The organism is Blastocatellia bacterium (assembly GCA_035275065.1).
GTDB lineage: Bacteria > Acidobacteriota > Blastocatellia > UBA7656 > UBA7656 > DATENM01.
Genome location: DATENM010000017.1, coordinates 1 through 57,035 on the forward strand (window position 1 = coordinate 1; position 57,035 = coordinate 57,035).

Consider the following 57,035-nt stretch of genomic DNA (forward strand, 5'->3'; position numbering starts at 1 on the left):
TATCTTCCTCGGCAGGCTGTCGTCGGTCCCGATCCAGACTTTCGTCTTACCTGCGGGCGTCTGGGGCGTGGGCGATTTGGGCGTGTATTCGTAAACCATCATCGGAACGCCGTCCAGCGTGTCCGGCCCAACTAACGCCACGTTGTAGTTCTTCTCCAATTCGTCGATCAGCTTCGGGTCCCTGAATTTGGCGGCCATCTCGTTGGCGTTGATAGGGGCTTTCTGCCACTGCCCGCCGGCCTGTCGGGTATACGTGTCCGCGCCGACCGCGATCATCTCGCTTACGGGGTTGGTCATGCGCAGGCGGTCGGGCGCGACGTATTCGACGACGGTCTCGCCCGGCATGTTCGGATTGGAAGAACTGATGCGCGCCCTGAATGATTTCGTCGAGAGCTGCGCCCGCATCGATTTTGCGAGCGACTCAAGGGGCGAGCCGCCGGGCGTGCCGGGCGGGTTAAGCGCGCCGGTCGAGCCGGTATTCTCATTATTCGTGCAACCGGCAAGCGCCGAGATCAATATTGCCAGGGCAAAATATGCGACGGTCCTTGCGATCAGAAATCGTTTCATCAATCCCTCTTTTCAGTTCTTATTTTGTTCGAGGTATAAATTTATCAGAGAATCGTTCAAATTGACACGGCCAGTGAAGACAAAGCGCCTCGGTTTACCTCTTATTTCTGTTGACACTTAAGTCAAAATGACTTAAATTCTCGCCACACGGTTGCAAAGCAAATTCAGCCCCCGAAGTTAGACAGATTGCCCCGCTCCCCCTTGCAGGCACTTCTATGTCTGACCCGAACGGGTTTTCTGACCTCATACTTGTACTGGGAGATGAGGCGAAATCGGCGAGCGCCCTGGAGCGGCTGCTAAAGGTCGCGGGGTATAACGCTATCGCCATCAACTCTTTCGACCTCGCACGCGCACACCTCGCGGCAAGGGCGGCCTCGCTGATCGTCGTCGACCTCTCCGCCTCACGCCTGACCGGGCCGCTTATTGAAACCGGGGACGACGATTCGGGCACGAGCCTGGGCCGCTTAAAGTGGGCCGCCGAGGCCATGAGTTTTTGCAACGATGTCCGCGCGGTGAAAGCGACCGCAGAACTCCCCATCCTCATACTCTCTAAAAGCCAGCGCGCCCAGGACAAGGTCGCGTGCCTCAACAACGGCGCGAGCGCCTACATAGTTAAGCCCTACCAGAGGGGCGAGCTCCTCTCTTCGGTAAGGCTGCACCTGCGCGCGTGGCGGAACGAGCGCGAGCGCACGGAGCGGTTCGAGCAACTCAACGTCTTGCACGCCGTCTCGTCGGTCCTCAGCAGCTCGCTTGAGCCCGACGTCTTAGTCCAGGCGACGCTCTCGGTGCTAGTCAAAAACCTCAGCGTAGACGCGGGCGTCGGCTATCTGCGCTCGGCCGGTAACCAGGCCGTGGCCGTAGTCGCCTCGGAGGGGTTCAGCGCGACCGAGGAGTGCGTGAGCAGCCTGCTCGATCTCTATTCGCGCACCGCGCCGCTGATGGACGACAAACACCTGCTGCTTGAGCCGCTGCCGCCGTCCGCGCGCAGAGGGCTGGCGGGAGAGATCCTGAATGACGTCCGCAGCATGGTCTGCGCGCCCGTCGGGCTGAAGGGCAAGACGATTGGCGCGATCTGCCTGTTCACTCGCAATCAAAACTCGCTGCCGCGCCAGCAGGCCGAACTGCTGGCAACGATCTGCAACCAGTTGAGCGTCGCGCTCGAAAACGCGAGGCTCTACGTCGAGACGAAAAAGAGCGCGGCCCAGTTGTCGTTCGTCTACAACCTGGGTAACAACCTGATGACCTCGCTTGAGATGGACGAGCTCCTCGGCTACGCGGTCTTCACCGTGGGTAAGAGCCTTGAGTGCGACGTGTGCGCCGTCGTGGTGCGTGCGAACTCGGAAGACGAGGAGCCAGTCTCGGCCATCTACTCGCGGCTTCACGGCGAGGACCACGGGTCCGACGACTGGTACAACGCCGAGAGGGTGAGGGCGTACCTCGACCGGGCCGACTTCGCCATCCAGTCGGCGATCGAGACGCGCGTGGCGGAGCGATTCCTGACGAACCCGCGCATCTCGATAGAGACGGTCGTGCCGCTGATGTTCGACGACCGGCTGATGGGGCTGCTCATCTGCGCAAGCCGCAAACCTCGCTCGATCAACTCCGACGACCAGAAGCTGCTGGGCGCGGTCGCTCAACAACTGAGCCTCGCCATACGCAATACGGAGCTTTATCAGCGCACGAAAGACACTTCGATCAACCTGGCCGTCGAAGTGTCGCGCCGCACCCGCGAGATCGAGGAGCAGAAGCGGTTCACGGAAAAGATAATTGACTCGCTGCCCGTCTCGCTCTACGTCGTAGACCGCGACATGCGCATAGTCGCCTGGAACCGCAACCGCGAGGTCGGCGGGCAGGGCATGAGCCGCGACGCGGTGCTGGGCCGGAACGTCTTTCACGTGCTGGCCCGCCAGCCGCGCCGCATACTCGAAGACGAGTTCACAGAGGTCTTTCGGTCAGGCGACATGGTGCGGGTCGAGCAAGAGTCCTGGATCGATAATCAGAAGAAGACCTGGAAGATCAGCAAGATTCCGATGCGCGTCGATAACTGCGAGGTGACTCACGTCATCACGGTCGGGGAGGACGTGACGGACCAGAAGAAGATGAACGAGGCGGTCATCCACGCCGAAAAACTCGCCTCGATCGGGCGACTGGCGGCCGGGGTCGTCCACGAGTTGAATAACCCGCTCGCGACCATAGCGGCCTGCGCCGAGGCGCTGAACGTCCGCGTCGAAGAGATCGAGAGCCAGGGGTTGAGCCAGGACTTCGGCGAGTACCTTCAGATCATAAGGGACGAGGCCTTCCGCTGTAAGACGATCACAAACAGCCTGCTGGAATTCTCGCACCAGCGCCAGGCCGAAAAGCATTCGAGCGACATAAACCAGATCATAGAGCGGACCTTGCACCTGGTTAAGCACCACCCGAAGATCGGCAACATGCATGTCGTCAAGGAGCTGGACGCCAGGCTCCCGCTCGTCTACGTAAACGAGGGGCAGATGAAGCAGGTGTTCATCGCACTGATCTCAAACGCCTACGACGCCATGGAGCACGGCGGGCGCATCACGATCCGCACGCGCTGGCAGGACTGCGAGAACGAGCGGGCCGTAGCCGTCGAATTCGAGGACTCGGGCTGCGGCATCCCGGCCTCGCACCTGCAAAAGATTTTCGACCCGTTCTTTACCACCAAGCCGCTCGGCCGGGGCACGGGGCTGGGGCTTTCGGTCTGCTACGGCATAGTCTCGGAGCACGGCGGGAAGATGGAGGTCGATTCGACCGAAGGCGTCGGCTCCACGTTCAGAGTTTTGCTGCCCGTCTCGCCCGAGGTTCAATCAGAACAAGCTCCTAAAGTAGTTACAGACCCCATACTAGAAATGGAGAGTACATTGTGAGTTCAAACGCTAGCATCAAACTTTTGATCGCAGAGGACGAAAAGAACCTGGGGATCGTCCTCCAGAAGGAGCTTCAACGGCTCGGCCATCAAGTGACGCTCGTCCACGACGGCGAGGCGGCCTTGAGGGCGGCGCGCGAGTCCGAGTTCGACGTCGCGCTGCTCGACATAATGATGCCCGTCATAGGGGGCATCGAGGTGCTGCGCGAGCTGCGCCAGCAGGAGCAGCCGCCCGAAGTGCTGATGATGACCGGCCACGCGACCGTCGAAACGGCGCTGCAAGCCATGAAGCTCGGCGCTTACGACTACCTCACCAAGCCCTGCCATATCCGCGAGCTTGAGGCCATCATCAACAAGGCCTACGAGAAGCGCCAGTTGCGCCAGGAGAACCTGATCCTGCAATCGCGGCTCACCTACAAAGAGAAAGCGCCCGACATTGTCGTCAAGAGCCAGCGGATGATCGAGATCATGTCGGTGGTACGCAAGGTCGCCGCGTCCAACGCTTTCGTCCTGGTCACCGGCGAATCGGGCACCGGCAAAGAGATCGTCGCCAACACCGTGCATAACTTCTCGCCGCGCCGCAATGGCCCGTTCATCGATATTAGCTGCGCCGCGATTCAAGAGACATTGCTGGAATCCGAGCTTTTCGGCTACGAGTCGGGGGCCTTCACCGGCGCGCGGCAACGCAAGCTCGGCTTGTTAGAGCTGGCGCACGGCGGCACCCTCTTCCTTGATGAGATCGGCGAGATGAACCTCACCCTGCAAGCGAAGTTACTGCGGGTGCTTGAGACTCAGACCTTCTTCCGCGTCGGCGGCACCAAGAAGGTGAGCGTTGACGTGCGCTTCATCGCCGCGACGAATCGCAATCTCGATGAGTATGTCGCTGAAGGCAAGTTCCGCGGCGACCTGCTCTTCCGCATCAACAATTTCATGATCCACCTGCCGCCGCTGCGCGAGCGTCCGGAGGACATCTCTTCACTGGCCGAGCATTTCCTGGCGCGCACCACGGGCGGGCGCGGCGTCAGCATCATGGACGACGCGATGGAGCTGCTGAACAATTATCACTGGCCGGGCAACGTCCGCGAGCTGCGCAATGTCATCGAGCGCGCCGTGATCCTTTCGGGCAGCGACATCATCACGCCGGACGACTTGCCCTTGGAATTGCGCGCCCATCGCCCGATGTTACTAGAGAGCGAAGACCTCGGACTCGGCGCCGGCGGCAGCCTCGACGAGCTGCGCCGCAAGCAGATTCTCACGGTGCTGGAACAGACAGGCTGGCACCAGGGGCGCGCCTCCGAGATACTCGGCATCTCGCCCAGCACGCTTTACCGGCAGTTGAAGTCTTACGGGCTGACGCGCTCGCGCCGCCTCACCACTTGAGACGGAGGGACGCGGGAAGCGTGACGCGGGGACACGGAGACGCGGCGACGCGGTGAGGGAAAAAAGACAGAGGCTAATAGCTGGTCTTCCCTTCTCCGCGTCGCCGCGTCTCCGTGTCCCCGCGTCGGTTTTCTCCCTCGCCGCCTCCCCTCGTCGGCTTTCCCTTCCCACCCTGTTGCGCACCGCCTCTCCGATTCGCTAATCTTTTACCCAGACAGATCATGATGTGGAAGGATGAATCATGGATGAAGTGAATCGCAGCGCCGCTTTTAGCAGACCGACTGCTCCCTTGAACGCCCCGCCCGTTCGTCAGCCGAGAAGCAAGAAGCTAACTATTGTTGGGCTGACTCTGGGCATCGGATTACTCGTCGTCGTTGTGGGCATCCTGCAAGCCAGAGGGCACCGCGGCGCAGGGAAGCCGCCGGAGCTGCCGCCTTCGCTGGCCGCCGTTTCAAACAACGCGCCTTCGCCCACGGAGCTGTCGCGTTCGTTCCGCGAAGTCATCCGCACCGTCAAAGATGCCGTCGTCTTCATCAACGTGGTCGAGACCGTCAGTCAAGCGGATGCCCCGGAGAATTTCTTCGGGCTGCCGATGCCTAAGGGTCAACAGCAGCGCGAAGGCGCTGGCTCAGGCTTCATCGCCACCGAGGACGGTTACATCCTGACGAATAATCATGTCATTCGCAACGCTTCAAAGATCGAAGTGACGCTGGCCGATGGGCGGCGGTTCAAAGCCGATGTCGTCGGCAAAGACGCGGCGACAGACATTGCCGTCATCCACATCAACACCAGCGGCTTGCCGGTCGCGCGTCTGGGCAACAGCGACGAGGTTCAGCAAGGCGACTGGGTGTTGGCCCTCGGCAGCCCCTTCGGCTTGCAACAGACGATCACCGCCGGCATTGTCAGCGCCACCGGGCGCGAGCTCGGCGCTTCGCAATATAACAAGTACATTCAAACCGACGCGCCGATCAATCCCGGTAATTCGGGCGGCCCGCTGGTCAACATGCAGGGCGAAGTCATCGGCGTCAACACGTTGATCTTTACCGGTGGACAGTCATTCTTCGGCCAGGGCGGCAACATCGGCATCGGCTTCGCTATCGGCGCAAACGCCGTTCGCGATGTCTTCGGCAAGCTGGTCACTTCGGGCAAGGTGAGCCGGGGTTATCTCGGCGTGCAAGTCGTGCCGCTTGACGAAGCGCGCGCCCATGCCGCGGGGCTTGAGCCGGGCAGCGCCGTTTTCGTCAGCGGCGTGCCTGACCCGAACAGTCCCGCGGGCAAGGCCGGCATTCGCGCCGGTGACGTCATCACTGCCTTTAATGGCCAGAAGGTGAAAGCGCCGCGCGAGTTGACCGACCTGGTGGCGGCGACGCCCGTCGGCACGAAGGCGCGCGTCGAGTATCTACGCGATGGTCAAGCGCAGAGCGCGGCCGTCGAGCTGGTCGAGCGGCCTGATGATCTGACGGCTCGGCAGTCGAACCCCGATAACGACAATAATGACGACGATCAACCGCAAGGCGAGCAGCCGAAGGGCCGCCTCGGCGTATTCGCGCAAACCGTGACGCCGGATATCGCTAGCCGTTTAAATCTCAAAACGCAGTCGGGCGCGATTGTGATGCAGGTCGCGCCGGGCAGCGCCGCCGAACGCGCAGGCATCCTTCACGGCGATGTCATTCACAAGGTGGATCGCACGGAGATCACCAGCGTTGAAGAGCTTTCCAAGGCGGTGTCGGAACTCAAGCCAGGGCAGTATCAGATCGAGGTTGAGCGCAAAGGCAAGATGGTCTACCCCTTGGTCACTATCGAATGAGGGATAGCCACAAAAGCGCCAGGACACTAAGAATCTCCATTCGCTTTCTGTTTCTTAGTGTCCTGGCGCTTTTGTGGCATCGCTTACCAAATCCGCAAACGACTCCAGATCAAATCGCCAGCCCGCCGTCTGCCTGGATCACCTGGCCAGTGATGTAGCGCGCATCTTCCGAAAGCAGGAACGCCGCCACCCGCGCCACTTCGCCAGCCGAGCCATACCGGCCAAGCGGTATCTGTTCGAGCATCTTCTGTTTGTACTCTTCGGCCAAGCCCACTGTCATATCGGTTTCGATCAGGCCGAGCGCCAGCGCATTCACCGTGACGCTGCGCCGTGCAACCTCTTTGGCCAGCGCTTTGGTAAAGCCGATCAAGCCCGCCTTAGATGCCGAATAGTTCGTCTGCCCGGCCATGCCGACGACGCCGCTGATTGAAGAGATGTTCAAGATCGCGCCACGCCGTTGGCGCACCATAATGGCGACCGCCGGCTTCGTCACGTTGAACACACCCTTAAGGTTGGTATCGATCACCGCATCCCAGTCTTCGGCGCTCATCATCATAATCAGCTTGTCGCGAGTGATGCCGGCGTTATTGATCAGATAATCTACCGAGCCGAACTCGGCTTTGACCGCTTTAACCATCTCTTCCGCGGCCTTCGCATCGGTGACATCAGCCTGAAACGCGCGCGCCCGCCCGCCTGCCGCTTCGACCGCGGCCACCACTTGATCGGCCATCTCCTGATTGCGCGAGTAGCTGAAGGCGACCGCCGCGCCGCGCCGCGCCAGCTCCTCAACGATGGCGCGCCCAATGCCGCGCGAGCCGCCCGTGACAATTGCCGCCCTGCCCTCAAACTCTGACATGGTCTCTCCTCTACAGCTTGATCTCTTGCCGCCGCGCGACGAGCGATTCGAGGCGGGCTTCGTTAACCGCAAAGCCGATGCCCGGCCCCTCTGGCGGCGTGATCGTGCCGCGGGCCGAGACGGTCACGGGCGGCTCGATGATGTCTTCTTCCCAGTAACGCGCCGACGCCGAAACGTCGCCCGGCAGCGTGAAGCCTGCGAGCGTAGACATCGCGATGTTGTGGGCGCGCCCGACTCCCGATTCCAGCATGCCGCCGCACCAGGTAGGAATGGCGCGATTGTGACAGTAATCCTGTATGCGCCGCGCTTCACTGTGGCCGCCGACGCGACCGAGCTTGATATTGATGATCCGACACGAGCCCAGCTCAATCGCATGGCGCGCATCCATCAACATGGTGATCGATTCATCCAGGCAGATCGGCGTCTTAAGCTCGCGCTGAAGCCGGGCGTGGTCTACCAGATCGCCCGGCGTCAAGGGCTGCTCGATCATCATCAGGTTGTATTCGTCCAGGCGCTTGAGCAGGTCAATGTCGGCCAGCGTGTAAGCCGAGTTGGCGTCAACCGAAAGCCTGATCTGCGGGTAGCGTTCGCGGATGGCGGCGACCAGCTCGACGTCGCGGCCCGGCTTGATCTTGATCTTGATGCGCTGATAACCGGCGGCCAGCTCGCGCTCGACTTTTTCGAGCAGCGCCGCGTTCGACTCCTGCAAGCCGATAGATACGCCGCTGGCAATTTCGCTCTGCGTGCCGCCGAGAAAGCGCCAGAGCGGTTGCCCCGCGAGGCGCGCTTCGAGGTCCCAGACGGCGGTTTCGACGCCGCCTTTCGCCATGCGATTGCCGCGAATGCGGGCGAGCGCTTCATTGACTTCGGCGGCGCTTTCGACGCGCGCCGATGCCAGTATCGGCGCGATATATTGCGAGATAATCAGCCACGCCGTATCTATCGTCTCGTGGTTGAAGAAAGGGTCTTCGGGCGCCGTGCATTCGCCGTAACCGAAGGCCCCCGATTGATCAAAGACCCGCACGATCATAATGCGCCGCCGCGTCGTGCGCCCGAAGCTCGTTTCAAACGGGTACTTCAATGGCAGCTCGATCTCGCGCAGCTCGATTCGTTCGAGGTTCAATTTCATCGTCTTTCTCATCCAAAAGTAAACTGGCTTTCGTCCTTGCCAAAGAGGTAACGGCTCGTGGCGCTCGATGGGTCGCGCTCAAAGCCGCGGGCAATCAGCCCGCGGCTCAGCTCGCGCAAAAAGTCTGCGCGCACCCGCAAACGCCATCGCTTATGATCTTCAACCGACCGGTCGCGCACCGACTGAATATCTTCCGGAATGATGACCGATTCGGCGTCTGCTACCTGTGGCCTGGTTCCGGCGAGCGCCGCTTCGACGTGCGGCGAGCCCACCCACCATTCCGCGAAAACGCGATCCGATGGCACGTCGGCGCCAAAGACCGCCGATAGTCCTTCGCCATAATAATTCTCTTCGTAGCGGCGAATGATCGCGCCGAGCTTGTTGATATTGAGGTGGGCGTTGCGTGATTGCAGAGGGTCGAAGGTCCAGATGATCAGCGGGATGCCGGATTCGATGGCGAACTCGCGCTGCTTGAGCTTCATGCGGTAGCCGATGTCTTTATGGCGCAGCCCTTCGACGACCGCCGCGAGGTGCGAGTGATAAATCGTATGGCGGCCCATCAATGCGAGCATCGTGTGGACGAAGCCGACGAGCCTGCCCGTATGATCAAACGCCCCGACCGTCGGCGCTTTGCACGCCTTCGAGATCATGTAGAGACGGATCGGCATGATGCCGATATCGTCGTCGCGCCACACGGCACGTTCAAGCTCAATGCACTGGCGAAAATCTTCGACCGATACGCACTCGCGAATCGTTACATCCGCATCAGACATAGCCGTTGAGTATACGGGGCAACGGCGCGCTCATTCAAGCGTTGCGCTGAGGGTCGGAACCAGGCGCTAGCGTCGGCTCAGCCAGCGGATCAACCCTGCGCCGACGCCCGCGGCGATTAGCATCCCCGCGACATTTGCCGCGCCGCCCGCCTGCCGCCGTTGCGGCACGATGCCTCGTGCGCGTCTCGTCAGCCGCGTGCCCAAGCCCGTGAGAGCCAGTCCGATCAAGTATCGCTTCATCGCTTCCCTCCTCGAATGAATTCAGCGGCTCGGTTCGCCGGATTGAATCCGTACGGCCGAACCAATCCTCTTAACTCAATGGCAAACCGGGTGCCATCAAGCGGCCTTCTTACAGGTCAGGCTCATCGGGCGGCTGGCATTCATCCTCCAACCTTTTTTAAAATGAAGACATGGCAGCAAAGATCAGAGTCGGGCCGGCAGGCTGGTCTTACGATGACTGGCGCGGCATTGTCTATCCTGAAGGCGCGGGAGCGAAGTTCGATCAACTGGCGTACATCGCCAGCTTCTTCGACACCATCGAGATCAACAGCAGCTTCTACCGCCCGCCGACTGCGGTGATGGGAAGATCATGGGTGCGGCGCACCGCACACAACGCGGATTTCAAATTCACCGCCAAGCTTTACAAAGTGTTCACGCACGAGCGCGGCAAAGCGACCGAACGTGACGAGCGCGCTTTCCGCGCCGGCATCGAGCCGATGGCCGGCAGCGGCAAGCTCGGCGGCTTGCTGATGCAATTCCCCTGGTCATTCAAGAATAACGATGCCGATAGCCAGTACCTCTTCGGCTTGATTGACCGGTTCAAAGATTATCCGCTGATCCTTGAAGTGCGGCACGGCTCGTGGAACACGCCCGAAATATACGAGGCCCTCGAAGAGCGGCAGGTTGGCTTTTGCAACATCGATCAACCGCTGTTCGGGCGCTCAATTAAGCCATCGGCGCAGACCACCTCGCGCATTGGCTATGTCCGCCTCCACGGCCGCAACTACGAAAACTGGTTTGCCGAGAACAAGAGCCCCGCGGATCGCTACGACTACCTTTACTCCGCCGAAGAGATGGCGCCGTGGATTGACAACATCAAGAACGTGGCGCGCCACGCGCGGGAGACCTACGTCATCACCAACAATCATTTTCGCGGCAAAGGCATAGTCAACGCGCTGGAGATCAAATCGGCGCTCGAAGGCGCGAAAGTCCCCGGCCCGGCCTCGCTTGCCACAGAGTACCCGCGCCTCAAAGACGCAGTGATCCCTAGCTAATATTGCGGGTTCGCGGTTGCCGGCGGGGCGAGTATCATTTCTTTTTTTCAGGCGGCGGCGTCAGATCGATCACATAAATCTCCGGCTCTCGGTCGCGGTTCGAGCCGAACATGATCTCGTGGTCGGAGATGAATACCGGCGAGTGGGCATTGCCGGGCTTGAAGGTCACCTGTTGAACGAGCCCCGCGGTCGAGTCGTAGACGAATAGCTGGTTGCCATCGTCGGTCGGGCCGATGAAGGCGATCATCTTGCCATCGGGTGACAGTGCGGGGCTGCGCTTGGGCTGGTCGGGATCAGGCAGGTCAGTGACCTTGCCGCTCTTCAAATCAAGCAGGAAGATTTCGTCCTGCTGCTCGGCCTCTTCCTGCCCCCACAAGACCAGCGTGCCGCCTGAAGGGCTGAAGAGGTAACGGTGGATGCGCGCGAAGCGCGTTTCGGTCAGGTCGCGCAGCGGCTTGCCTTTGAGATCGTATTGCCAGAGCGAATGCCTGCCGCTCGCCTCGCTGACTTTGACGAGCATCACCGACTTGCCATCTTCGCCGATGCCCGGATGCGTGCTCGGCGTTTCCTCTTCGGTGAACCATTCGCCTTTGCCGCCCGCCGCCGCAATCCGCGCGACATGGAGGATGCCAAAGGCGGCATCGGGCAAAGGGCTTTCGTCGGTCGTGTAATAAATCTGCTTGCCATCGGGTGTAAAGACCGGCTCTTTATCGCTGAAATTATTCTTCGTCATCTGGCGCAATTTGCCGGTCTTCATGTCGAGCAGATAGATTTCGGCAAAGCTGCCCGATTCGCCGAAGCCGGCGAGCGCCACGGTCTGACCGTCGGGCGACCAGGCCGGATCAGCCGCGCCCCATTGAAAATTCGTCAACGCCGGGCGAATCGAGCGATCCGTAACATTCATTACGTAGAGGTTGGGCGGTTGATTCGGCTTTTGCGCCAGCAGCAGCAGCGACTTGCGGTCGGGAGAGATCGGGCCGAGCGCATACAATCCCATGCCTTGCGTGACGCGGGCGATCTTTAACGTCTCGGCAGGCTTCTTCTTGTCCTCCTTCTTCTCGCCCTTCTTTTGCGCGACCGCCGGCAGTCCCGAAAGCAGCAAGCCGAGGGCGAAGGCGAGGAGTGAACGCATGCCAAGCCGCCTAAAAAGCGTCATCCTCGGCGGCGGTTGAGCGCCCGCATTCATCGGGGCACAAATTAAATAGCGATCATGGCAAGATTTCGCTTCCATCCCATCTCCCGTTTTGTCATTGTATTTGGCCAGCCGGAACCAGCATCCTACCACGCGCTCAAGGATGCCGACAAAGCCGCAAGCAACCTGTCGCGGCGATTGATAAACTAAAGCGGAGGTTTCGGCTGACGGTTTTTGGCGGGAATGTTATTATTCACTCGGAGAGGCGAAAAAGCGCATGAGTCGGCTGATGTTCGTGTACCTTTCGGGCAGTGAGAAAGGCAAAACCAGAATCTTTACTCAGGATCGCGTCACCGTCGGCACCTCGGATGCTTCGGACTTGAAGCTGGTGCCGGAAGAAGGCGGAGCCCTGCCTTCGGGCGTGCTCGCCGACATCTATAACGACAACAACATCTTTCATCTGGTTCCGCAGCCCGAGCTGAACGGCACAGAGATCACTGTGAACGGCGAGCCGCTCACGGATGATGCCGGAGCCGCGGGTCATGTCCTGCACGACGGCGACACCCTACACTTCGGGCATGGAATGTCGAGCGCCAGCGTCCTTTTTCAGGTGATGCCGGAGAACTTTTCGGCGACCACGCTCTCCCGCCGGCGGCCTGTCGAAGTCGAGCCGGTCGCCGCTCAGCCCGTTCATCCGCTAACCGCCACGCTTTTCGTCAAAGAGCTGACCGCCAGCCTGTGGGCCGAGATTCCGCGCCGCGCCAAATGGCTGGCCGTCAGCCTGGTCACTTTTTTGATCATCGTCGCGCTCGGCACACTGGGGTTTGTGCTGGTGACGATGGTTCGGCTCAACCACCGCACCGAACAACTGCGCGATCAGGTCGGCAGCGAAAAAGAGGCGCGCAACCGCGCCCAGGACGTCATCAATAAACAGCAGGAAGAGATCAACCGGCTGCGCCAGGCCAACGAAGACATTCAGCAGTCAACGCAGCGCATCGCCGAGCAGTTCAGCCCCGGCGTCTGCTTGATCGTCGGCAGCTTCAGCTTCGTCGAGCGCGGCACAGGGCGACCGCTCCGCTATGAGAGCGCCGAGAGCTTCTCGGACCAGCCGATAGATAAGACCGGCCACCTGCTGCTCTCCGTAGACGGCGCCGGCGGCATTTATCATGTCGATTACACAGGCACCGGCTTCGTCGTCGAAGACGGGCTGGTGGCTACTAATAAACACGTCGTCCAGCCCTGGGCCAACGACCCGGTCATGCAAATTCTCCAGGCTCAGGGCCAGGGGTATACGGCGCGCCTCGACTCGCTGGCCGCTTTCTTCCCGGCCATCAAAGAGCCGTTCGATTTGAAAGTCGCCAGCACCTCCGTGCGCTACGACGTCGCGCTCTGCAAGTTTGAGCAAGGCAACGCCGCTCTGCGCGTGCTGCCGATGACCGACGAGGACAGCCACACGATTGTCGGCGAGCCGGTCGTGCTGCTCGGCTTCCCGACGGGCGTTGACGGGTTGCTGCAACGGATTGACGAAAACGAGAAGACAGAGATTTTAAGACTGCATAGACGTTCGGTGACCGACGTTGCGCAGGGGCTAGCCGAGCGCGGCTTCATCCGCCCGCTGACGACGACCGGAACGATCAGCGACGCGCTGCCGGGCAAGATCGTTCACAGCGCACAGACCACCGAAGGCGGCTCTGGCAGCCCGATCTTTGACCGCCAGGGCCGCGTCATCGCCATCAACTCGGCGATCCTGACGACGATTGACGGCGGCCAGAGCTTCGGCGGCTCGAACTTCGGCGTCCCTGTAAAGATCGCCCTTGAGATGCTGCAAACCTACGACCGCACCAATCCCAAAGCGGCCGCCGAGCATTAATCACGCGCCAGCTATCGCCCGGGCCGATGCCTGCGTCATGCGCAGAGGTTCCGCGAGTCAAGCTCGACGCCGCTGAAATGCAACAGCTCGTCCTCTTTGCTGGGCGGCGGCACGACTTCAAATACCAGGTTATCGAACTTGTCGTGGCCGCGGTAGAAACATGCCTTGTAGCCGCGCAGGTTGGTGAACTCAATCATCTGCACGCCCCACTTGCCGTAGGCGGCGTTCTCAGGGACCTCCACAGTCACTTCAAACGTCTTGCGCTCGTAGGCCTCGTCGGACGGCACGATCAATTCGCCCGAAGCGAGCTTGGCCTTGCTGGAATTCCCCATGCTGAACTGGAAGCACTGAATGGAAATCTTGTGAATGCCATTCGGATCATAAGCGTTGACGCGCAATACCAGCTTATCACCGGCGATGACGCGTCCTCCCGTCGGGTTATTTTCCATCAGACTGACAGACATATTTACACCTCTCCTATGAATCCAGAATTAACGTGAGGAAGTTAATTGTTAATTGATTGGGCAGGTACGGGCTGATTGTTTTTCAGCTCTGTTACGGCGACGATAATAACCGCCCGCAACTGATGAGTCAAGAGTTGATAGAGCATTTGTCGGTTGGCAGTAGGTAGTAGGCAGGAAGCAGGAAGCAGGAAGCAGACGGTTCACAGTCCCGTAGGGACGCGATGTTTATAGCAACCAGTGTGGAAAAGAATCCAAGCTTCGTAGGAGCGCGATGTTGACATCGCGCTCCTACGAAGCTTCGTCTTTATTCAACGTCTCGACTATAAACATCACGCTCCTAATGGAGCTTAGAGCTCGCCTGCCTACTGTCTTTAATTTTTTTGTCCGTAGGGGCGCTGTTTCCCTTCCCTGGCTTCCTTGAGGGCGCCGTTGGCGATGTCGCCCATCTCTATCGCCTTGTCGTATTCGGCGAGCGCGTCATTGCGGAATTCCTGAAAGTCGTAGATGCGGCCAAGCAGGACATGGCTCCATTGAATGAGCCACTTTTCGGATTCGGGCGAGGCCGCGTCAATGGCCCGATGGTAAAGCTTGATCGCCTGCTCGAAGCGGTCATGCTGTGCCTGGATTTTATCGTTTTCGTCGGCCTTGGGATCAAGCTCGACCGCCGAAGGCGTCGAGCTAACGACCTGCGCCAGCCCGTAAAGGGCGCGGGCGTTATTCGGGTCCGAGGCCAACACCGATTCAAGAATGCCGCGCGCTTCGGCGAACTTCTTCTGACGAATCAGGTCATCCGAGGCGAGCATCTTTTTCGCCACCGGCACGCCCGCTGGCTCGGCTGCCGGCTCACTCTTGCGGGCATTGCGAGCCGCTGCCACGCGCGCAACCACGGACTCGAATTCTTTGGCGCGTGTCGCCTCGCGCTCGAACTTCACGGTGGCGATCATCTGATCGATAAAGGTTTCAAGACTCAGCCCTACGGATTCGAGGTCGCGCAGCGCGCTGTAAAAGTGGAACGTCAGCACGGCGCCGCGCAGGTAGGCCTGGGCCAGATCAAACGTCGCGTCATCCTCCGTATACGGCGGGCCACCGGCCATCGCCCGCAGCCGCTTCAGCCGCGCCTCTGCCGCCTGGGCCAGCGATTCTCGCAGCACCAGGTAGACGCTCGAACTATACTGCCGCGCCGCTGTCGGCACCGCCGCCACCAGCTTGCCGATCTGCTCTTTATAATCAAGCGCGAACTTCAAGTGGCGCTCAACCAGCGGGTCGGTGACAAAACGGATCATCGCCTGGCGCACGCCGTCGATGTTGTAAAGCCGGGACGGGCCGACGATGACGATATAATCGTCGCCGACGCGCCGCGCCAGCAGGTCGTCTTTCTGGTTCAGGATGTCGCCGCGCACCACAGAGGTATTCATCGCCAGCAGCGGGTCGGTGACGACGAAGACCTGACGCGAACGATTACGCGCCACGACCGTCGGGGTCTGCTTCTTGCGCCGCGTGTCGGTGTCGGTCGGCGTAATGACGAGCGGGCGCATATTGATGATCGTTTCGGGGCTGGCATGAAAGTATTCGAGCGTTTGATAGATCAGCTCGCCAACAGGTTGGCGGTAAGCAGTCGCATAGGCATCGGCGACCTGCATATACTTCGCGAGAAAATTTTTAATACCGCTCGTCAGGTAAAACTCGCGCACCAGCTTCTGAATCGTCGGCTCGGTTTCTCGCTCTCCGACGCTCAAGAGCGATTGCAGCTCTTCAGGCAGAATGACGCCTTGCGGCGTGTGGACGTTGAATGCCGGCGGCGCCGTCATCAGCAGACTCAAGGCGGCGTAGCGCGTCGCATCGGTCATCTCGTCAACCCCTGGGCGGCGGTGGGCTTTGTAAAAAGCCGAGAGCCGCGCCCGCAACTGCGGATCGATATTCACAAGGTCTTTGCGAAGCTCGGCGCGCAAAGGCGATAGCGGCAGCCCGCCGGTCTCGGCATCGAATCCGGCGACGTTGATGGCCGCCATCACAATGAGCGTGCGCGGGTCGGATTCGACACGGACGTTGACATCGGCAGGCAGAATGAAACCCGCCGACTGAGACCGGTTCGATGACACCCCGCCCGGCTTGTCCTGCGCCAACGCAGACAAAGCCAGGGCTAAACAGAGAAGAAAGGCCAAGAAATTGTGCTTCATAGGTAATAGGATAGCTGTGACCGGAAAAACCGGTCAATCATTTAAAAATGGCCTGTGAGCGCGGGCATCTTGCCCGCAACCTTTTGCATGCGCAAGACCGGCGGGCAAGATGCCCGCGCTCACAGGCTACAGTTTCTCGGCGACCGACTTGGCCTGCATAAAAAGCAACAGGTAGTCGCGCCCGCCGGCCTTCGAGTCTGTGCCCGACATATTGAAGCCGCCGAACGGATGCACGTCGACGAGCGCGCCGGTACACTTGCGGTTCAGATAGAGGTTGCCGACATGGAAATCGCGCCGCGCCTGCTCTAAACGCTTGCGCTCGCGGCTATAGACCGCGCCGGTCAATCCAAACTGCGTGTTGTTGGCGATGTCGAGCGCCGCGTCGAAATCCCTGGCGCGAAACGCCGCCAGCACCGGCCCGAAGATTTCTTCCTGCGAGATGCGCGCCATCGGCTCGACGTCGCCTATGACTGTCGGGCGGATGAACCAGCCGCGCTGCTCCGCACTGAGCGGCTCGCCGCCCGCAAGCAAACGGCCTTCGCCCTTGCCGATCTCGATGTAGTCCGAAATGGATTGATAGGCGCTGCGGCTCGCCACCGGCCCCATCCAATTCTCTTGCTCGCGTGTCGGGCCGACGCGCAGCCTTCCTGCACGAACGGCGACGCGCTCAAGCAACTTGTCATAAACCTCGTCAACCACGACAACCCGCGAGCAGGCCGAGCACTTCTGTCCCGAAAAACCGAACGCCGAGGCGGTCACGCCTTCGGCCACTTCGTCAAGGTCTGCCGTTTCGTCAACGACGATTGTGTCTTTGCCGCCCATCTCGGCGACGACGCGCTTAATCCAGAGCTGGCCCTCGGCGGTCTTCGACGCCAGCTCGTTGATGTGCAAGCCGACTTCCTTCGAGCCTGTGAAGGCGATGAAGCGCGAGCGCGGGTTGCCGACCAGGAAATCGCCAATGCGCCCGCCGCTGCCCGGCAGAAAGTTGACGACGCCCGGCGGCAGCGAGGCTTCTTCAAGTAGCTCGACGAAGCGCGCCGCAATCACAGGGCTATCGCTCGACGGCTTGAGGACGACGGTGTTGCCGGTGACGACCGCCGCCAGCGTCATGCCGGCCATGATAGCCAGCGGGAAATTCCACGGCGGAATGACGATGCCGACGCCGAGCGGCACATAATACAGCTCGTTCTGCTCGCCCGCGAGCGGCGTCAGCCCATGTGTGCCGCCGTAACGGATCATCTCGCGGGCGTAGAATTCCGCGAAGTCAATCGCCTCGGCAACGTCGGCGTCGGCTTCGACCCATGATTTGCCGACTTCCAGCACCATCAGCGCCGCGAACTCGGCTTTGCGCCGGCGCAGCATCGCCGCGGCCTTCAGCAGATAGCGGGCGCGCACTTCGGGCGCGACCTGCTTCCATTCTTTGAACGCGGCGGTGGCGGCCTCAATCGCCTTGTCGGCCAATTCGACCGTCGCCTTATGAACGAGGCCGACGACTTCGTCATAGTTTGAAGGGTTCGGCGAAGCCAGCATATCGCCGGTCGTGTAGCGTTTGCCGCCGATGATCAGCGGGTAATCACGGCCAAAGGCCGCTTCGACATTGGCAATCGCCTCGCGCATCACGGCGGCGTTGCGCTCGTTTGAAAAATCGGTGAGCGGCTCGTTTTGAAAAGGGGGAAGCATAGAGAATTCCTTTCGGTTGTCGGGCGTATCAAGTCAGCCTTACACGTTATCAACGCGCCGCAACAGGCGTCAACTTCGCCGCAAAGGAATCGCCCGCCTGCTATCCAGGCATGGTTTATCAGTAGTATTCGCCGAGGCTGTTTTGTTATCATCAACTATGCGCCGACGGAATCAGATGAGCCGGTGGTAAAGGAGTAGACGAGATTGTTTAGCCGCAAAGCCTCAATTCTGCAAGACGCATTTGCCCTGTTACTGTTGCTGGCGGCGCTCGCCAATCCGGCGGCGGCGCACCATAGCCACAAGCGGCAGGCGCTCGAACGCAGCACCAACGATCCGTCCACAGGCGTCGCCAGATTAACCCAGAGAGACCGCCAGGAGATATTCAGCGAAACCTGGGCAACGATCAACGAGAAGTATTACGACCCCTCTTTTAATGGCGTTAACTGGCGCGCCGTGCGCGAGCAGTATCGCCCGGTCGTCGAAACCGCGAGCAGTGACGAAGACTTCTACACCGCGATGAAAAAGATGGTCGGCGAGCTGCGCGACGCCCACACGCGATTCGCGACGCCGCGCGAGCGCATGGAGCGCGAGCAGCTTAAAGCCATCACCGCGGGGGTCTCCATCGCCGAAGTCGAAGGCAAGCCGGTCGTCGTCAGCGTTGAGCCGAATTCCGACGCCGCGCGCATGGGCGTCGAGGTTGGCATGCTGGTCGTCGCCATCGGCGGTAAGCCCGTGGCGCAAAAAATCGCCGAGGCGCAAGCCCGCGTCGCCGGCACGTCGACAGAGCGCGCCGTCAAGCTGCGCATCTACCGCCAGCTGGTCGAGGGCGAGCCGGGCACTCCGCTACATTTGACGCTGGCGCGCGCTGATGGATCGCCGCTCGAAGTCCGCCTGACGCGGCGCATCGTTTCCGATGTCGCGCAGGTGATCGCCCGGCGGTTGGGGTCGGGCGTCGGCTACATTAAGCTAACCTTATGGAAATCGCCGGCGCATAAAGATTTCAAGCGGGCGCTGGATAATTTTAAAGACGCTCCCGGCATCATCGTTGACCTGCGCGGCAACCCCGGCGGTGAAGCTCAGGAGGTCGTTAAGATCGCCAGTTCTTTCTTCAGTACACGAGTGTCGTTTGGCCAGTTCGTGTCGCGCAGCGGCAAAACCCTCAGCCTCTATACGGATCGCGACGATCAGGTTTATAAGGGCTCGGTGGTGATCCTGGTAAATGAAGGGTCGGGCAGCGGCTCGGAGTTGTTCTCGGTGGCGATGCAGGAGAACGGTCGGGCGGCGGTAGTCGGGCGGCAGAGCTGCGGCTGCGTGCTGGGCATTTCGCACTTCAAAAAGCTGAAAGGCGGCAGCGAGCTTGCGGTCAGCGAATTGAAATACATTTCGCCGCAGGGCCATCGCATCGAGGGCGTCGGGGTTACGCCCAACCATGCGGTGCCGCTGACGCTGGCCGACCTGCAACACCACCGCGACGCGGCGCTCGAAGCCGCCGAGGCGACGCTGCAAAAGTCGAGCGTGAATACGCGCTAAACCTCTACTTACCGCGCCGCGCCGCGGGCCGCCCCGGCTTTCGGAAAGCTCACCAGATTGGCGATCATGCGATACGCGCCGGGGACTCCCACCGGCAACTGGCGAAACCACGCGTAGCCCGTGTAAATGTAATATCCTTTACCGACCGGCACGATCAACTCGCCGCCGCGCTTCTCTTCCTCATTCGCATCGTGCGAAGCCAGCAGCGGCTTGTACTGCGCGTCCCATTCGCTGAAGAAGTAAGTGCCGCGCTCCTGCACCCAGCCGGCGAAATCGGCCTCGGTGATCTTGTTCGGGTAATTGAAGAGCGGATGCGAAGGATCGAGCAGCGTCACATGCGCCGTCTCGTCGGTCACGCGGTCGGGCATTCCCTGCTTCATCTTCACGGGGTATGGCGTGAAGTTGCCGGCGGCAATCTCGTTCTTGTTGTACTGCACGATCAGCGTCCCGCCCTGCTTCGCGTAATCGAGCAGCCGCGCGTTGTTGGCGATCACGTCCGGTCTGACCTCGTAGACCCGTATGCCTAAGACGATCACATCGTATTTGCTCAAATCGCCCGAGGCCAGCTCACGAGAATCGAGCGTATGCACGTCCACATCCATGCGTTTCAAGGCATTGGCAAAGTCGTCGCCGGCGCCTTCGATATAGCCGACGCGCAATCCCTGCGCGACCTTCACATTGAATGACAGGGCCTCGGTCTCGGCGCGCCGGGCGATCAGACGCGATTCGATGTGCGGGTAAGCGATGCGCTGATAACTGTCGCGGTACTCGCGCCCGTCCGCCGTCTGTGCCACCGCGACGATGTGGCGCGAATCACTCGCGCCAGCCGGGGCCGTCACCGTAAAGCTGAAGCTCTGCTGCTCGCCTTCGCGCTTGAGGTCGAAAGCGGCTTCGGCAGGCGCCAGCGTCCAGCCTTTGACTTTGCGCAGGCTGACCACGCCGCGCGCGCCCTCCTTCTGATTGTTCGTGACCGTCAGGTTGATCTCACGCGCCAGCGGCTTGCTTGATTGCGGGTAGACCAGCAGCGAAGGCGACACGGCGAGCGAGAGCGCCGGCGCGACCTTTAACTCGCGGCGAATCTCGCCAAGCGCCTTGTCGGCAAAGCGGAACTGCGCCGCTTGATTGATGACGACCGGCTCGCCGGCGATCTCTAACTCGACGGTTGCGCTGATCACGGGCGGCGCAACCGGCTCGATACCCGTGCCGCCGCTGCCCGGCACGAACATATCTCCTTTGCGCGGATTCTTGAGCCAGTAGGGTTCCGTCGCTTCTGCATCAGCGGCGACGGTGACTTTGAAATCGCGTTGCGCCGTGGGTCGGCCTTCCTCTCTTGTGGCCTTCTCTTTTTGTGGTTCGGCCGTCCAGCCCTGCGGCGAGTTGAGGTTGAAAGAGCGCACATCAGCGCCGGGCGGTGCGAAAACTTGAACACTGATCGCGAAGCTTTGGCCTGGGGTGACCAGTTCATCATCAGTCAGGCAATCGACCACCACACCGAGCGAACGCGCCAGCGCGTCGCTAAAATCCGCCTCCTTCTTGCCGAGCAAGAAGCCGACCTCGTATCGCTGGTCATCGGTCAGGTTAAACCCTGCAAGCCCGGCTTGCAGTTGTCTCAATTGATGCAGGCCACGAGCAATGGTGAACGCAACCGGGCCTGGCTTGAGCGGGTTGTATTGCGCAAGGGCTTCGTCAGCCACTTGCTGTATCGCTGCGAGCGCCGGCCGCAAGCGCGCCTCCGACTGACCCGCGAAAGCGGCAATACCGGTCAGCCCAACGTCGATGTCTTCAAAGATATTCTTCTCATCTTTCACCTGCCCGATGGCGCTTTCGACCAGGCGCAGGCGCGAGAACTGCGGACCGCGCCGTTCGAGTGTGCCCTGATCTTGCGAGCGGTGCTGGCTGCGTCCTTGCGCGGCGATCTCGTAATAACTGCGACCGAGCAGCGGGTCGAACTGACCTTTGTTGATCGTCAGCGTCGGCGCGGGTGCCTCCTGGCCTCTGTTCAACTCTTCGCGAGGCGGCACGCGGATATAGAGCTTCTTTGCCTGCCACGGGCGCAAGCCTTCCTTGAGCTGTTCAGGAAAACGTGAAGGGTCGGCGGCGGCGCGATAGGCTTCGGGCGTCAGGATGCCTGAGGCTTGATGATGGCCGTGCCCGTCAAGCGGCGTGCCCGACCACGCCGAAACAATCACCAGAGGCCGGAAGGTGCGAATGACCCGCACCATATCCGACAGCACGGCTTCACGGTCCCACTTGGCGAATGCTTCCTGCGGAGATTTGCTGAAGCCGAAGTCAAAGGCACGAGAGAAATACTGCTGCGCGCCGTCTATGCGCCGCGCCGCCAGGAGTTCTTCGGTGCGGATGACGCCGAGCGTCTCGTACAGCTCAGGGCCGATGAGGTTCTGGCCGCCGTCGCCACGCGTCAAGGAAAGATAGGCGGTGCGCGCCTGACGGCCGCGCGCCAGATAAGCGAGCAGGCCACTGTCTTCGTCGTCAGGGTGCGCCCCCGTATGCAGGGCGCTGGCAATGGTTCCGAGCCGTTTGAGCGCCTGCCCCAGTCCCGCCGCGCCGCGATCCTCGGCGGCGCGCGCATCGGCACTCGCCCGCTCAGGCAGCATCAGACGGGTTGGCGACGCGAAGGCAATCGTAAGCAGAATAACAAAGGTAACGCCCCGGCGTGTTGTGAAGTTTTTCATATCGCCCATAGATTGGTTGACCGAAGGTTATCAATCGCCACTCGACGGCGCCGCTTGCGGCCCGGCAAAAGGCCACAGTCGTTGACGGCGGGCGCGCACCAGATAGATCACCGAACCGACGACCACCAGCGCCAGCGCCAGGTAAATCTGTTCAGTCGATTTCTTACGCATCACCAGCACGTAGACGAAGCCAAAGAGCGCGACCACCGCCGGCACAGGGTAAAGCCACATGCGAAACGGGCGCGGCATCTCTGGCCGCCGCCAGCGCAGCACCATGACGCCGGCAATCTGCGCCAGGAATTGCACCATGATGCGAATCACCACCATGGCTTTCAACACGTCTTCAAACCGGAACAAACAGCAAACCGCCGCCACCCCTCCCATCACCAGTAGCGACACCTGCGGGAAGCGGTGCGTCGGATGGACGCGCGCGAACGCCTTGAAGTAATTGCCATCCGTCGCCGCCGCGTATGGCACACGCGAATAACCCAACAGCAAGGAGAAGACTGAGGCGAACGCCGTCCACATAATCAACAGGCTCGCCAGGCTGCCGGCCCAGTTGCCATAGAGCCGCTGCATGAGGTTCGAGATGATGTGCCGCTGTAGCTCATCATTTTCGGGCTTGCCGGTCTCGGCCAGATCGCGCCAAGGGATGACGCCGAGGATGCTGATATTCATCACGATGTAGATGGCAGCGACCGCGAGAATCGAATAGATGATGGCGCGCGGGATGACATAGCCGGGGTCTTTGACTTCGCCGCCAAAGAAGCAGACGTTGTAATAGCCCCAGTAATCATATACCGCGATCAGCATGGCGGCGCCGAGTCCCTGAAAGAAGGCCAGCGACGGCGTAAACGCCCCGGCCGGAAAATCGAAGGCGCGGGCGCTCTCAAAGTTCGTCACTCCGGCAAAGATCACCCACGCCACCGTCAACAGCACGCCGATCCAGAGATACTTCGCCAGCCGCCCGATGATCGTGATGCGGCGATACAACAACAGCACCGCCAGCGCAATCGTGCCCATCGCCACAAAGGTCGTGCCGGTGACGTTGATGCCCACCTTGTCTGTGCCGAGGACGAAAAAGACTCTGGTCAATCCCGGCCAGATGTAGCTGGCGTAGCGCGCCAGTCCAATACAGCCCGTCGCAATCGACAGGGGCGCGCTAAAGGTCAATTGCCAGATGAAGAGAAACGAGACCATGCGGCCCAGCTTGTTCGGGTTGTAAATTTCTTTGAGGTAGCGGTACGAGCCGCCCGAGCCCGGCATCGCCGCGCCCAGCTCGGCCCACACCAGCCCATCGCACATCACCAGCAGCGCGCCGCAGATCCAGCCGATCATCGCTTGCGGGCCGCTCATGGCGGCGATAATCGTCGGGATGGTGATGAACGGGCCGACGCCGATCATATCGATCATGTTCAGCGTCGTGGCGCTGGTCAGGCCGACGCCGCGAATCAGTTGCGCGTCCGCCGCGCCCGCCGTCGTTTGCGATGAAGCTTCGCTTGAGCCGTGCGGCTCGTCGTGCTGCCGTTCAATCGTTGCCATAATCGATCAACTGGGCACTGCTCAGAGTTTCGCCGCTGTATTTGAAGATTTGCTTTTCGTAGTGTAGCCAAAAGTCGAGCGCCGAAAAAGCAGATCGCTCTCAAATTACAAACATTTTGCAATTCGAGAGCGACCGTTGTAGCAGCCTGCTGGTGACGCTATGGGCTGACTGGGAGCCGGCCCGGTTGCTCCTCCCGGAATTGCGGATTGCCGGGCGCGAAATTCTGCGGGTTCGGCGGAATGTAGATGAAGACCCATTCCTCGTAGTTCTCAAGGCCATAAAGCGGGCGAATGGCTTTGCCCTTGAGCTTGGGCGCAACGCCGACAATCGGCAGGTCCGATTGCCCGAACTGTGAATTGCCGTCCGATTTAAACAGGTGGCCGAGCGGGTCGTTCATCTGCGGCTCATCGTCATCATCATCATCGTCATCATCTTCGTCGTTGGGCCTGGCCGGTGGCCGCCCCACAGCGCCGCCGGGCCGGTTGGTATTCGCTCCCGCAGGCGGGGTCTCCGAGGCGTTGGGATTGCGGGCGGCATGCTTGACCGCCGTTGCGGCGGCAATCAGCGAATAGTCAGGCGTAATCGTCCAGTTGGCGGTCATTGCATAAGCTTGCAGGACGCCGAGGATGCGCGGGTCGCGGGCGCGCACAGGCTCCCACTCAACACCGGTCATCGGGTCAATCAACTCTGACGCCCGCGCAAACTTCACTTGCGTCACCCCGAGGGTGACGCCATCGCGCAGCTTCTTCAGATCCTTCAGGAAGCCATAAGGCGGCGGCACGCGAAGCTGTAAAGGCCGAAGAATGCGCCCGCCATAGTAGCGGGCGATGGCCTTGGCCATCTGGTTGCCGCGATAGATCATCTCCTCTTCTTTCGAGCGTTGCACCTCCATCTTGACGTTCGGCACGACCGCCGACACCAGATAGATGCTCAGGATGGCCAGCGTCAGGATCAAGCCGAGCAGCGCATAGCCGCGCTGGCCGTCACGGGCCGGACGAAGGGCGCAAGCAGAAGATTCCGGCGATGTGGTTTGAGCCGTCTTTCTCATCGCGTTTTCTCAGTCAGCGGCACGCGGCGCTTGATGTCGTACTGAGTCAGCGTCACGTCAACGCCCTGGTCGGTGATGGCGTCAATGCGCCACTGATTCATAATCGAGTCGCCGCGCCCCAGCCGCTTGATCTCTTTCGTGCCCATTAGCTCAAAAAGCCCTTGCTCGCCGAGCCGCCCGATGTAACGGAACTGCGGCTCAGGGGCCGGCTGCACCGAGAAGGTTGCCGGCGTCGAGAACATCTTGGGGTCGCTCGCCGATTTGACCGTGATGGAGATCGAACGCGCCGAGGCGTATTCGCTCGGGTCAACGTCAGTGGCGATTTGATGCTCGTTGAGCCGCCGCGACGGGCGCACGGCGCCATCGAACATGAGCTGGGCGTCCGTCGGGATGATGTTGGCGGCGACGGTTAATGTGATGCGGCGCGGCGTGCCCGCGACTGCCGAAGCCGGTGTGACGCCACCAAGCGTAATCGGCGGCGGCGGCGGTGGTGGCGGCTGCGGCGGCGGCGGCGGAACGTAGTAGGCAAAGACGGTGACGCCGCCGCGTTCTTTATCCGGCTCGACCGGGCCGCTCGCGGTCGTGTGGCGCAGATCGAGCGGCGTCAAGTCCTGCATCAACTGGTAGACGACCTCTTCAGGCTGGCCGGTGGCCTTCGGGGGTGCCGGTTGCGCCGTGCCCGGCTGCGAAGTCGTCGCGGTCGGCGTCGCCACAGCCGGCGCATTCGAATTGCTCGGCTTGCGGGTCGGCCGCGACGGCGGGCTCAAGAACAGATTGTAGATCAGCACGAAGACGAACAGGCCGCCGAGCGCAACCAGCAGGAGTCGTTTTCGTTTTTCTGATTTGTTGCCTTTTGCCATTGATTCACTCTGCCAACACACGGCGACACGGGGCGCGCTGCTTTAAGGTTGAAAATAGGCCGAGGCGTCAACCGCCAATGCCAGGCCGGAGCCGGCGGGGCGGCCACGATGGCGGCCCCCGCCTTCGCCGCCTTTGTCTTCCTGCAACACGAAGTTCGCCGACTTAATAACAAAGAACTGCTTGTTATGCTCCAGGTCGTTGAGGAAGGCCCGCAGGTTCGCGTATTGGCCAAATACCGTAAAATGCATGTCGAGGCGCGGGAAGGCGTTGATCAATTCTTCGGCCCGCTTCTTGCGCTTGCTGTCGTTCTCTTCAGCCTTGGCAGCGCCTTTTTCAAGCGGCATATCGATGCCGCTGGTCAGCGTGACGCTGTGCTTCTTGGCGAGCGCGTTGACCTCGTTAATCAGCGCGATGCGGCCCGTCGCCAGCGGCCTCAGGATGTCACTCTTGAAAGTTTGCAGGCTGGCGAGCGCGTCTTTGATGTTCGGCCCACGAAGGCCGCCGGTTGTCGTCTGGGTCTGCGCCAGCTCGTCGTTGAGCCGCTGAAGCTCTTGCTCCTGAGCGCGCAGCCGTGACTGTTCGGGACTGAGCGCGGTGAAGTAATAGAAGACCGCCAGCAAAAAGACGAGCAGCGCCACGATGGCCGCGCCGATCTCCGCGCCGCTCAAGCCCAGAGGCAAGCGCCCGCGTTTGCGCCGAACGGTGACGCGCGATACCCGTTCTTCAACACGCGTGCTCATTGTGCCTCACCTCCACCGGGGGTGTAGACCAGAACGAGCGTGAACGGCACTTCGCTGGTATCCTGCGAGGCTTCCTGCGTCGACTGGCGGATGGCGAACAGGCCGCCCGACTTTTCGATCTTCTCCATCATCTCGGTTAACTGCGCCGGTGTCTTGCCAATCGCCTTAACTTCGATGGCGGCGGTAATCGGCTGCCCGAGCGGCGCGACCTTCTCGACCTTCAGGCCGACCAGCCTGGCGTCCTTCGGGACATAATGTTCGAGGTCGGCCATCACGCGATTGATTGAAAAAGCGCGGCGCGCCAGCAACTGCCGCGCCGAGGCCAGCTCCAGCCGATCAATATCGCTGACCGGCGGCTGCTCCTGCGCCTTGTTGTTCTTCTGATTTTCCTGGCGGGCGCTTTCGAGCCGGTCGCGCGCATCGCGCACGCGCACGGCAAGGCTGTCGGCACGGGCCGCGACCAGGCTCCGCTGCGAGCTCGTCCACAGATAGAGCCACAGGCTGATAAGCAGGATGGCGGCAACGGCAATATACAACAGCCGATGGTTGGCGAATGGCCGCGCTGAGAGGTTTAAGCTTGTTCGCATCACCCTTAAGAATAACCGATCATTTTGTCATTTGTCATTGGTCATTTGCCCCTCGCTTACAAACCCGCGCGAGGCGCTGAAAAAACCGGTAACCTTGGGCTAAGGGCTGATGACCAAAGAGGCAACCTCACAGCAGGGCAAACGCATCAGCCTATTGGAAGTTCCAGTTGTTGGCACCAACCTGAGCCCGAGAGCGGAGGAGGCTATGAAGACCTGCCCGGAATGCGGCATCGCGCTAAGAGATGAATATCAGTTTTGCCCCGAGGATGGCGCAACGCTCAGCCAAACGCCGGCTTCGGCGCGAATAGAGGAGAGCCCCTCGGCAAAGTCTCAGGCGGTTGACGCCGTCGTTCTCTATTGCCCTGCCTGCGCCGCCGAGTACCCTTTGACCTTCACCGAATGCCCCGTGCATCACACGGCGCTGACCACGCATGGCATGCCGACGCTTGTCGAGGGAACCAAAGGAGCTGAGAAGGACAACACATCGGCGGCAGGAGACGCGCGGACAGCAAAGTCACCCGCAGGTCGCCGGCTTCATCTCGTCTCAGACGAAACCCACTCGCGGCGCTCCGCGCTTGAAGCCTACGAAGAGACGCTCGAAAATCTCGCCCAGCCGCCTGTCAAAGAGGCGAGCGCGCCTGAGGAATTGCCGTCGGCCGTTGCGCCTGACGACGACGCGCGAAGACATCGCCTCTTGGCGATTGGGATTGTGGCCGCGCTTGTCGTGCTGGCACTGCTCGGCCTCTATGCCGTGATCTCGAACGCTTCGCGCAGGCCCACGCCCTCTACTACGAAGCCCGCGAGCGCAAAAACCATCTCGCAGCAGCCGAGCATTACGATTCAGACTCCGCAGACGGCGTCTGACTATCAAAACCAGGCGAGCGTGAATCCGCCTCCGGCTGATGTTTCAAGCGACTCCGGCCCGGCTCGTGCCCAGAACGTCGAGGAGCCACAGCCGAAAACGCCGCGCCACATTGACGAAGCGCCCCCCGCGGCGAGGCGAGCCACCGACGCGCACACGCAAGCAGAAACCCTTGAGCCAGGCGATGCGCCGGCGCGACATCCTCAACAGGCCGTCAGCGCCCAGACGCCGACGACGCGCCAGCCCGCGGCGACTGAGCTGATCTTGCCGCGCGGCACCTTCGGATTGGTCACGGCGCGTCTGGCAGGGGTGCGCGCGGCGCGCACCGCCGGCGGCTATCGCTATGATCTGACATTCCACATGGCCGACCATGCTGGCCACGCCACGCAATGGGAACGGCTCGCCATCGTCACTCGCTCGACCAGCGGCGCGACGCGGCAGCAGCAGATTCCCTTCTTTCACCGCCTCGGCGCCGATGGCACTTTGAGCTTTACGGTTAGCGTCGAGATGCCCGGGCGTGGGCCCGCCGACTGGCAAGGTCGAATCATCTGCACTAGCATCGGCTCTGACAGCAGCGGCAAGCCCTGTCACGCCAGCTTTGGCGCCAACGTCTCGCCCGATTGAAGAGGGCGGCGGCTAGCGCATCAACAACCCAACCATTATAGTCTTCGTGTGGCCGACTCCTTTGCGTCGAGGGCGCGATGTCAGAGCATAAGCACACGAATCGCTTAATCAACGAGACCAGTCCCTATCTCATCCAGCACGCGCACAATCCCGTGGATTGGTATCCCTGGGGGCCTGAAGCGCTGGCGAAATCACGCGCCGAAGATAAGCCGATACTATTAAGCGTCGGCTACGCGGCCTGTCACTGGTGCCACGTCATGGAGCACGAGTCGTTTGAAAACGAAGCCATCGCGCAGTTGATGAACGACCATTTTGTTTGCATCAAGGTTGACCGCGAGGAACGTCCCGACATCGATGCGATCTACATGAACGCCGTGCAGATGATGACCGGGCACGGCGGCTGGCCGATGACCGTCTTTCTGACGCCCGACCTCAAGCCATTTTATGGCGGCACCTATTATCCGCCGGTGCCGCGCCAAGGCATGCCGTCGTTCCCTCAAGTGCTGCACGCCATCAGCGATTCGTATCGCAACCGCCGCGACGATGTCCTGTCGAGCGCGACGGCGATCACCTCGGAGATTAACAAGATCAATCGCTTCGCCGCCTCGGAAGAGATGCTGACTAATAATCTATTGACGGAGGCTTTCCTTGGACTGTCGCGCAACTTCGATGCGACGTGGGGCGGCTTTGGTGGCGCGCCAAAGTTCCCGCCTTCGATGAGCCTGATGTTTCTCTTGCGCTATGCCCGGCGCACGGGCTCGCCCGAGGCGCTGGCGATGGTCGAAACGACGCTTCAGCGCATGGCCGCCGGCGGCATGTACGACCACCTCGGCGGCGGCTTTGCGCGTTACTCTGTGGATGCGCGCTGGCTGGTGCCGCACTTCGAGAAGATGCTTTACGATAACGCCTTGCTGGCGCGCATCTACCTTTATGCTTACCAGCAGACCGGGAATGCCGACTATCGCCGCATCGCCGAAGAGACCTTTGAATACATCATCCGCGACATGACCGACCGCAGCGGCGGCTTCTACTCGTCGGAGGACGCCGACAGCGAAGGCGAAGAAGGTAAGTTTTATGTCTGGACGCCCGCGGAGGTGATCCGTCTGCTCGGCGAAGAAGAGGGGCGGCTGTTCTGCGAGTTCTATGATGTGACCGAAGGCGGCAACTTCGAGCATGGCCAATCGATTCTCAACACGCCACAAAACCTCGAAGCCTTCGCGGCGGCAAAGGGGCTCGATGTCGATAAGACGTGGCGGCAGTTAAAGGCCGGCGCAACGCGTCTGTTTCATGCCCGCGAGGCGCGCGTGCGACCGGGCCGCGACGACAAATGTTTAGCCGCATGGAATGGCCTGATGCTCACGGCTTTTGCGGAAGCCGCCAACATTTTGAGCCGCGACGATTATCGGCAAGTGGCGATGCGCAACGCCGACTTCATTCTGACTCAGCTTATGCGCGATGGCCGTTTGTTGCGCACCTACAAGGAAGGGCAGGCAAAGCTTAACGGCTACCTCGAAGACTACGCCTACGTTATCGAAGGGTTGCTGGCGTTGTATGAAGCGACCTTTGAAACCCGTTACTTTGTCGCGGCGCGCGAGCTGGCCGACACCATGATCGCGCAGTTCTGGGACGCGCCGTCGGGCGGCTTCTACTTCACCTCCGAGGATCACGAAGAATTGATTACGCGCACCAAAGACTATTTTGATAACGCCATTCCTTCGGGCAATTCGGTGGCGGCGCTGACCTTCTTGAAGCTGCACCTGTTGACCGGCGAGGGCGATTATCAGAAGTTCGCGGCGATGATCCTACGCACCATGCAGAAGGTGATGACGAAGTATCCTTCGGCCTTCGGCTACATGCTCACGGCGCTCGATTTCTACCTGTCAGAAGCAAAAGAGGTCGCCATCATTGGCGACGTGGATTCGCACGAAGTCCGGCGGTTTATCGAAGAAATCTATTCGCGCTATCTGCCCAACAAGGTCGTTGCGGGCTGCCAGCCGGGCGACGCGCAGGCCGCCGAAGCCATCAAATTGCTCGCGGATCGCCCGCAGGTTGACGGGCGGGCTACGGTCTATGTTTGTCGGAATTTCACCTGCCTGGCTCCGGCGACGACGCCACAGGAGCTGGTTGAACGGCTTGAGGAATCACACAGATAAGCGCCGACTCTTCATTTCAGGCGTATCTCGAACAGGCGTGGCCATTTTTTGCCGCTCACAAAAATGCGTTTCGATTGTGGGTCGTAGGCAATGCCGTTGAGGACATCCTCGGAGCCTGTGCGCAACTGCGGCGGCAAGAGATTCTTCATGTCGAGATAGGATTTTACGCGCCCCGTCTCCGGGTCAATTCTCAGTATCCAATCCTGCTGCCAGACGTTGGCCCATATCTCGCCCTCGATGTATTCAAGCTCGTTCAGTTGATCTTGCGCGCGGCCATTCCATGTCACGTTGAGGCGGCGCACCGGCTGAAAGGTTTCGGGGTCGAGATAGGTCAACGTATTGCTGCCATCGCTCATCACCAATTGCTTGCCATCATAGGTGATGCCCCAGCCTTCTGTGTCATAGCGGAACTCGCGCAACAGCTTGAACGAGGCGCGGTCGTAAACAAAGCCGCGATGCGTTTGCCAGGTGAGCTGGACCAGGCGGTCACCGACAAGCGCCAGCCCTTCGGCAAATAGGTCGGGCGCGAGGCTGATCGATTGAACGACTTTGCCGGAGGGGAATTCGACACGGCGCAAGGTTGAGTGGCCTTCGAGCCCCGTGCTCTCATAAAAGCCGTTGTCGTACCAGAGCAAGCCCTGTAGAAACGCCTGCGGGTCGTGCGGGTAATTGTTAACGATCTCGAAATCGTCGCGCTTCGCCGGCGCATTCCCCTGCGATTGATTGCTGTTGGTGCTGTGCGTCGGCGCCGAGGCGTTGGGGCGCAACAACAGGAGATAGACAAGGGCGAGGCCGACAATCACCGCCGCGATAACGGCGACCTTCAGCGCCTGCCCGCTTTGCTTCGTCTTCGGTGTGTTTTTCGTCGTCGCTTTCTTTGCCATGTCAAACCTGAGATGTGGATTCTACCTGTGCAATCATACTCGTTTCCGCCGCAGACTCAATGCAAGCAGAGCCGCAGCGGGCGTTCAACCAGTGATTGTCGGCGCCGGATTTTGGAAAGGCGATGGCGATGCGTTATACTCACCGGCGATCGAGGTCAGCAATCGAACTCTTCCCATCAATCAAATAAACAGGAGCTCACTCGAATGAGAACGACTACGCGACACCTCGCGCTGCTTGCGCCGCTGGCGCTGCTGTTTCTTTTTACCACCGCCTCTGCTGAAACCCCGGCCGATTCGGCGCGCGAAATAAGAATCACCGCGCGCAAGTTTGAGTTTCTGCCGCGGACGATCACCGTTCGCAAGGGCGAGCCCGTTCGCCTCGTCGTCACCTCCGAAGATGTCGATCACGGCTTCGCGCTGAAGGAATTCAACGTCAAAGAGACGATCAAGGCGAAGCAGACTAAAGTGATCGAGCTTACACCGGACCGCGAAGGCAAGTTTAGCTTCTCATGCTCGGTCTATTGCGGCGACGGTCACGATGAGATGACCGGCGAGATGATTGTCACCGGCGTTGAGCCGGCCAGCGACGTGCGCGTCAGCTTCGATGATAACGCAGAGGGCGTCGCTTACGTTGAAGTCAATGGCGAGCGCCTGCGCATAGACACGCGCAGCAAGACCTTTGCCCGCGTGGAGTCCAGGGAGCCTGCGCCCAGCCAGCAACCGGGCGCGCCGCCGGTCGTGGCCGCCAAACCACGCGAGAGCAGCAAGGAGAATGAGCCTTATGATTACCACGTCGTCAACGTGCCGACGCCCAAGCAGGTGCGGCGTCACAGCTTGAATCTATACTTCACCCATCGCTTCGCGGAGCCTGTGCGCCCGCTTGAGGATACCGGCAGGGATCTGTTTGGACTCGACAGCTTTTCGGTCTCGTCATTCGGCATCACTTACGGCATCACTGACCGCTTGTACGCCAACGTCTACCGCTCGCCAATCTGCCAGCCGGGCCTGTGTAAAACGATTGAGCTTGGACTTGGATACCACTGGCTCAGCGAAGCAGGCCGCTCGCCCGTGGCGCTCTCGACCTATGCCAGCGTTGAAGGTGAGGAGAATTTTAGCAACCGCTACACCTACAACATTCAAGCGATGCTGGCGCGCAGCGTGACCCGCTATGCCAACGTCTTTTTCTCGCCCGCCGTCCACATCAATGCCAACGGCAGCGGGCGGTTCAACCCGCGCCCCGGTTTCTTCCCGGCCGAGCCGGTGGAAAGCTTCCGCCTCGGCCGGCACGGCGGCTCGTTCGGCTTCGGCGTCAATGGGCGCATCCGTCCAACCGTTTCACTGCTGTTCGAGTATACGCCGCGCGTCGGATTCAAGCTTGGGCAGGTCGAGCCGGTCTTCGATGAGCAATCAGGCATTTTGAAGGGGTTCAACAATCGCTCGGAAGCCGAAATCGGCTTTGGTGTCGAAAAGCGCATTGGCCGCCACGTCTTCTCGCTGACCTTCACCAACACTCAAGCGACGACGACGAGCCGTTATAATTCAAGCAACCTGGCGCTGCCGCCGAGCAAGTTTGCCATCGGCTTTAACCTCTTCAGGCGTTTACTGTGAGCCGAGAAGAGCGAGCCGCTGGTTTTCAGTGCTTCGGGTGGCGTGCTAAGATTTCAGCTTCGCGCGCCGCCCGAATTCGTCACTGACGGTCAGTCATTGCGCCGCGCGATTCGATTTCAAATGCCGGAGAGTGTCTCATGAGCCTAATAACCAGGGCAGTCGCGATTGCCATTTTACTGTCGAGCCTGATTTTTGCCGCGTGCCACAAAGGCGGCTCCGATCCAAGCAAGGCCAATCCCGAAGAGGCCAAGAAGAACGCCGAGCTGGAAAAGACCGCCCCTCACCTTGCGCAGACTACTGTCGGCGATATCGAACGGATCAATCTGGCAATCAGTGGCGCGTTGGAGGGCTTTCGCCAGCACAAATGGGGCGACGTCGTTGCGCAACTGAACAACGCGAAGGCTGAAATAGCAAAAGGGCTGGCGGATACGCCTGAGAGGAAAAAGACGGCCGTCGTGCGTGAATCGCTAGAGGAGATGAAGGCAGCGGTTGACCGCACACTGCAAGCCGCTGAGAATCGCAGCGCGGATGTCGAGTCGCAGCTCAAGGATTTGCAGACGCGGGCCCTGGCGCTGAAGATGCTGCCTATGCCGAGGCAGGCGTCATAACATTAACGACGGCTTGCTTGCTCATCTTCGCAGCGTCAATCCTTGTCGGCTCAAGTCGCCTTTAGCAGCCGCATCATCAGTGTCGCGATGCCGAGGAACGACAGTGAGCCGCAGACGTCTGTAAAAGTCGTGACGAATACAGACGAGGCAACCGCCGGGTCGATCTTCAACCGCTTGAGGGCTACAGGGATCACTGTCCCTGCAAATCCCGCTACCGTCAGATTCAGCACCATCGCAATCGCCAGCACCAGACCGAGCCAGATATTCTTAGAAAAGAAGCCGACGGCAAGTGCGCCGACAAAGCCGTTCAACAAGCCGTTAGACAAGCCGACGAGCGTCTGCTTCATGGTTACTTGTCCGATGTTCGCGACCTCACCCAGCGCCAACCCGCGAATGATTACCGTCAGTGTCTGCGTCGCGCCATTGCCGCCCATCCCCATCGGCATGGTGACGATGGCGCCAAGCAGCGGGAGCATTCCGAGCGTTCCTTCGAAACGGGAAATGACGAACGCGGGCGCAAAGGTCGTCAGCAAATTAATCAGCAACCACGGCGCGCGCAGCCGCAGCGAGCGGGCGGCGCTTGTCGAAACGCTCTCTTCGGCAGTGACACCGGCGAGCGCCAGCAGGTCTTCGGCCACCTCTCCCTGAATCACGTCAATCGCGTCGTCGACCGTGACAATGCCGACCAGCCGGTCTTCTTCATCGGTGATGGGCACCGCCAGCAAATTGTACTCGGCGACCAGCCGCGCGACTTCTTCCTGCTCGGCATCGGTTTTGGCGCTAATGACTTTCGGCTCCATGACGCGCTTGAGCTGCGTTGAAGGCGTCGTCGTCAATAGCTTCTTCAAGCTGATTACACCGACCAGATGATCGCGCCGGTCAACCACATAGACATAAAAGACCATCTCGAACTCTTCGGAGCGTTTCTGCAAGGCGGCGACCGCTTCGGCAATCGTCACGTCCTCTTCGAGCGCGAAAAAGTCGCGCGTCATAATGCGCCCGGCGGTGCGCTCCTCATGTTCGAGCAGCTCGCGCACGTCGGCGGCCTGTTCGGCCTCCATCAGCGTCAGCACCTCCGAAGCCAGGGGCTCAGGCAGCCGCGAGGCCAGCGAAGTGGCGTCGTCGGCGGGCATCTTGCTCAGTTGCCGGGCGATCTCTTTCGGCTCTAACTGCTCGATCAGCTCAAGGCTGTCGCGGGGCACCATTTCGCTGAGAATGCCGGCGACGTGCTGAACATCGCAGGTTTCGAGCAGAATCCTGAAGGCTTTGACGCGCTCGGGGCCTTTTAACGCCGCAAGCAGGCGCGCGACTTCGACCGGATAGGCTTTCGCAAAGATGCGCGCCACGTGTGGGCGGGCGTTGCGGTGCAACAGTTTACGGATGACCGATACGGTAATTGCCGACTGGGCGACTTTGTTTGCTGTTTCCATCATGACTGGCCTCGGTTTCGGCTAGCGAAATATTGCTTGATCTTCATCAACTCATAGCGACTAACAGCCCATTGCAGGTGCGCCGCCAATTGGCCAAATGAATTTCATCTTAGTGAACTCCGAAGGCCAGCGCAATCCCTTTGTCGGACAAGAGCTTACATTGATTTGCCGGGCAGCGATTTCACCTGAAACTTTCACGGAAAATCCGGCGTAATCCTCTTACGAGAAAGTCAGCAAGGAGGAATTCAACCATGTGGGACAACAGGGAAACATTGGGTGACGTGATCATCGAGGAGAAGACGGATAACCCGGACGAGATCGTCGTCACGCGCATGGCGAACGACGAGCCGAAGCCTAATTCTTTTACCGACGATCTGGCATCGCAAGCTCGCGTCGTCGCCCAGAAGACCGGCGAAGTGCTGAACAAGGCGAGCGAATCGATCAGCAAAGCCATTGAGTCGGCCTTGTCGGCGCGCGATCATGTCGTCATGGTGCGCGTCAACGACGAATCGCTCAAGCGCCTGGATGCGCTGGTGCAGTCGGGGATATTCAAGAGCCGTTCAGAGGCGGCGGCCTTCTTAATCAGCGAAGGCGTTAAGGCTCAGGAGGCGCTCTTTTCACGCATTGACGAACGCATCAAAGAGATCGAACGCCTGCGCTCGGAGCTGAAAGATATCATCACCCCGTCAGAAAGCTAGACGCCAGCCAGCGGCCACCGCCGCGGCCCGACGCCAGCCACTCGTGCCCTGAGTGTCGCCAACTTTGCGATTGAGAAACCCTTCTAAGTGATTTCAGACGCGCTCAAGCGGGCGCGTCTTTTTTGTGTCTCGCCCCTAAGCGGTTGCGCCCGACCATGCAAGTTTGATATACGCTTGATGGTCAATGGCTGAATCGGAATCCAAAAACACCAAGAGAAAGCAGGAGCGCTTCCCCTGCCCCGGCTGCGGCGCCGACATGGTGTTCGATCCGCAGAATAACTGTCTCTCCTGTCCCTACTGCGGGCGGCAGGAGCCTGTTCCTGTCAGTTCAGGCAGCGTCGAAGAGCGCTCTTACGAAGCCTACCTGCAAGCCGGCGCCGCACAGATGGGCACGCTCGCGGCCAACGCCGTCGAAGTCACCTGTACGCAATGCGGCGCAACCATCAGCTTTACGCCCCCGGAAGTGGCCGGCGAATGCTCGTTCTGCGGCGCGACGATTGTCGCGCAACCGAAGGCCGCCGATCCGCTCGTTGCGCCCGAAGCGGTTCTACCCTTTGGCATCCCGCCGCCTCAGGCCAATGCCGCGTTAAAAAAGTGGCTCTCATCGCGCTGGTTTGCGCCCAACGCCTTGAAGCGGCTGGCGTCTCAAGAATCGATGTCGGGGGTTTACTTGCCTTTCTGGACATATGACGCGCGCACTGAGTCGTCGTACACAGGCGAGCGCGGCGAGCATTATTACGAATCCGAAACCTACACAGAGCAGGACGAGCAAGGCAACACCGTGACCCGCACGCGTCAGGTACAGCGGACGCGCTGGTATACGGCGTCCGGTTGGGTCAGGCGGGCTTTCGATGACATACTGGTTCCGGCGACGCAGTCACTTTCGCGGCAGCGGCTGTCCGCGCTTGAGCCCTGGGATTTGCAGGCCTTGAATCCCTACGAGCCGGCTTATCTTTCGGGCTTCAAAGCGCAGCGCTATCAGGTCGAGTTGCCCGCGGGATTCGAGGAAGCCAAGCAGGTCATGGCTGGCGTGATTGATTCGGACGTGCGCAGCGACATTGGCGGCGACGAACAGCGGGTCCACCATGTTGACACTAGCTATTCCGACATTACCTTCAAGCATATCCTGTTGCCGGTTTACCTGGCCGCCTATCGCTTCAATCAAAAGGTCTATCAAGTGATGATCAACGCGCGCACGGGCGAAGTGCAGGGCGACCGCCCCTATAGTTTCTGGAAGATTTTCTTCTTCGTGCTTTTCTGGGTTGCAGTGATCGCCTTAATCATTCTGCTGAAGCGGCGATGATCGCCTCGGCTTTATTTGGCCGGCAGCCGGGATGTTTGTATAATCAGATTGGCCGCGCGGCCCCCTGGCGCAGATTGGCTTGATGGAGAAGGCATGGTCAATACCGCTTTAACGAAAGAGCTCAAAACGATTGCCGAGAAAGTAGAGGCCGGCGAGCGGCTGTCGTTCGATGACGGCGTGGCGCTGTTTGCCAGTCACGACCTGATTGCGGTCGGCGCGCTCGCGAACACGGTACGCGAGCGCATCAATGGCGACAAGACCTATTACAACGTCAATCGCCACATGAACTATACCAACATCTGCATCTCGGATTGCGCCTTTTGCGGCTTTTACAAGCGCGTCCGCGACCCGGAAGGCTACGAGTGGACGATTGAAGAATGCGTCGAGGTGGCGCGTAAGGCATACGGCGAGGGCGCACGCGAGCTGCACATCGTCGGCGGCCTGCATCCGCGCCTGAAATTTGATTACTACTCCGGTTTGCTGAAAGAGTTAAAGGGCCACTTCCCGGATATGCACCTCAAGGCGTTTACGATGGTCGAGATTGACCACCTGACGCGCATTTGCCGGATGACAGATGAAGAAGTGATTGAAGGGTTGATCGCCGCCGGTCTGGATAGCTGCCCCGGCGGCGGGGCTGAGATTCTGCGTGAGCCGACGCGCGGCAAAATCTGCGCCCACAAGACTTCCGGCGAGCGATGGCTTGAGCTTTCTGAAAAAGTCCACCGTCACGGCATTCCCACCAACGCCACGATGTTGTATGGCCACATTGAATCTAACGAAGACCGCGTTGATCATTTGATCAAACTCCGCGAGCTTCAGGATAAAACCGGCGGCTTCATGTGTTTCATCCCGCTGGCTTTTCACCCTGAAGGCACGGACCTGGCGCATCTGCCCGGCCCATCCGGGATCGATAGCCTGAAGACCATCGCCGTCTCGCGCTTATTGCTCGACAATATCGCGCACATTAAAGCTTACTGGGTGATGCTCGGCACACACATTGCGCAGGTTGCTTTGCGCTTCGGCGCCGACGACCTGGATGGCACAATCAACGATGGCGGCTCTTTGATGGAGTCGTATCTCGCGCACGGCAACAACAATCAATTGAGCAGGGATGGGATTGAAGAGATTATCCGCGGCGCGGGTCGAATCCCTGTTGAGCGCGATACGGTCTATAACCCGGTTCATAGGCGCCCGCGACCTATTAGCACCCCGAAGCCTGCGCCTTCGTTGCCGGTTTTGAATGTGAATTGAGCCAGCGCGATTTTGTCACTTAACTCATTCAAACCCAGCCGCAACGAAACGAAAAGGGGTCGCCGTCAAATGGCGACCCGTCACAGTCATCACAGATTTCCCGCCATCATTCCTAAGCCAGAGCTTTAAGAATAAAACGGCTTAACTGTTGCTCACCAACTCAGCCTATTCGAAAACCAGCGCCGTCTTGGAGCCCTTAATCTCGATGCGGCGAACCTTGTAACCGCCGTCGCCGGCCGCTACGAAAACGACGGCGCTATCGGCCGGCACCGTAGTCAATTCGACGCGCTTGTAAGCCGCCTTCAAAATCTCTTTCCCGCCTTTGGTGACCACCAGATCGCCGTCCTTCGATTCATCATAAGTCATATTGTATTTGCCCGGTTGAATCACCTGGCCGGCAAGCTTCGCCTGCCGTGATATCGACAGCGAATGTGTTCCGGTCTGTGCCGCTGCCGGAATTGTCATCGCGCCCACTACCACCGCCAAAACCACCAGACCCAATAAGGCTTTAATCCTGTTATGCATCGCCATTCTCCTTTCAACGCTTATGAGAGCCAGGGCTCCGATTTCCTTCATCAGTGTAGCGAACGATGAGGCCGGGCTCAAGTTCTATGAAAATTATTTGAGCCGCAATTCATTTTACTAATAAACATTTTGAAGTGGGATTCAGAGATTGGTATAATGGCCTGCGGTTTTAAGTTCAGTTAACAGAAGAGGTTTTCGAATGGGAGATACCGTGGCCGTCAGCCTACCTGCCGATCCGAAGCAAGCGCGGAGCAAGCAGACCAAAGAAAAGATTGTCCAGGCAGCAATCGAACTTTTCCAGCAGCGAGGTTATGAAAAGACGACCTCGAATGATATTGCTGCCGCGGCCGGGGTGAGCGTCGGCTCCTTTTACGTTTATTTCACCGATAAGCGGCAATTGTTATTGACCATTTTTGATCGGCTCGGCGATCAGTTGTTTAAGAATATATTTGATGGCCTGAAGCCGGAGCACCTCTTTGACGAGGAGTTCCCTGCGCGCATTAAACATGCAGTGGCTAACGCCATTATTGATAAGCAAAAGCTCTCCGGGTTGCATAAGGTGATTTGTGAGCTGGTATTGAAGGACACCGAGTTTGCGACACGGCATCGGGCCATGACCGAGCGCTCGATAGCCAAGCTACAAGAATTGATCTCGCTAGCGAATAAGGCCCGTCTGACCTATGAGATCGATGTTGAAGCGGCTTCCTTCGTGGTCCATCGCGTGGTCTTCGACCTGTCGCAGGATTACTGTACGGGCGCGGTCAGCTTCAATCAAAATCGGGCGATTGATGCGCTTTCTGAGATGATTTACCGCTTTTTGTTCAAGCCGGTTGTGCAAGAATAACGCAGTATTCGCCCGCGGTTCGGGCGGGCGCAAGGCCGCGGGGAACCGTCGCGAGAAGTGGCGGCGAGTCTGCTTAATGTAAGGCTCAAGGCTCGTCACGCAGGTCGTCTTGCAAGTGCTCGCTCAGGCGTGTGATGATGAGCCCGGGTCGCACGTACATCTTGCAAGCGAGCGCCGCCTTGGTTTCGCCCGCGTCAGATTTGTACCATATCTGGCAGTTCGTGCAGTCGCCATTCCAGCAGTAATCACCGACCGAAACCGTGTCCATGCTGATGAACTGAAAACAGCGCAGCAGCTTGTTATTCTCGGGCACCTGGACAGGCTTGCAGCAAAGCTCAATGTCAACAAGCGTCTCGAAAGATTCAAACAGTCCTTCCCGCCAATCGGAGTTCATTAAAGCATTCTCCTGGTCTTGAGAAAGAAAATTAGGATTGAGGGCTTGAGGCGGATTCTACCGCAAGTCTTAAAAACCGCAAAGGGCGTTTCGGAAATTTGCGCCATTCTCGCGGCTCGAACACGAACCTTCATCAATGGGTCGTTAAGCAGTTTTCGCGGGCCGTTCCCGGACTTCGACGCGATCCGGCCAGCCGATAATCAATACGTCAGCCACCCCAATAAACAATCCGCACTCGACGACACCCGGCGTCAATTTCACAGCGACCTCTGTCTGAACCGGGTCGGCGATCCCTTTAAATTGACAATCGAGAATATAGTTTTTGTTATCGGTCTCAAAGGGACGCTCGTCGCGTAAACGAAGCCGCGGCTCACAACCCAACGCCGCGAGCTTTGCCCTGGCGTGCTGCCACGCAAACGGCAGAACTTCGACCGGAAGCGCCCAGCGTTCGCCGAGCCGCTCAACCAGTTTGGTCTCGTCAACGATATAGACTCGCCGCCTTGAGGCAAGGGCGACGAGTTTCTCGCGCGTCAACGCCCCGCCGCCGCCTTTAATCATATTGAAGTCCGCGTCTATCTCGTCAGCTCCATCAATCGTCAAATCCACAGCAGAGACGTCATTCAGGTCTAAGATGGGAATGCCCATCGCGCGGGCCATTTGCGCCGTCGCCTCAGAGGTCGCGACACCTTGGATGTGCAGTCCGCCGGCGACGCGCCGGCCTAACGCTTCGGTGGCAAAGCGCGAAGTTGAGCCGGTCCCCAACCCGACAATCTGCCCCTCTGTAACCATCTCTGCTGCCTGCTCGGCAGCGCGTTTCTTCGCTTCATCCTGTGTGGCCATCGCTTCCCCGTCCGGTGAATTTTAAATCGCCGCAAAGATAGCATTGAATCCTGACCGACTCAAATGATTTGTGCGGTTGCTTGGCACGGCACAGGGCCTTTGTTAAACTAGCCTCGGATGTGACGCTATCGAAAAATCTCGAAATCGGAGAGCGAACGATGACCGTCATTATTTACACGAAGCCCGGCTGCCCCTACTGTCAAAAAGCCCGCGAACATTACACCGCCCAAGGCATCGCCTTTGAAGACCGTAACGCACAGGATAATCTGGAGTACCGCAAAGAGATGTTTGCCTATAGCAAAGGCGACCCGACCGTGCCGACCATTGTCGAAGACGGTAAGCTTAAATCAATCGGCTGGGAAGGCCGAGGCTGAACCGTCCATTAAACCTGGGCGGTCGTCCAGGAATAAATCGAATCGGCTTTTCGGCCCGAAGGATTGACGATGAGCAAAGCCAACCCTCAACCTGTCTTTAGCGGCCCTTACAAGGGTCTGCTCGGCGACCTTTCACAATTGATCGAATGGCTGAAAGCGACGCACGATCTCTCTTACGTTAAGGCCGGGGATAATGCGGTGTATGCCTATGGCGGCGATAGCAACGTCGTCGTCTTCGATGAATCGGTGTGGGAAGGATTGGTTGAGTTGATCACTCCAGGCGGCACCTTTGCCATCAAGCCGGGTGCGGATGGCAAGATCACTGTCACATCAAGCAATGCGGACGAAAAGGCAAGCAAGCAAAGCTTCAAAGCTGCCATTGCGGCTATTCGCAGTTATTATGAAACTCGATACTGGAGGACACCCGACACTTCAGGGGCCGATCAAGCGGGTCGGATTTCTGGCAAATGAGCCCTTACTCTTGATACGGCTCTCCCGCCTGCCTCTGGCGCCAGGCGGCCAAACACTCTTCAATGAGCTGCTCAGGCTCTGCGGCAAAAATCAGGCACCCGGTCATCGCCTTCTTTGCAAAGTCAACGATTTCTCGAACGTGATCGGCAATGCCGCCGCTTCCTTCCAGCACGCCGATGACTTTGCCCTCGTCATAGGCAATCGTGAATTCATTGAGCGATCCCATGCCGCCGCCGATAATGATCACGATATCCGACGAGCGGATGTTGATGACGTTTCGTCCCTTCAGGCCAAACCCTGTATAGATCATCACTTCAGCGGCATCGAGCGGATAATGATAGTGATCGACATGCTCGGTCGCTGAACCCGCCGGTGAGATGCCAATCGTCAAGCCGCCGTGCTTTCGCGCCGCCCGCGAGACCATGTCTGGCAGCCCTGTGGTCGCGCCAGTCACCACTGCACATCCCTTGGCCGCTATCGCCTTGCCGAGCCGCTCGCAAATCTCTGGCAAACGCTGGCGGTCTGCATCACTCAGCACGTCGTTAGCCGAGCCCATAACGCCAACCTGGCAGCACATCGTCATACTCATGATCATCCCCCACTGTTTTGACGGCCTCTGACATAGTATACTCGATGCCATAAAGAGAACGTGATGAAGGCAAGAACTTACTTAGGCACACAGGGGTGGAATTATGAAGGCTGGGTCGGCCCGTTCTACCCGCGCGGCTCGAAACCGAAGGAACTTCTCAGCCTGTATGGCAGAATCTTTGACACCGTCGAAGTAGATTCAACCTTTTATGCCATCCCCTCTGAGAATTCAATTAAGGGCTGGGCGGAACGGACGCCGAAGGATTTCAAGTTTTCACTCAAGCTGCCTTCCGAAATAACCCATAAGAACCGCTTACGGGAAAGCCAGGAAGTATTTGAACTGTTCATGCAACGGGTTAACTTGCTCGGCGAAAAATTGGGATGCGTGCTGATCCAGTTGCCGCCGGATTTTTCTCCAAGAGAATATCCCGCCTTCAGCAGCTTCATTAACCTGCTTCCTTCAACAGGCCATTTCGCGGTCGAGTTTCGCGATGCGAATTGGCTCACTGACCAGACGATCAGCCTCCTGGCAAACCGCAATATCGCGTTGGCGCTGACCGACAGCCGCTGGATAAATCGCCGCCTGAGCTTCGGCCTCATCGAAAATTACACGACAGATTTCGCCTACGTCAGATGGCTTGGTCTGCGTGATCTGACCGATTACAGCCACATACAGATTGACCGTTCAAGGGAATTGGCCGAGTGGGCTGAAGCGTTTGCGGTTTTGCAGAACAAGACGAAACAGTTGTACGGGTACTTCAACAATCACTTTCAGGGACACTCTCCGGAGAGCTGTAATCAATTCAAGACTCTGCTTGGCCTGCCCGTCACCCGCCCCGATTCGCTAGTCAAACAACCCTCTTTATTCTCTTGATAGAACAATCTAAAGTAGTTGGTCGCCAGAGCGCCGCGATTTGAGAATTTACTTTAAGTCCGGACCTCTCAGCGGAAGTAAGGAGCATTCAAAGAGATAACTTCAGGTTAAGACGTTAAATTCTGGTAAAAGGGAAGTTCGGCGATGCATGCTTCGATAATTGAATTATCATTTTGTACCTCAAGCTTATTGCCGGCGTCGAAATGGCCATACTTAATATAGGCCAGGGCAATTACCCGTCCGAGGCTTGCAGAGCGAACGGCACTCGTTACTTGTCCGATATCTTTTCCGTCTCTGGAAATCCTGGAACCGGTAGCCGGAATATGATCGCCTTCGATCAACAAGCCCGAAAGTTTTTTGCTGATATGGCCGCGATACGTCGCCATTGCAACAGCCTCCTGACCTGTGTAACAGCCCTTGGTGAAGCTGACCGCCTCGGTCATCCCGAGTTCGAGCATCATGTTCGCCTCGTCCACGTCAACGCCATAGAGGGGAATGCCGGCTTCGATTCGCAGTTGATTCAAAGCCTCCTGGCCGACCGGCGCGAGGCCATGAAACGCGCCTTTCAGAAGGATGAAATCCCAGGTGTCGCGCAAGCCTGATTCCGACACCAGAATATCAAACCCGGGTTCGCCGGTATGCGAAGTCCGAACGACAACCACATTGTGCCCGCCAATTATCGTTTCAGCCCAGCTATATTCCACAAGCGAGGCAACCGGCTCAAACGATATCTCCTTCAAGACGGCGTTGGCTTTCGGCCCCTGTATTGAGAGAGTGCGGAATTGCTCTGAAACGTCTTCGACACGAAAATCCCCGGCATAGGAAAACGGGAAAATATACTTGAAGATCTTTTCGTGCGTCTGCGGATCGTTAATGATCAAAAAGTCGTCCTGCCGCCGCAGAATACGACAAAGGCCACGGACTTTTCCGTGCCCGGTCAGAAATGCCGCCCGCATCCCTTTATGAACCTCCAACGCCTTGACGTCGTTGGTCACGAGCCCATTAAGAAACTGTATGGCTTCCTTGCCGCTGACTTTGAGGACGCCATAATAGGTCAAATCGATCAATCCGGCGCGCGCTCGGACGGCCTGGCACTCTGCAAGTACATCACCGTAATCCTGAGTCATCATCCAGCCAAACGCCTCGCCAGCTTGTCCGTTAAGCCCCGCCTGGGCATCGAGCAGCCCCGTCGATTTAGAAGTTATAACCGTTTCCATCTTGTCCTCGTAAAATCTAATGGCTCATAAATGATAAAGAGTCGGCGCGCCGACTCTTTATGTAATTTCTTAATTGCCGCCTCATCAAGAGGTTTTGCTGGTCAGCTCTGCATTACCTTCAAGTCAAGCCATTTCAAGATTAGCGGCCAACCACTTTAAGTGATCTTGCAGCCGCGCGGAAGCCCTCATTTCGCTTGCGGCGCTTGCAGCTTCATCAACTCACCGCGCAAGGCTTCGTAATCTTCCTTGGCTCCGGCTTTGAAGGCGAGGTTCTTGTAACGCACGGTGCCTTGCTTGTCGATCAGGTAAACCGTCCGCTTATTGATGCCGCCGAGCGCCGGTTGATAACTGCCATAAAGCTTGGCGACGGCATGATCGTGATCCGCTAGAAGCGGGAAGGTGAGCTTGTGATGCTTGGCCCACTCTTGATGAGAGAAGACGTAATCGCCGCTGATGGCAATCAGCTTGGCGTCGAGTTTGCCGAGGTCGTTCCAGCTATCCCGGAAGGTACAGACCTCGGTCGTGCATCCGCCCGACCAATCCGCCGGATAAAAAGCGAGGATCACGTTACCGCCTTGAAGGCTGGAAAGCTTCATCCATTCATTACGGCTAAGGTAAAGCTTCTCCTGTGTCGCCCAGGGCAGCTCAAAATCAGGGGCCGCCTGTCCGACCTGCGGCCCTTCCGAGTTATCGCTGCCGGGCTTCCCTGCTCCGCCATTCTGTCCGCTTACAGACATGACAGACAGCCCAAGAAACAGGCAAAAAAAGGTGATCATCTTTTTCATGGAGCCTCCACGCGGACCAGGTCCACCGCCAATATCAAAAGCGGATCGGCCTCCCAACGATTCTTGCCGACCGCGAGAATCGAAAGCGCCGGTCGCCCATCCTCAGATCAGCAGACCCCGGCTGCTTAGGGTTCGTCATCCCACGAACAGAAGCTGTCTGTCCGGCAATTGGGCCGGGCCGGCGACCGTTCACTAGACAGTGAATGAGCTGCCGCAGCCGCAGCTGCCCGTCGCATTAGGATTATTGAAAGTGAATCCAGAGCCCATGACTGAATTCACGTAATCGACCTGAACGCCGTCAAGGTATTGACGCGAAAACATGTCCACGAAAACGCGCAGGCCGTCCTGATCGAGTATCTCATCACCTTGACGCGGCGCGTCTTCGATCTGCATGGAGTACGAGAAGCCGCTACAGCCTCCCGGCACGACGCGAATGCGCAGTCCGGATTCAGGCCCGGCGCTCTCGCCTTCCATAAACTTCCTGACTTCATTCACTGCAGTCGTTGTCAATGTCAACATCTCTTTTCTTCACCTCACAGAGTATTTGAAATCATCAACGATCAGCATTCGCCGTTGATTAACCTATTATAGCGTAAATCGCCCGGGCTGGGGAATCTTCTAAACTGCAAATCGGTCGCCGCGGTTGTCGCTCAGGTTGATCACCGGCAGGCCGGCTCCCTTAATGGCTTGCAAACTGATCTGAGTCGCGACATGTTCAGCGATCTCGCGGAATGCAGCCGCCTGCAAGCTGTCCGGCGCGCCGACGACAATCGGTACGCCTGCGTCTCCGCCCTCACGTACCGCGACAGAGAGAGGCACCTGCCCGAGAAGCGAGACATTGAAGCGGCCAGCCAGTTCAGCGCCGCCGCCGGTTCCAAAAATGGCGTGCCGGGTCGAGCAATTCTCACAAACAAAATAGCTCATGTTCTCGACAACCCCGAGCACAGGAATATGGACTTGCTCGAACATATTGATCGCCTTGCGGACATCGGCCATGGCGACCTCCTGGGGTGTCGTAACCACGACAGCCCCCTGAACCGGGACCAGTTGCGCCAAACTCAACTGCGCATCGCCTGTACCAGGTGGCATATCAACGATAAGATAATCCAGTTCCCCCCATTCAACATCATAAAGAAACTGCCGCACCGCCGTATGCAACATCGGGCCTCGCCAAACGACGGGCCGATCACCGGGATTCAGAAAACCCAGCGACATCACTTTAATGCCGTGAGCCGTGTTCGGCAGCAACATCTGTCCGTGAACCCGCGGCTGCTCGTTTACGCCGACCATGATGGGCACGTTCGGACCATAAACGTCCGTGTCAAGCAATCCAACCTGCGCTCCCGCCTGCGCCAGAGCGACGGCCAGATTGACGGCAACGGTTGACTTACCGACGCCGCCTTTTCCAGAGCTTACGGCGATGATGTTTTTTACCCCCGGCACAGACTGCTTTCCTTCGGCAGACTTTCCGGCAGTAACTTCCCAGCCCGTTTCGATCTCCACGGGCGGGGATCCCCCAAGGCTCAGGATCGCATCCCGTGCTGCTTGTTCAAGTAAAGCTTGTGCTGATGGGGATGGGCGATTCAGAATCAACTTGAACCGGACGGCGTTATTATCAGCATCTAAATCCCTTACGAAATCGAGCGCCACAATATCGCGGTTAAGCCAAGGGTCCTTAACCGTTCGTAGCGCTTTAAGAACCTGTTCGATGTTCATTCCTGCCATTGATCGAAGCTCCAGTATAGTCTCAAGCCGTGGGACTGGTCATATCCAGCTGTGTAAAAGAAGAACCTTTAAGACGCAACTTGAAAGGCATCACGAATCGAATACATAGCTTGCTTCAGGCTGATTCTGACCATGAAAAAGCATTCTATGCGGTGCGCGATTCAATTCAATTTCAACATTTCTCTTACCGCCTACATCGTAGAAAGCGGTATAGGTTTTGTCAACCAAACGACCTCTCACACTGGCTGGGCATTTATACATTAAAAAGACACGGACGGCGGACAGCTTAACGCCTGCGGGAATGCTTACCCGTAGCCGACAGCTAAAGATTGGCGTGAGCTAGGCACGCGGATGGAACTGTTTATAGATATGCTTCAATCTTTCATTGGTAATGTGGGTGTAGATCTGCGTCGTGCTGATGTCAGAATGGCCAAGCATGAGTTGAACAGAACGCAGGTCGGCGCCATTTTCGAGCAAGTGCGTGGCAAAGCTGTGGCGCAACAGATGCGGCGTGATATGGCCAATTTTGGCGCGATTCCCATATGCGACAATCATCTTCCAGAAAGCTTGCCGGCTGACGGCTGATCCTGACGGGTTCAAAAAGAGCAACGGCGAAGTCTGATCCTTTAGCCAGCGACTGCGAACCTCTAAATAACGGCGTAGCCACCCGATGGCGCTCTGTCCCAGAGGCACCGTGCGCTCTTTACTCCCCTTCCCTAATGTCGTCAAGAAACCCATTTCAAGATTCACATCAGTAACCTTAAGGCTGACCAGTTCGGATACTCGCAGACCGGTCGCGTAGAGGACCTCCAACATGGCCTTGTCGCGCAACCCTGTGTCCATCGCCGTATCGGGCGCATCGAGCAGGCGCTCGACTTCTTCGGCGATCAGAAATTTAGGCAGCGATTGCCACGATTTCGGCGATTCGAGATTGACGCTCGGGTCGCGCTTCAGTATCCCATCGAGCACAAGATACTTGAAGAAGCTGCGGACCGTCACCAGGGCTCTGGCGATGCTCTTGGCCTCAAGCCCCTGCTGGTTCAGGTGCTGCATAAACCGCATCAGGTCGTCGCGCTCTAGCGAGAGCAACCCTTTCCCTGATTGCTGGGCGAACGCCGACAGCTTATCAAGATCGCTACGATATGCCAGCAGCGTGTTTGCAGAGAGTCCGCGCTCAACCCGCAGATAATTAAAAAAACGGCTTTCTATGTCCTTTATCATCATGTTCCTGCCCAGAATGGTTGACTCAGCAAACGACGATTTGACATATTCTAAACGAATCGCGACAAAAACAACACGGCGGCGCGGGCCGAGTCAAATTTGCCTGTTATAATCAGAATGCGGCTGATTGATCGCCTCGCCGCCCCGGATTGGAATAAAGGGCCGACAAAGCGAATGGAATTAAGTGAGGTAGCAGAAAAACTCGGCTGTGCCCTGCGCGGCGAAGGCGGAGTACAAATTAAAGGATTGGCCACAATCGAACGGGCTCGGGTGGGCGACCTGAGTTTTTTGACCAACCCAAAATATTATAAGGCGGCGCGCGATTCTCAGGCTTCGGCGCTCATCGTCGGGCCCGACAGTCCGCCACTTGACGTGCCAACACTGGTTCATCCAAACCCCTATCTCATCTTCGCCAAAGCCATCGAGTTTTTTCATCAACCCTCGCGCCCGCCGGCCAGCGTCCACCCGACGGCTTGGATCGCCGACACCGCACAGATCGGCAAAGGGGTAACGATTGGGGCTTATGCGGTCGTCGGCAACGAAGCAGTGATCGATGACGAAGTTGAAATCCGTGAACACTGTGTAATCTACCCGCGTGCCCATGTGGGGGCGCAGACACTGCTGCATTCCGGAGTGACCTTACGCGAGGACGTGGTCATCGGTAAACGATGCATCATCCAGAATCATGCGGTCATTGGCGGCGATGGTTTCGGCTTTGCGAAAGACGATCAGGGACAGTGGTATAAAATCCCCCAGGTCGGCAGAGTGATCATTGAAGATGACGTGGAGATCGGCGCTTGCTCAACCATTGATCGGGCAGCCCTGGACGAAACCCTCATTCGGTCACATACCAAAATTGATAACCTGGTGCAGATCGGGCATGGCTCAACGGTTGGAACCAATTGTCTGATTGCTTCCCAGGTCGGACTTGCGGGCACAACGACTGTCGGCAACAACGTTATCCTCGCGGGGCAGGTGGGCGCCGCGGGTCATCTGACCATCGGCGACGGCGTCATCGCCATTGCCCAAACCGGGATTCCGCATTCCGTCGAACCGGGAAAGACGATATCCGGTTCCCCCTTTGTTGACCATAAACTTTGGTTGAAAGCTTCGGCCATTTACGCCAAACTTCCAGAGATGTATAAAACGCTGCGCAGTCTGGAACAAAGAGCAAAGATTCTCGAAGCACAGCTTAAAGTAAAATTCGAATAGCTAACGAAAAATTAAAATCATTATTTTAAGAACTTAGAAAGGTATTATGAACGTAAAACTTGAAGATCAAACATCTGAAGTGAAAATTAAAGACTTAAAGGAAAAGGCTGAAAAGATCCTCTCCATTGTGCCAGCCGAACACCTGAGAGGCCTTTCCAAGCTGGTTTTTGCTGATCTGGTGGCCGAACCGCGGCTGACGGCGGCCCAACGATCAACTCTGCCGGCGCTTTATCATCCGAAGGTGCCAGGCCAACTCGCATGGGCAGAAATCGCCACTTCCGTACTCGCTCCAAAGCGCAAATTCCCGCAAAATATGCTGACCAGGCTGGCGCTGAAATCAAACATGGCGCAAGTTCTGCTCTCACTCGTCGCTCAGCACTATTACCTGACCTTGTCGAAAGGGATCAAGAAAAATCAACTTGAGATTGAGTGCCGAAAATACGTCGAGAAGTATTTTGAGAAGTGGCGTGAGCAGCAGGGCGGTTTGCGAGTCCGTTTGTTGAAACCTTTTAAACCTCAGCTCGACCGCATGGCCAAGCGTCTGGCGAAGCGCTACAGAGAGGAAAGCGCCAAACAACCGTCAGCCCGGAAATCCGGCTAATCTATTCTCTCCAGGTCATCTATGGCTGCGAGCAGGGCGCTGTGAATGTCTTCCTTGGAGGCTCGCGATTTCTTGAATTTGAGTTGCAACGACCAAGACTGGTTCGGCGCTTTGCACTTATAGACAAAGCCCGGCTCTTTTTTCGCTTTGCCTTTTCGCGCGACGCGCGCCTCGTCGCGGGTCAGGCCGCCGGCCCGAATAGTGCCGACAAAATTCCGCATTTCATCTTCCGTCGGCTGTCTAACTACTTGCAAAAGGAGGGATTTAGAAGAAATGTCGGCGCGCCGACATAGGGCTCGAACGTCCGCGGGCATTGCCGCAAGCGAGAGCGATTCGGTGATCGTCGTACGCGATTTGCCGATCTTGGCGGCGATCTCTTCGTGGGTATAGCCGAAGCGCTCGGACAAGGCTCGCAAGCCATCGGCCTCCTCAAAAGCGGTCAAATCTTTACGCTGGAGGTTCTCGATGAGCGAGATTTCGGCCACATCTCGATCATCGACATCCATCTCGATGCAGGGCAGCTCGTTCAGCCCGACTTCGAGGCTGGCACGGTAACGTCGCTCGCCGCTGATAATCATAAACCGCCCGCCGACATCGCTAGGGCGCACTAGGAGCGGTTCAAGGACCCCCTTCTCTCTTATAGACGCCACCAACTCTGTAAGATCGCCGATCTCAACCCTGGGCTGATTGGGATTCGGCGCCAGCTTGTCTATGGGGATCATTCTGCCGACTGGCGCGCCGGCGCTTTTGCTGGTGAGCAATTCGACGTAATGAGCGTCATGGCGCAGCTTAAAATTGTTCGGTAACCCTCGTTTAGACACGGCGCATCACCTCTGCACACAGGTTGGAGTATTCGGCAGCCCCGCTAGAGTTAGGGGCAAATGTAAAGATCGTCTCTTTGTAGGCGGGGCTTTCTTCAAGACGGACGGATTTGCTAATTACGGTCTCAAATACTTTATCCCCAAAGACGGCTCTGATCTGTTCTTGAATATCTTTAGCCAGCGTCGTGCGCTTATCAAGCAGCGTAATTACCACACCGAGTACCTGTAATCGAGGGTTGGGGCGCGCTTTAACCTTCTCAACGGTTTCAAGCAGATCGTCCGTGCCTTCAAGGGCAAAATAAGAAGGTTGAATGGGCACAATCAGATAGTCGGCGGCAACCAGTGCATTCACGGTGATCAGGCCAAGGGTTGGTGGCGTATCGATCAAGACGCAGTCATAAGCCTTAATGGTTCCTTCGAGGCGATCTTTCAGGCGAAAGGGGGCATCAAATTCGCCGAGTAATTTGCTCTCAAATTTTGCAAGGTTGATCCGCGCCGGTAAGAGATCAAGCGTGGCGATTGAGGTTTTTTTGATCACCGCTTCCGGCGTGATGTCGGTGTCGGTCAACAGGTCGTAAATCGAATACTCGATGGTATTATGGTCGAGAAAAGTCAGCGAGCTATTGCCCTGCGGGTCGAGGTCAATCAGAAGAACCCGTTTGCCTGTGAGGGCCAATGCCGCTGAAAGGTTAATTGCCGTTGTCGTCTTGCCGACTCCGCCTTTTTGATTGGCTATAGCGATAACCATGCCTGACCGCCCTCCTGCGAAAGCCTCTGCATCCTAATGCGAAGTCAGGAGACTGTCAAGCATGCAGCGAGAGCGAGAAGGGCAGTGATGGACTTTAGAGAAGGGTTATGCTTAAATACTGGCCGGGTCGGTGGGCAACATTCGGAAGGGACCATAGGCGATGGAAATCGAAATGAAAATCCGCGGGCTGATGATGGATCCATCAGCTAACACGCCGATCATCATCCTGAAGGATGTGAATGGCGAATCACTGCTGCCGATCTGGGTCGGCGCCTTTGAAGCGAACGCCATTGCCACCGAAATCGAAAAACTCTCATCTCAGCGTCCGATGACGCATGACCTTTTAAAGAATGTCATCTGGGAGCTTGGGGCAGCCATCAGGCGGATAGTGATTACCGATTTGCAGCACAACACGTTTTTTGCGGTGATTGAAATGCTGCGTGAAGACCAGTTAATCACCGTTGATGCCAGGCCCAGCGATGCCATTGCGTTGGCCTTGCGAGTTGATTGCCCGATCTACGTAAACGAAGAAGTCATCAAGAACTCTAGCGCGACGATTACCGAAGAGCCTGCGGTCGAAGATGAAGAATGGCCCGATGATTTTGCGGATGATTCGAGCGGCTACAAAATGTAAGCCGCCGAATCAAAACGAAGGGTGAACAAGGGCCAGATCGCCCGTAATCGGCAAAAAGATCATCACCACCCACTTCCCCAGACGCAACGGAGGAAAACCCATGGCTTCGTTCAACAAGATTATCGTGGTCGGCTATCTCGGCAGGGACCCGGAATTGCGCTATACGCAGGACGGCACGGCGGTGTGCAATTTCAGTGTGGCGACGACCGAACGACGCAAGGATCGCAACGGCGAGATGCAAGACGTGACGACCTGGTTTCGCGTCAATGTCTGGCGGCGTCAGGCTGAGGTGGCCAGCCAGTACCTCAAGAAAGGCCGCCAGGTCTACGTCGAAGGGCGCTTGTCGCAAAGCGAGTTTCAAGATCGCGAAGGACAAACCCGGACAACGCTTGAAATCCACGCCAGCGACATTCAATTCATTGGAGCGCGCGGCGATGAGGCAGGTGGCGGCGCATCTGAAGCGCCAAAAGTGCGGGCTGAAAGTCCGGCGGCTGCTTCAGGCCCCATTTCGGATGACGATATTCCCTTTTAATGTCGTCGCTTGAGCCGGCTATTCGCTGAAAGTGAAATGTTTAGTCAGGCCAAGGTCCTTAATCTTTTGCTGTAAGCTTTGGCGGTGAATCCCGAGCATAGCCGCGGCGCGCGTAATGTTTCCCGCCGAACGCTCCAGGCACTTCTCAATGTATTTCCTCTCGAAATCCTTCTTTGCCTGCTTGAAGTCTTCTCCAATAGATACCACAAGAGCATCTTCAGGCAATTCAACATCTTTTGTTTTCCGTGATTTGCTCAATATTTCTTGAGGCAACACATCTGAAGTAATTTGTTCGTTTTCAGCAAGCACGACGGCTCGCTCAATGGTATTCTTTAACTGCCGGATGTTCCCAGGCCAGTTATATTCAAGCAATGCTTTAACCGTATCGCTCGAAATTCCTAATGGGGAGGAGCGATAAGCCAGAGAGTAGCGTTGAATAAAGGAATCGATGAGCGCCGGGATGTCCGCCTTCCGTTCTCTGAGAGGCGGCAACTCGATCTGCACGACGCATAGACGATAATACAAATCCTCTCTAAACTTCCCCTGTTCGGCTAGCTTATCTAATTGCTTGTTAGTGGCACTGATCAGACGAGCATTACTGGTGATCGTTTCATTGCTCCCTAGACGTTGAAATGTTTTGTCCTCTATGACCCGCAGAACCTTCGCCTGCGTTTCTAAGCCCATGTCTCCGATCTCATCAAGAAAGAGCGTGCCGTTTGCAGCCGCTTCGAACTTGCCGATCCTCTTCCCCGCGGCCCCTGTAAAGGCGCCTTTTTCGTGGCCGAAAAGTTCCGATTCAATCAACTCATGAGGCATCGCCGCACAATTGACGGCAACGAAAGGCCCACCGCTGACTCGACTGCGCGCGTGAATCTCTCTGGCCACCTCCTCTTTGCCGGTTCCCGATTCACCTGTGATTAAGACATTGACTTCGGTCTGAGCGACGCGCTCAATCAAGGTAAAGATCTTGTGCATCGCCTGCGAAGACCCGATCAACCTCCCTAGCGACCCGCCGCCGGCAATCGCTTGCCGAAGACGCTCGTTTTCCGTCCGTAAAGTGTGTGAAGCCGCCGCATTGCGCACCAGCAGGCGCAGCTCATCAACGTCGAAAGGCTTTGCCAGATAATCAAAGGCGCCGCGCTTGATGGCTTCGACAGCGATGCGCTCGGACCCATGAGCCGTAATCATAATCACGGAAGGCGCATTGGCGGCGCCGACCACCGAGGGTAGGTAATCAAGCCCCGACTCTGCGGCCAATCGGACATCGAGCAAAACAACACTGATCGGCTGCGAGCCAAGGATATTATCCGCGCCGCTTAAGGTGGCGGCCTCGTGGATTTGGTAGCCCTCTTTTTCCAGCGCCCGCCGCATGCCATAGCGGGCAGCCGCCTCATCATCAACGATTAGAATGGATGCAGCCATCAGCGAATCCCTTCCTTTGCATCATCTCACGGCTTTGGTCTGCCGCTATTCTACATCAACTGATCTTGATATGCCGCGATGGATGATACGGATTCCCAGTAACAAACATTATCGGACGGCCAGATAGCGCATCAACCTCTGCGCCTAAACCGCTGCTCGAAATAGCTAATGGGTCAGAATGATTCGTAGGTCGCGAAGATTGTTGCCGGTCGGCCCGGTGACCATTAATCCGCCAGACTCGTTGAACCAGGAGGCCGTGTCACTCGCCTCGAAATAGGAGAGCAGGCGTGATTTCATCTTCCACTCGTCATCGGTTTGGCCTGCCTTTGCCAGGGCGCCGACCGCAATGCTTCTTCCATCAATCCCATCGGTGCCACAAGATAAGACCAGAGATTCGGTCGCTAGCGCCTCTTTCATTCTCAAAGCACAATGCAGGGCAAATTCTTGATTACGACCGCCAAAGCCGCGGCCTCTTACTTTACATGAGACTTCTCCGCCTGACACTACGCAAAGCTTCTCTTTCGGGAAGAGATGGCTCAATTCCACGACCGCAGCAATTAAGCGAGCAGCGGTGCGCTCAACCGTTTCTTCACCGTCGCCACGGTCAACCCCAACGCGATAACCGAGTCTTCGCGCTATCCTTTCAGCCGCTTTCACAACGTCCCGGTTCTCGCCTAAAAGAATAATATCTATGAGCCCATCAGGGTTTTCTGTCAATCTCAGCCCGGCAGGATAGGAAGGAAAAATAAGCGGTTGAAAGAGCTTTGGCAGCTTATCCGTTAACTGGTACTTAGCGGCGATTGCTTGAAATCGTTCAGCGCTTTCTACCTCTGGAAAGAGCGGGTTTGAGGCCAGTGTCTTTATATCGCCTGAATTCACGTCAGAAACGAGCAGCGCCACGGCCCGATTCGCCCGCATCCATTTTCTCAGCTTACCGCCTTTAATCGCTGAAAAATGCTTTCTGATAACATTCGTTTCTTCAATAGTTGCGCCGCAGTTGACGAGAATCTGGTTTAATCGCTGCAAATCCTCAAGTGTTATCTCATCCGTTATGGGGAGTTCGAGAAGAGCGGAACCGCCGCCAGAGATTAGGAAGATCACCAGCGAATCGGCGGGAGAATTTGAAAGCAGTTCGATAGCGCGCTTCCCTGCCCGCAGGCTTTCCGCGTCAGGGGTGGGATGACCGGCAACGATGACCTCTGACTTGAGCGAAAGCGGCGCTCGCCGATTGGTGACCAGAAGACCGCGAGTCAAGCGATTACCGAGAAGCGATTCGATGGCCTCGCCCATTTGCAGGCTCGCCTTGCCCAGACCAATCAAGATCACTTCGGAGAAATACCCCAGGTCAATGGCCTTTTCGTCAAACCATAGCCATTCGCCGTCAAGCCTGACACGCCTGCGAATACTGGCCTGCAAGTCGACGGCGCCGAGGGTTTCAAAGAAGATGGTGCGGGCGGCTTTTTCCAGGTCGTTCATAAACAGCCCGGCGCGGTGCCTTCAACCCATCAAGAGTCCAGCAGCTCAATTCTCGATATCTGAAGTGCTGATGTCGAACATGCGCATCAACCGCAAGACATCCTGACGAATCAGATCCCAGCGGGGCAGCAGCGCGCTGGCATTCCGGCTGGTCGAGACCGCAATCGTGCGGTCGGTGCGGCGCGCCTGCCGCGCCAGGTCGAGCGTCGCCTGTCGCTTGCTTTGCGCGTCCTGGAGGTTGCCGATGAATCCCGCATAAAGGTTGGCGGCGTTTGCGAAACTATTGAGCGCAAACAATAATTCCACGTCCGCATCGCTATAGGATGAGCGCCCGCTATTGTCGCCGCTCATGCCGAGCTGTCGCTTATGCTCGGCAAGCAGGTCGCCGGCACGGCTTTGAATGCTCCTGACCATATTCGCCAGCGTCTCTCCGGCCGGTGAGCTGGTTGAATCGGGATTCGAAGTTGCTGCCGGCGTTGCGCGGCCGAGCGCGATTTCTTGATCTGCTCCGGCAGAATGGATGACCACGCGCCTGACGTGCTGGACACCTTCACGCACAGTGAGCTCGATCTTGCCCCGCGTCAGGGCCTGCGTCACCATACCTGTCGGGCGGACGGCACGCGCATAAACGTCAAGGGTGTCGCCATTGACAACAGAATCGCCGTACCAGCGCCAGCCGCCGGTATTCGCCTGAACATTCATCAGCACATAGATTGCGCCATCAACGGCGCGCGTTGCCGTCGCCGATAGCACATTGGCGAGCAGCGTGTCTTGGGTTGACCGGGTCTCGGGGCGCGTTACCGATGGCTTCTGCGGTTGTTTTACCTGGCTTACAGGACGAGCGCCATTGAGTCCCAGATTCTTTGCCGTGGCGTCGTCGAGCGTGCCGCTTTCCGGCAGCTTATGCTCGCGCTGATAAGTTTTCAGAGAATTCGTCGAACGTGGCGACCACTGGTCGGCAACCTCGCCTTCGTAGTAGCCTTCGTCGCGTAAGGCGGCCTGCGCTCGCCGTGTCATTTCGGGCGAATTCAACGGCAAAGGCTCAGCGGCTGCCGGAGGTGGCGCGCCGGCGCTATCGTTCTCATCACGATCCGGCGCATTCTCGTGTCGAGTCGGTTCAACCGGTTGCCTCGAAGAAGGCGGCTCGGCAGGCTGGCGTGAAGGCTGTGTGTCCGCCGGTTCCGGCTCTGGCTCGGCCTCCACAGGCCGCCGGGATGCGCGGTCATCAATCGGCTGCCGGTCATCACGGGGCTGGCGTTCGGGCTGGGTTTCGTCCGGCTGCCGCCCGGCTCGATTGTCCGTCACCACAGGGTCG

52 protein-coding genes (1 of these 52 running past the window's edge) are annotated in these 57,035 nt (G+C 58.2%); 21 read left to right on the forward strand and 31 right to left on the reverse strand.

From position 1 onward, the window contains the following. On the reverse strand, positions 1 to 567 hold a 567-nt coding region (locus VJ464_02865; protein HKQ04047.1), incomplete at its 3' end, for a hypothetical protein. A 215-nt stretch (positions 568 to 782) separates the two neighbouring features. On the opposite strand from VJ464_02865, the gene VJ464_02870 reads away from it, so the two are divergent. The 3 genes from VJ464_02870 to VJ464_02880 all read left to right on the forward strand — a co-directional run bounded on the left by VJ464_02870 (position 783) and on the right by VJ464_02880 (position 6,638). Next, positions 783 to 3,452, forward strand: coding sequence for an ATP-binding protein (locus VJ464_02870; protein HKQ04048.1), 2,670 nt, complete (start codon positions 783 to 785; stop codon positions 3,450 to 3,452). After that, entirely contained in the window at positions 3,449 to 4,831 is a 1,383-nt protein-coding gene (locus VJ464_02875) for a sigma-54 dependent transcriptional regulator (protein ID HKQ04049.1), read from the forward strand. Before VJ464_02870 ends, VJ464_02875 begins: the two co-directional genes overlap by 4 nt. 241 nt (positions 4,832 to 5,072) lie before the next feature. Beyond that, on the forward strand, positions 5,073 to 6,638 hold the full coding sequence (locus VJ464_02880) for a trypsin-like peptidase domain-containing protein (protein HKQ04050.1): 1,566 nt from the start codon (positions 5,073 to 5,075) through the stop codon (positions 6,636 to 6,638). A 109-nt stretch (positions 6,639 to 6,747) separates the two neighbouring features. On the opposite strand, the gene fabG is transcribed toward VJ464_02880, so the two are convergent. From fabG to VJ464_02900, 4 genes are all read right to left on the reverse strand, one after another. Then, a complete protein-coding gene (gene fabG / locus VJ464_02885) occupies positions 6,748 to 7,494 on the reverse strand; it encodes a 3-oxoacyl-[acyl-carrier-protein] reductase (GenBank protein ID HKQ04051.1) in 747 nt (248 codons plus the stop codon). 10 nt (positions 7,495 to 7,504) lie between these two features. After that, positions 7,505 to 8,623 (reverse strand): o-succinylbenzoate synthase, encoded by a 1,119-nt coding sequence (gene menC, locus VJ464_02890; protein ID HKQ04052.1) that lies wholly within the window; start codon positions 8,621 to 8,623, stop codon positions 7,505 to 7,507. Positions 8,624 to 8,631: 8 nt separating this feature from the next. Continuing rightward, positions 8,632 to 9,396, reverse strand: coding sequence for a hypothetical protein (locus tag VJ464_02895; protein HKQ04053.1), 765 nt, complete (start codon positions 9,394 to 9,396; stop codon positions 8,632 to 8,634). A gap of 66 nt (positions 9,397 to 9,462) precedes the next feature. Further along, a complete protein-coding gene (locus VJ464_02900) occupies positions 9,463 to 9,636 on the reverse strand; it encodes a hypothetical protein (protein HKQ04054.1) in 174 nt (57 codons plus the stop codon). Between the two features lie 170 nt (positions 9,637 to 9,806). Between VJ464_02900 and VJ464_02905 the strand changes: the two genes are divergently transcribed. Continuing rightward, positions 9,807 to 10,670, forward strand: coding sequence for a DUF72 domain-containing protein (locus tag VJ464_02905; GenBank protein HKQ04055.1), 864 nt, complete (start codon positions 9,807 to 9,809; stop codon positions 10,668 to 10,670). A 34-nt stretch (positions 10,671 to 10,704) separates the two neighbouring features. On the opposite strand, the gene VJ464_02910 is transcribed toward VJ464_02905, so the two are convergent. Then, complete coding sequence (locus VJ464_02910; protein HKQ04056.1) at positions 10,705 to 11,802, reverse strand: hypothetical protein; 1,098 nt, start codon at positions 11,800 to 11,802, stop codon at positions 10,705 to 10,707. 289 nt (positions 11,803 to 12,091) lie between these two features. Here VJ464_02910 and VJ464_02915 point away from each other — a divergent pair, with 289 nt between their 5' ends. Next, positions 12,092 to 13,672, forward strand: a complete 1,581-nt coding sequence (locus VJ464_02915) for a trypsin-like peptidase domain-containing protein (protein ID HKQ04057.1) — start codon at positions 12,092 to 12,094, stop codon at positions 13,670 to 13,672. A gap of 35 nt (positions 13,673 to 13,707) precedes the next feature. Here the strand turns inward: VJ464_02915 and VJ464_02920 are convergent, their stop codons facing one another. The 3 genes from VJ464_02920 to pruA form a co-directional block, all read right to left on the reverse strand. Then, on the reverse strand, positions 13,708 to 14,136 hold the full coding sequence (locus VJ464_02920; protein HKQ04058.1) for a hypothetical protein: 429 nt from the start codon (positions 14,134 to 14,136) through the stop codon (positions 13,708 to 13,710). 371 nt (positions 14,137 to 14,507) lie between these two features. Beyond that, the gene (locus VJ464_02925) at positions 14,508 to 16,235 is read right to left on the reverse strand and encodes a tetratricopeptide repeat protein (protein HKQ04059.1); all 1,728 of its coding nucleotides are present in this window, start codon (positions 16,233 to 16,235) and stop codon (positions 14,508 to 14,510) included. A 204-nt stretch (positions 16,236 to 16,439) separates the two neighbouring features. Then, a complete protein-coding gene (pruA, locus tag VJ464_02930; GenBank protein ID HKQ04060.1) occupies positions 16,440 to 17,993 on the reverse strand; it encodes an L-glutamate gamma-semialdehyde dehydrogenase in 1,554 nt (517 codons plus the stop codon). Positions 17,994 to 18,197: 204 nt separating this feature from the next. Here pruA and VJ464_02935 point away from each other — a divergent pair, with 204 nt between their 5' ends. Then, a complete protein-coding gene (locus VJ464_02935; GenBank protein HKQ04061.1) occupies positions 18,198 to 19,523 on the forward strand; it encodes a S41 family peptidase in 1,326 nt (441 codons plus the stop codon). 8 nt (positions 19,524 to 19,531) lie between these two features. Here VJ464_02935 and VJ464_02940 read toward each other — a convergent pair whose 3' ends face one another. The 6 genes from VJ464_02940 to VJ464_02965 form a co-directional block, all read right to left on the reverse strand. Further along, a complete protein-coding gene (locus VJ464_02940; GenBank protein ID HKQ04062.1) occupies positions 19,532 to 22,216 on the reverse strand; it encodes a PIG-L family deacetylase in 2,685 nt (894 codons plus the stop codon). A 30-nt stretch (positions 22,217 to 22,246) separates the two neighbouring features. Next, complete coding sequence (locus tag VJ464_02945; GenBank protein HKQ04063.1) at positions 22,247 to 23,758, reverse strand: APC family permease; 1,512 nt, start codon at positions 23,756 to 23,758, stop codon at positions 22,247 to 22,249. 158 nt (positions 23,759 to 23,916) lie between these two features. Then, positions 23,917 to 24,807, reverse strand: a complete 891-nt coding sequence (locus VJ464_02950; GenBank protein HKQ04064.1) for a type II secretion system protein — start codon at positions 24,805 to 24,807, stop codon at positions 23,917 to 23,919. After that, a complete protein-coding gene (locus tag VJ464_02955) occupies positions 24,804 to 25,667 on the reverse strand; it encodes a hypothetical protein (GenBank protein ID HKQ04065.1) in 864 nt (287 codons plus the stop codon). Before VJ464_02955 ends, VJ464_02950 begins: the two co-directional genes overlap by 4 nt. Positions 25,668 to 25,709: 42 nt before the next feature. Beyond that, complete coding sequence (locus VJ464_02960) at positions 25,710 to 26,408, reverse strand: hypothetical protein (protein ID HKQ04066.1); 699 nt, start codon at positions 26,406 to 26,408, stop codon at positions 25,710 to 25,712. Continuing rightward, entirely contained in the window at positions 26,405 to 26,995 is a 591-nt protein-coding gene (locus tag VJ464_02965) for a hypothetical protein (GenBank protein HKQ04067.1), read from the reverse strand. Before VJ464_02965 ends, VJ464_02960 begins: the two co-directional genes overlap by 4 nt. A gap of 205 nt (positions 26,996 to 27,200) precedes the next feature. Between VJ464_02965 and VJ464_02970 the strand changes: the two genes are divergently transcribed. Both VJ464_02970 and VJ464_02975 read left to right on the forward strand, forming a co-directional pair. Continuing rightward, on the forward strand, positions 27,201 to 28,481 hold the full coding sequence (locus tag VJ464_02970; protein ID HKQ04068.1) for a hypothetical protein: 1,281 nt from the start codon (positions 27,201 to 27,203) through the stop codon (positions 28,479 to 28,481). A 77-nt stretch (positions 28,482 to 28,558) separates the two neighbouring features. After that, the gene (locus tag VJ464_02975; protein ID HKQ04069.1) at positions 28,559 to 30,634 is read left to right on the forward strand and encodes a thioredoxin domain-containing protein; all 2,076 of its coding nucleotides are present in this window, start codon (positions 28,559 to 28,561) and stop codon (positions 30,632 to 30,634) included. A gap of 11 nt (positions 30,635 to 30,645) precedes the next feature. Here VJ464_02975 and VJ464_02980 read toward each other — a convergent pair whose 3' ends face one another. Then, positions 30,646 to 31,518, reverse strand: coding sequence for a glutaminyl-peptide cyclotransferase (locus VJ464_02980; protein ID HKQ04070.1), 873 nt, complete (start codon positions 31,516 to 31,518; stop codon positions 30,646 to 30,648). 204 nt (positions 31,519 to 31,722) lie between these two features. Here VJ464_02980 and VJ464_02985 point away from each other — a divergent pair, with 204 nt between their 5' ends. Continuing rightward, complete coding sequence (locus VJ464_02985; protein HKQ04071.1) at positions 31,723 to 33,126, forward strand: DUF5777 family beta-barrel protein; 1,404 nt, start codon at positions 31,723 to 31,725, stop codon at positions 33,124 to 33,126. 137 nt (positions 33,127 to 33,263) lie between these two features. Next, positions 33,264 to 33,734: a hypothetical protein gene (locus VJ464_02990; protein ID HKQ04072.1), complete on the forward strand. Its 471-nt coding sequence runs from the start codon at positions 33,264 to 33,266 to the stop codon at positions 33,732 to 33,734. A 50-nt stretch (positions 33,735 to 33,784) separates the two neighbouring features. Here VJ464_02990 and mgtE read toward each other — a convergent pair whose 3' ends face one another. Further along, positions 33,785 to 35,167, reverse strand: coding sequence for a magnesium transporter (mgtE, locus tag VJ464_02995; GenBank protein ID HKQ04073.1), 1,383 nt, complete (start codon positions 35,165 to 35,167; stop codon positions 33,785 to 33,787). 248 nt (positions 35,168 to 35,415) lie between these two features. Here mgtE and VJ464_03000 point away from each other — a divergent pair, with 248 nt between their 5' ends. From VJ464_03000 to mqnE, 3 genes are all read left to right on the forward strand, one after another. Continuing rightward, positions 35,416 to 35,862: a hypothetical protein gene (locus tag VJ464_03000; protein HKQ04074.1), complete on the forward strand. Its 447-nt coding sequence runs from the start codon at positions 35,416 to 35,418 to the stop codon at positions 35,860 to 35,862. A gap of 184 nt (positions 35,863 to 36,046) precedes the next feature. Beyond that, positions 36,047 to 37,165 (forward strand): hypothetical protein, encoded by a 1,119-nt coding sequence (locus VJ464_03005; protein HKQ04075.1) that lies wholly within the window; start codon positions 36,047 to 36,049, stop codon positions 37,163 to 37,165. Positions 37,166 to 37,258: 93 nt separating this feature from the next. Next, the gene (mqnE, locus tag VJ464_03010; GenBank protein HKQ04076.1) at positions 37,259 to 38,416 is read left to right on the forward strand and encodes an aminofutalosine synthase MqnE; all 1,158 of its coding nucleotides are present in this window, start codon (positions 37,259 to 37,261) and stop codon (positions 38,414 to 38,416) included. A gap of 165 nt (positions 38,417 to 38,581) precedes the next feature. Here mqnE and VJ464_03015 read toward each other — a convergent pair whose 3' ends face one another. Next, entirely contained in the window at positions 38,582 to 38,947 is a 366-nt protein-coding gene (locus VJ464_03015) for a hypothetical protein (GenBank protein ID HKQ04077.1), read from the reverse strand. A gap of 193 nt (positions 38,948 to 39,140) precedes the next feature. Here VJ464_03015 and VJ464_03020 point away from each other — a divergent pair, with 193 nt between their 5' ends. Then, on the forward strand, positions 39,141 to 39,785 hold the full coding sequence (locus tag VJ464_03020; protein ID HKQ04078.1) for a TetR/AcrR family transcriptional regulator: 645 nt from the start codon (positions 39,141 to 39,143) through the stop codon (positions 39,783 to 39,785). Positions 39,786 to 39,870: 85 nt separating this feature from the next. On the opposite strand, the gene VJ464_03025 is transcribed toward VJ464_03020, so the two are convergent. Further along, entirely contained in the window at positions 39,871 to 40,179 is a 309-nt protein-coding gene (locus VJ464_03025) for a hypothetical protein (GenBank protein ID HKQ04079.1), read from the reverse strand. Positions 40,180 to 40,323: 144 nt separating this feature from the next. Further along, positions 40,324 to 41,019: a ribose-5-phosphate isomerase RpiA gene (rpiA, locus tag VJ464_03030; protein ID HKQ04080.1), complete on the reverse strand. Its 696-nt coding sequence runs from the start codon at positions 41,017 to 41,019 to the stop codon at positions 40,324 to 40,326. Positions 41,020 to 41,177: 158 nt separating this feature from the next. Between rpiA and VJ464_03035 the strand changes: the two genes are divergently transcribed. Next, positions 41,178 to 41,393 carry a glutaredoxin gene (locus VJ464_03035; GenBank protein ID HKQ04081.1) on the forward strand — a complete coding sequence of 72 codons (216 nt, stop codon included), beginning with the start codon at positions 41,178 to 41,180 and terminating at the stop codon, positions 41,391 to 41,393. A gap of 69 nt (positions 41,394 to 41,462) precedes the next feature. Next, the gene (locus VJ464_03040) at positions 41,463 to 41,864 is read left to right on the forward strand and encodes a hypothetical protein (GenBank protein ID HKQ04082.1); all 402 of its coding nucleotides are present in this window, start codon (positions 41,463 to 41,465) and stop codon (positions 41,862 to 41,864) included. Between the two features lie 4 nt (positions 41,865 to 41,868). Here VJ464_03040 and VJ464_03045 read toward each other — a convergent pair whose 3' ends face one another. After that, positions 41,869 to 42,453, reverse strand: coding sequence for a hypothetical protein (locus VJ464_03045; protein HKQ04083.1), 585 nt, complete (start codon positions 42,451 to 42,453; stop codon positions 41,869 to 41,871). A 63-nt stretch (positions 42,454 to 42,516) separates the two neighbouring features. On the opposite strand from VJ464_03045, the gene VJ464_03050 reads away from it, so the two are divergent. Continuing rightward, entirely contained in the window at positions 42,517 to 43,326 is an 810-nt protein-coding gene (locus VJ464_03050) for a DUF72 domain-containing protein (GenBank protein HKQ04084.1), read from the forward strand. Positions 43,327 to 43,433: 107 nt separating this feature from the next. Here the strand turns inward: VJ464_03050 and VJ464_03055 are convergent, their stop codons facing one another. The 5 genes from VJ464_03055 to xerD all read right to left on the reverse strand — a co-directional run bounded on the left by VJ464_03055 (position 43,434) and on the right by xerD (position 48,274). After that, complete coding sequence (locus VJ464_03055; protein HKQ04085.1) at positions 43,434 to 44,543, reverse strand: aminomethyltransferase family protein; 1,110 nt, start codon at positions 44,541 to 44,543, stop codon at positions 43,434 to 43,436. A gap of 185 nt (positions 44,544 to 44,728) precedes the next feature. After that, positions 44,729 to 45,328, reverse strand: a complete 600-nt coding sequence (locus VJ464_03060) for a peroxiredoxin (protein ID HKQ04086.1) — start codon at positions 45,326 to 45,328, stop codon at positions 44,729 to 44,731. Between the two features lie 192 nt (positions 45,329 to 45,520). Then, the gene (locus tag VJ464_03065) at positions 45,521 to 45,847 is read right to left on the reverse strand and encodes an iron-sulfur cluster assembly accessory protein (GenBank protein HKQ04087.1); all 327 of its coding nucleotides are present in this window, start codon (positions 45,845 to 45,847) and stop codon (positions 45,521 to 45,523) included. Positions 45,848 to 45,946: 99 nt separating this feature from the next. Next, entirely contained in the window at positions 45,947 to 47,053 is a 1,107-nt protein-coding gene (gene apbC, locus VJ464_03070) for an iron-sulfur cluster carrier protein ApbC (GenBank protein ID HKQ04088.1), read from the reverse strand. Positions 47,054 to 47,392: 339 nt separating this feature from the next. Continuing rightward, complete coding sequence (gene xerD / locus VJ464_03075; GenBank protein ID HKQ04089.1) at positions 47,393 to 48,274, reverse strand: site-specific tyrosine recombinase XerD; 882 nt, start codon at positions 48,272 to 48,274, stop codon at positions 47,393 to 47,395. A 117-nt stretch (positions 48,275 to 48,391) separates the two neighbouring features. Here xerD and lpxD point away from each other — a divergent pair, with 117 nt between their 5' ends. Further along, positions 48,392 to 49,486: a UDP-3-O-(3-hydroxymyristoyl)glucosamine N-acyltransferase gene (gene lpxD, locus VJ464_03080; protein HKQ04090.1), complete on the forward strand. Its 1,095-nt coding sequence runs from the start codon at positions 48,392 to 48,394 to the stop codon at positions 49,484 to 49,486. Positions 49,487 to 49,532: 46 nt separating this feature from the next. Continuing rightward, positions 49,533 to 50,087 (forward strand): hypothetical protein, encoded by a 555-nt coding sequence (locus VJ464_03085; GenBank protein ID HKQ04091.1) that lies wholly within the window; start codon positions 49,533 to 49,535, stop codon positions 50,085 to 50,087. Here the strand turns inward: VJ464_03085 and VJ464_03090 are convergent. Together VJ464_03090 and VJ464_03095 are read right to left on the reverse strand one after the other, a co-directional pair. After that, on the reverse strand, positions 50,084 to 50,908 hold the full coding sequence (locus VJ464_03090; protein HKQ04092.1) for a ParB/RepB/Spo0J family partition protein: 825 nt from the start codon (positions 50,906 to 50,908) through the stop codon (positions 50,084 to 50,086). The two genes, VJ464_03085 and VJ464_03090, sit on opposite strands and share 4 nt — an antisense overlap. Further along, a complete protein-coding gene (locus tag VJ464_03095; GenBank protein HKQ04093.1) occupies positions 50,901 to 51,656 on the reverse strand; it encodes a ParA family protein in 756 nt (251 codons plus the stop codon). Before VJ464_03095 ends, VJ464_03090 begins: the two co-directional genes overlap by 8 nt. Before the next feature lie 172 nt (positions 51,657 to 51,828). Between VJ464_03095 and VJ464_03100 the strand changes: the two genes are divergently transcribed. Further along, positions 51,829 to 52,290 carry a bifunctional nuclease family protein gene (locus VJ464_03100; GenBank protein HKQ04094.1) on the forward strand — a complete coding sequence of 154 codons (462 nt, stop codon included), beginning with the start codon at positions 51,829 to 51,831 and terminating at the stop codon, positions 52,288 to 52,290. Between the two features lie 100 nt (positions 52,291 to 52,390). Next, the gene (locus VJ464_03105; GenBank protein ID HKQ04095.1) at positions 52,391 to 52,822 is read left to right on the forward strand and encodes a single-stranded DNA-binding protein; all 432 of its coding nucleotides are present in this window, start codon (positions 52,391 to 52,393) and stop codon (positions 52,820 to 52,822) included. An 18-nt stretch (positions 52,823 to 52,840) separates the two neighbouring features. Here the strand turns inward: VJ464_03105 and VJ464_03110 are convergent, their stop codons facing one another. The 3 genes from VJ464_03110 to VJ464_03120 all read right to left on the reverse strand — a co-directional run. After that, a complete protein-coding gene (locus VJ464_03110) occupies positions 52,841 to 54,244 on the reverse strand; it encodes a sigma-54 dependent transcriptional regulator (GenBank protein ID HKQ04096.1) in 1,404 nt (467 codons plus the stop codon). A gap of 165 nt (positions 54,245 to 54,409) precedes the next feature. Then, on the reverse strand, positions 54,410 to 55,720 hold the full coding sequence (locus tag VJ464_03115; GenBank protein HKQ04097.1) for a DUF4147 domain-containing protein: 1,311 nt from the start codon (positions 55,718 to 55,720) through the stop codon (positions 54,410 to 54,412). A 45-nt stretch (positions 55,721 to 55,765) separates the two neighbouring features. Further along, a protein-coding gene (locus tag VJ464_03120) for a peptidoglycan-binding domain-containing protein (protein HKQ04098.1) crosses the window boundary here: on the reverse strand, positions 55,766 to 57,035 show its 3' portion. The gene runs 743 nt beyond the window's last position; the window shows 1,270 of its 2,013 coding nt (coding positions 744-2,013); its start codon lies beyond the right edge, outside the window; the stop codon is at positions 55,766 to 55,768.

What these genes read in the sequence shown, in the direction of transcription:
- VJ464_03020 (HKQ04078.1), top strand. Translation starts at nt 39,141, where the DNA reads ATGGGAGATACCGTGGCCGTCAGCCTACCTGCCGATCCGAAGCAAGCG.
- VJ464_03025 (HKQ04079.1), bottom strand. Translation starts at nt 40,179, where the DNA reads ATGAACTCCGATTGGCGGGAAGGACTGTTTGAATCTTTCGAGACGCTT.
- VJ464_02965 (HKQ04067.1), bottom strand. Translation starts at nt 26,995, where the DNA reads ATGCGAACAAGCTTAAACCTCTCAGCGCGGCCATTCGCCAACCATCGG.
- VJ464_02975 (HKQ04069.1), top strand. Translation starts at nt 28,559, where the DNA reads ATGTCAGAGCATAAGCACACGAATCGCTTAATCAACGAGACCAGTCCC.
- VJ464_02955 (HKQ04065.1), bottom strand. Translation starts at nt 25,667, where the DNA reads ATGGCAAAAGGCAACAAATCAGAAAAACGAAAACGACTCCTGCTGGTT.
- VJ464_03050 (HKQ04084.1), top strand. Translation starts at nt 42,517, where the DNA reads ATGAAGGCAAGAACTTACTTAGGCACACAGGGGTGGAATTATGAAGGC.
- VJ464_03095 (HKQ04093.1), bottom strand. Translation starts at nt 51,656, where the DNA reads ATGGTTATCGCTATAGCCAATCAAAAAGGCGGAGTCGGCAAGACGACA.
- VJ464_02895 (HKQ04053.1), bottom strand. Translation starts at nt 9,396, where the DNA reads ATGTCTGATGCGGATGTAACGATTCGCGAGTGCGTATCGGTCGAAGAT.
- menC (HKQ04052.1), bottom strand. Translation starts at nt 8,623, where the DNA reads ATGAAATTGAACCTCGAACGAATCGAGCTGCGCGAGATCGAGCTGCCA.
- VJ464_03055 (HKQ04085.1), bottom strand. Translation starts at nt 44,543, where the DNA reads ATGGAAACGGTTATAACTTCTAAATCGACGGGGCTGCTCGATGCCCAG.
- VJ464_03105 (HKQ04095.1), top strand. Translation starts at nt 52,391, where the DNA reads ATGGCTTCGTTCAACAAGATTATCGTGGTCGGCTATCTCGGCAGGGAC.
- VJ464_02910 (HKQ04056.1), bottom strand. Translation starts at nt 11,802, where the DNA reads ATGCGTTCACTCCTCGCCTTCGCCCTCGGCTTGCTGCTTTCGGGACTG.
- VJ464_02970 (HKQ04068.1), top strand. Translation starts at nt 27,201, where the DNA reads ATGAAGACCTGCCCGGAATGCGGCATCGCGCTAAGAGATGAATATCAG.
- mqnE (HKQ04076.1), top strand. Translation starts at nt 37,259, where the DNA reads ATGGTCAATACCGCTTTAACGAAAGAGCTCAAAACGATTGCCGAGAAA.
- VJ464_02940 (HKQ04062.1), bottom strand. Translation starts at nt 22,216, where the DNA reads ATGAAAAACTTCACAACACGCCGGGGCGTTACCTTTGTTATTCTGCTT.
- VJ464_03115 (HKQ04097.1), bottom strand. Translation starts at nt 55,720, where the DNA reads ATGAACGACCTGGAAAAAGCCGCCCGCACCATCTTCTTTGAAACCCTC.
- VJ464_02880 (HKQ04050.1), top strand. Translation starts at nt 5,073, where the DNA reads ATGGATGAAGTGAATCGCAGCGCCGCTTTTAGCAGACCGACTGCTCCC.
- VJ464_02915 (HKQ04057.1), top strand. Translation starts at nt 12,092, where the DNA reads ATGTTCGTGTACCTTTCGGGCAGTGAGAAAGGCAAAACCAGAATCTTT.
- VJ464_03015 (HKQ04077.1), bottom strand. Translation starts at nt 38,947, where the DNA reads ATGGCGATGCATAACAGGATTAAAGCCTTATTGGGTCTGGTGGTTTTG.
- VJ464_03065 (HKQ04087.1), bottom strand. Translation starts at nt 45,847, where the DNA reads ATGTTGACATTGACAACGACTGCAGTGAATGAAGTCAGGAAGTTTATG.
- VJ464_03045 (HKQ04083.1), bottom strand. Translation starts at nt 42,453, where the DNA reads ATGAGTATGACGATGTGCTGCCAGGTTGGCGTTATGGGCTCGGCTAAC.
- VJ464_03100 (HKQ04094.1), top strand. Translation starts at nt 51,829, where the DNA reads ATGAAAATCCGCGGGCTGATGATGGATCCATCAGCTAACACGCCGATC.
- rpiA (HKQ04080.1), bottom strand. Translation starts at nt 41,019, where the DNA reads ATGGCCACACAGGATGAAGCGAAGAAACGCGCTGCCGAGCAGGCAGCA.
- VJ464_02960 (HKQ04066.1), bottom strand. Translation starts at nt 26,408, where the DNA reads ATGAGCACGCGTGTTGAAGAACGGGTATCGCGCGTCACCGTTCGGCGC.
- VJ464_02990 (HKQ04072.1), top strand. Translation starts at nt 33,264, where the DNA reads ATGAGCCTAATAACCAGGGCAGTCGCGATTGCCATTTTACTGTCGAGC.
- VJ464_02985 (HKQ04071.1), top strand. Translation starts at nt 31,723, where the DNA reads ATGAGAACGACTACGCGACACCTCGCGCTGCTTGCGCCGCTGGCGCTG.
- VJ464_03060 (HKQ04086.1), bottom strand. Translation starts at nt 45,328, where the DNA reads ATGAAAAAGATGATCACCTTTTTTTGCCTGTTTCTTGGGCTGTCTGTC.
- VJ464_03085 (HKQ04091.1), top strand. Translation starts at nt 49,533, where the DNA reads ATGAACGTAAAACTTGAAGATCAAACATCTGAAGTGAAAATTAAAGAC.
- fabG (HKQ04051.1), bottom strand. Translation starts at nt 7,494, where the DNA reads ATGTCAGAGTTTGAGGGCAGGGCGGCAATTGTCACGGGCGGCTCGCGC.
- VJ464_03005 (HKQ04075.1), top strand. Translation starts at nt 36,047, where the DNA reads ATGGCTGAATCGGAATCCAAAAACACCAAGAGAAAGCAGGAGCGCTTC.
- VJ464_03035 (HKQ04081.1), top strand. Translation starts at nt 41,178, where the DNA reads ATGACCGTCATTATTTACACGAAGCCCGGCTGCCCCTACTGTCAAAAA.
- xerD (HKQ04089.1), bottom strand. Translation starts at nt 48,274, where the DNA reads ATGATAAAGGACATAGAAAGCCGTTTTTTTAATTATCTGCGGGTTGAG.
- VJ464_03000 (HKQ04074.1), top strand. Translation starts at nt 35,416, where the DNA reads ATGTGGGACAACAGGGAAACATTGGGTGACGTGATCATCGAGGAGAAG.
- VJ464_02920 (HKQ04058.1), bottom strand. Translation starts at nt 14,136, where the DNA reads ATGTCTGTCAGTCTGATGGAAAATAACCCGACGGGAGGACGCGTCATC.
- VJ464_02900 (HKQ04054.1), bottom strand. Translation starts at nt 9,636, where the DNA reads ATGAAGCGATACTTGATCGGACTGGCTCTCACGGGCTTGGGCACGCGG.
- VJ464_02950 (HKQ04064.1), bottom strand. Translation starts at nt 24,807, where the DNA reads ATGAGAAAGACGGCTCAAACCACATCGCCGGAATCTTCTGCTTGCGCC.
- mgtE (HKQ04073.1), bottom strand. Translation starts at nt 35,167, where the DNA reads ATGATGGAAACAGCAAACAAAGTCGCCCAGTCGGCAATTACCGTATCG.
- VJ464_03110 (HKQ04096.1), bottom strand. Translation starts at nt 54,244, where the DNA reads ATGGCTGCATCCATTCTAATCGTTGATGATGAGGCGGCTGCCCGCTAT.
- pruA (HKQ04060.1), bottom strand. Translation starts at nt 17,993, where the DNA reads ATGCTTCCCCCTTTTCAAAACGAGCCGCTCACCGATTTTTCAAACGAG.
- VJ464_02905 (HKQ04055.1), top strand. Translation starts at nt 9,807, where the DNA reads ATGGCAGCAAAGATCAGAGTCGGGCCGGCAGGCTGGTCTTACGATGAC.
- lpxD (HKQ04090.1), top strand. Translation starts at nt 48,392, where the DNA reads ATGCGGCTGATTGATCGCCTCGCCGCCCCGGATTGGAATAAAGGGCCG.
- VJ464_02870 (HKQ04048.1), top strand. Translation starts at nt 783, where the DNA reads ATGTCTGACCCGAACGGGTTTTCTGACCTCATACTTGTACTGGGAGAT.
- VJ464_03040 (HKQ04082.1), top strand. Translation starts at nt 41,463, where the DNA reads ATGAGCAAAGCCAACCCTCAACCTGTCTTTAGCGGCCCTTACAAGGGT.
- VJ464_02980 (HKQ04070.1), bottom strand. Translation starts at nt 31,518, where the DNA reads ATGGCAAAGAAAGCGACGACGAAAAACACACCGAAGACGAAGCAAAGC.
- apbC (HKQ04088.1), bottom strand. Translation starts at nt 47,053, where the DNA reads ATGGCAGGAATGAACATCGAACAGGTTCTTAAAGCGCTACGAACGGTT.
- VJ464_02945 (HKQ04063.1), bottom strand. Translation starts at nt 23,758, where the DNA reads ATGGCAACGATTGAACGGCAGCACGACGAGCCGCACGGCTCAAGCGAA.